Origin of the sequence: Xenorhabdus sp. Sc-CR9, from assembly GCF_963897815.1 — a bacterium.
GTDB lineage: Bacteria > Pseudomonadota > Gammaproteobacteria > Enterobacterales > Enterobacteriaceae > Xenorhabdus.
Genome location: NZ_CAWQTY010000170.1, coordinates 1 through 42,923 on the forward strand (window position 1 = coordinate 1; position 42,923 = coordinate 42,923).

At 40.9% G+C, this 42,923-nt stretch carries 42 protein-coding genes and 4 pseudogenes; 22 read left to right on the forward strand and 24 right to left on the reverse strand.

Features of this window, described 5'->3' with window-relative positions; all coding sequences use genetic code 11:
- Positions 1-161 precede the first annotated feature (161 nt).
- Positions 162-665: a tRNA (uridine(34)/cytosine(34)/5-carboxymethylaminomethyluridine(34)-2'-O)-methyltransferase TrmL gene (gene trmL, locus AACQ81_RS09305; protein WP_237387046.1), complete on the forward strand. Its 504-nt coding sequence runs from the start codon at positions 162-164 to the stop codon at positions 663-665.
- Positions 666-732: 67 nt separating this feature from the next.
- On the opposite strand, the gene cysE is transcribed toward trmL, so the two are convergent.
- From cysE to AACQ81_RS09325, 4 genes are all read right to left on the reverse strand, one after another.
- The gene (cysE, locus tag AACQ81_RS09310) at positions 733-1,554 is read right to left on the reverse strand and encodes a serine O-acetyltransferase (protein WP_237387047.1); all 822 of its coding nucleotides are present in this window, start codon (positions 1,552-1,554) and stop codon (positions 733-735) included.
- A gap of 19 nt (positions 1,555-1,573) precedes the next feature.
- A complete protein-coding gene (gene gpsA, locus AACQ81_RS09315) occupies positions 1,574-2,593 on the reverse strand; it encodes an NAD(P)H-dependent glycerol-3-phosphate dehydrogenase (protein ID WP_237387048.1) in 1,020 nt (339 codons plus the stop codon).
- Positions 2,593-3,063, reverse strand: coding sequence for a protein-export chaperone SecB (secB, locus tag AACQ81_RS09320; RefSeq protein ID WP_237387049.1), 471 nt, complete (start codon positions 3,061-3,063; stop codon positions 2,593-2,595). Before secB ends, gpsA begins: the two co-directional genes overlap by 1 nt.
- Before the next feature lie 76 nt (positions 3,064-3,139).
- Positions 3,140-3,577 carry a rhodanese-like domain-containing protein gene (locus AACQ81_RS09325; RefSeq protein WP_237387050.1) on the reverse strand — a complete coding sequence of 146 codons (438 nt, stop codon included), beginning with the start codon at positions 3,575-3,577 and terminating at the stop codon, positions 3,140-3,142.
- 410 nt (positions 3,578-3,987) lie between these two features.
- Here AACQ81_RS09325 and AACQ81_RS09330 point away from each other — a divergent pair, with 410 nt between their 5' ends.
- The 5 genes and pseudogenes from AACQ81_RS09330 (at position 3,988) to AACQ81_RS09350 (ending at position 8,128) form a co-directional block, all read left to right on the forward strand.
- Complete coding sequence (locus AACQ81_RS09330) at positions 3,988-4,284, forward strand: helix-turn-helix domain-containing protein (RefSeq protein ID WP_237387051.1); 297 nt, start codon at positions 3,988-3,990, stop codon at positions 4,282-4,284.
- Positions 4,281-5,540: a type II toxin-antitoxin system HipA family toxin gene (locus tag AACQ81_RS09335; protein ID WP_237387052.1), complete on the forward strand. Its 1,260-nt coding sequence runs from the start codon at positions 4,281-4,283 to the stop codon at positions 5,538-5,540. Before AACQ81_RS09330 ends, AACQ81_RS09335 begins: the two co-directional genes overlap by 4 nt.
- A gap of 9 nt (positions 5,541-5,549) precedes the next feature.
- Positions 5,550-5,711, forward strand: a pseudogene (locus AACQ81_RS09340) (helix-turn-helix domain-containing transcriptional regulator); the annotation flags it as partial.
- Positions 5,712-5,833: 122 nt separating this feature from the next.
- Positions 5,834-7,147 carry a murein hydrolase activator EnvC gene (envC, locus tag AACQ81_RS09345; RefSeq protein ID WP_237387053.1) on the forward strand — a complete coding sequence of 438 codons (1,314 nt, stop codon included), beginning with the start codon at positions 5,834-5,836 and terminating at the stop codon, positions 7,145-7,147.
- 30 nt (positions 7,148-7,177) lie between these two features.
- Entirely contained in the window at positions 7,178-8,128 is a 951-nt protein-coding gene (locus tag AACQ81_RS09350) for a divergent polysaccharide deacetylase family protein (RefSeq protein ID WP_443089542.1), read from the forward strand.
- A gap of 133 nt (positions 8,129-8,261) precedes the next feature.
- Here the strand turns inward: AACQ81_RS09350 and tdh are convergent, their stop codons facing one another.
- Positions 8,262-9,287, reverse strand: coding sequence for an L-threonine 3-dehydrogenase (gene tdh, locus AACQ81_RS09355; protein WP_237387054.1), 1,026 nt, complete (start codon positions 9,285-9,287; stop codon positions 8,262-8,264).
- 9 nt (positions 9,288-9,296) lie between these two features.
- Positions 9,297-10,493, reverse strand: coding sequence for a glycine C-acetyltransferase (kbl, locus tag AACQ81_RS09360; protein ID WP_237387055.1), 1,197 nt, complete (start codon positions 10,491-10,493; stop codon positions 9,297-9,299).
- A 229-nt stretch (positions 10,494-10,722) separates the two neighbouring features.
- Between kbl and rfaD the strand changes: the two genes are divergently transcribed.
- The 4 genes from rfaD (at position 10,723) to AACQ81_RS09380 (ending at position 14,682) form a co-directional block, all read left to right on the forward strand.
- Positions 10,723-11,661: an ADP-glyceromanno-heptose 6-epimerase gene (gene rfaD / locus AACQ81_RS09365; protein WP_237387056.1), complete on the forward strand. Its 939-nt coding sequence runs from the start codon at positions 10,723-10,725 to the stop codon at positions 11,659-11,661.
- A gap of 9 nt (positions 11,662-11,670) precedes the next feature.
- Entirely contained in the window at positions 11,671-12,723 is a 1,053-nt protein-coding gene (rfaF, locus tag AACQ81_RS09370) for an ADP-heptose--LPS heptosyltransferase RfaF (protein ID WP_237387057.1), read from the forward strand.
- Entirely contained in the window at positions 12,723-13,700 is a 978-nt protein-coding gene (gene rfaC, locus AACQ81_RS09375) for a lipopolysaccharide heptosyltransferase RfaC (protein ID WP_237387058.1), read from the forward strand. Before rfaF ends, rfaC begins: the two co-directional genes overlap by 1 nt.
- A 196-nt stretch (positions 13,701-13,896) precedes the next feature.
- Positions 13,897-14,682: a glycosyltransferase family A protein gene (locus AACQ81_RS09380; protein ID WP_237387059.1), complete on the forward strand. Its 786-nt coding sequence runs from the start codon at positions 13,897-13,899 to the stop codon at positions 14,680-14,682.
- A 465-nt stretch (positions 14,683-15,147) separates the two neighbouring features.
- Here AACQ81_RS09380 and AACQ81_RS09385 read toward each other — a convergent pair whose 3' ends face one another.
- The 7 genes from AACQ81_RS09385 to rfaQ all read right to left on the reverse strand — a co-directional run bounded on the left by AACQ81_RS09385 (position 15,148) and on the right by rfaQ (position 23,083).
- Positions 15,148-16,035 carry a GNAT family N-acetyltransferase gene (locus AACQ81_RS09385; RefSeq protein WP_237387060.1) on the reverse strand — a complete coding sequence of 296 codons (888 nt, stop codon included), beginning with the start codon at positions 16,033-16,035 and terminating at the stop codon, positions 15,148-15,150.
- A 438-nt stretch (positions 16,036-16,473) separates the two neighbouring features.
- Positions 16,474-17,433 (reverse strand): glycosyltransferase, encoded by a 960-nt coding sequence (locus AACQ81_RS09390; protein WP_237387061.1) that lies wholly within the window; start codon positions 17,431-17,433, stop codon positions 16,474-16,476.
- A 188-nt stretch (positions 17,434-17,621) separates the two neighbouring features.
- On the reverse strand, positions 17,622-18,593 hold the full coding sequence (locus AACQ81_RS09395) for a glycosyltransferase (protein ID WP_237387062.1): 972 nt from the start codon (positions 18,591-18,593) through the stop codon (positions 17,622-17,624).
- A gap of 119 nt (positions 18,594-18,712) precedes the next feature.
- Positions 18,713-19,666, reverse strand: coding sequence for a polysaccharide deacetylase family protein (locus AACQ81_RS09400; RefSeq protein ID WP_237387063.1), 954 nt, complete (start codon positions 19,664-19,666; stop codon positions 18,713-18,715).
- A 125-nt stretch (positions 19,667-19,791) separates the two neighbouring features.
- A complete protein-coding gene (locus tag AACQ81_RS09405; protein WP_237387064.1) occupies positions 19,792-20,895 on the reverse strand; it encodes a glycosyltransferase in 1,104 nt (367 codons plus the stop codon).
- Positions 20,892-22,022 (reverse strand): glycosyltransferase family 4 protein, encoded by a 1,131-nt coding sequence (locus AACQ81_RS09410; protein WP_237387065.1) that lies wholly within the window; start codon positions 22,020-22,022, stop codon positions 20,892-20,894. Before AACQ81_RS09410 ends, AACQ81_RS09405 begins: the two co-directional genes overlap by 4 nt.
- Positions 22,019-23,083 (reverse strand): putative lipopolysaccharide heptosyltransferase III, encoded by a 1,065-nt coding sequence (rfaQ, locus tag AACQ81_RS09415; RefSeq protein ID WP_237387066.1) that lies wholly within the window; start codon positions 23,081-23,083, stop codon positions 22,019-22,021. The genes AACQ81_RS09410 and rfaQ overlap by 4 nt, the downstream gene beginning before the upstream one ends.
- A 222-nt stretch (positions 23,084-23,305) precedes the next feature.
- Between rfaQ and waaA the strand changes: the two genes are divergently transcribed.
- From waaA to coaD, 3 genes are read left to right on the forward strand one after another with little or no spacing between them, the layout of a single operon-like run.
- Positions 23,306-24,583: a lipid IV(A) 3-deoxy-D-manno-octulosonic acid transferase gene (waaA, locus tag AACQ81_RS09420; RefSeq protein WP_237387067.1), complete on the forward strand. Its 1,278-nt coding sequence runs from the start codon at positions 23,306-23,308 to the stop codon at positions 24,581-24,583.
- Positions 24,583-25,389: a glycosyltransferase family 2 protein gene (locus AACQ81_RS09425; RefSeq protein ID WP_237387068.1), complete on the forward strand. Its 807-nt coding sequence runs from the start codon at positions 24,583-24,585 to the stop codon at positions 25,387-25,389. Before waaA ends, AACQ81_RS09425 begins: the two co-directional genes overlap by 1 nt.
- Positions 25,355-25,837, forward strand: coding sequence for a pantetheine-phosphate adenylyltransferase (coaD, locus tag AACQ81_RS09430; RefSeq protein WP_237387069.1), 483 nt, complete (start codon positions 25,355-25,357; stop codon positions 25,835-25,837). Before AACQ81_RS09425 ends, coaD begins: the two co-directional genes overlap by 35 nt.
- Positions 25,838-25,879: 42 nt before the next feature.
- On the opposite strand, the gene mutM is transcribed toward coaD, so the two are convergent.
- The 8 genes from mutM to radC form a co-directional block, all read right to left on the reverse strand.
- Entirely contained in the window at positions 25,880-26,689 is an 810-nt protein-coding gene (gene mutM / locus AACQ81_RS09435) for a bifunctional DNA-formamidopyrimidine glycosylase/DNA-(apurinic or apyrimidinic site) lyase (RefSeq protein WP_237387070.1), read from the reverse strand.
- Between the two features lie 107 nt (positions 26,690-26,796).
- A complete protein-coding gene (locus AACQ81_RS09440) occupies positions 26,797-27,975 on the reverse strand; it encodes a glycosyltransferase (protein WP_237387071.1) in 1,179 nt (392 codons plus the stop codon).
- Positions 27,975-29,078: a glycosyltransferase family 4 protein gene (locus AACQ81_RS09445; protein ID WP_237387072.1), complete on the reverse strand. Its 1,104-nt coding sequence runs from the start codon at positions 29,076-29,078 to the stop codon at positions 27,975-27,977. The genes AACQ81_RS09440 and AACQ81_RS09445 overlap by 1 nt, the downstream gene beginning before the upstream one ends.
- A 1-nt stretch (position 29,079) precedes the next feature.
- Positions 29,080-30,084 carry a glycosyltransferase family 9 protein gene (locus tag AACQ81_RS09450; protein WP_237387084.1) on the reverse strand — a complete coding sequence of 335 codons (1,005 nt, stop codon included), beginning with the start codon at positions 30,082-30,084 and terminating at the stop codon, positions 29,080-29,082.
- Between the two features lie 197 nt (positions 30,085-30,281).
- Positions 30,282-31,400, reverse strand: coding sequence for a glycosyltransferase family 4 protein (locus AACQ81_RS09455; RefSeq protein WP_237387073.1), 1,119 nt, complete (start codon positions 31,398-31,400; stop codon positions 30,282-30,284).
- Between the two features lie 146 nt (positions 31,401-31,546).
- Positions 31,547-31,714 carry a 50S ribosomal protein L33 gene (gene rpmG, locus AACQ81_RS09460; RefSeq protein ID WP_010847629.1) on the reverse strand — a complete coding sequence of 56 codons (168 nt, stop codon included), beginning with the start codon at positions 31,712-31,714 and terminating at the stop codon, positions 31,547-31,549.
- An 11-nt stretch (positions 31,715-31,725) separates the two neighbouring features.
- Positions 31,726-31,962, reverse strand: coding sequence for a 50S ribosomal protein L28 (gene rpmB / locus AACQ81_RS09465; protein ID WP_092512040.1), 237 nt, complete (start codon positions 31,960-31,962; stop codon positions 31,726-31,728).
- Positions 31,963-32,208: 246 nt separating this feature from the next.
- Entirely contained in the window at positions 32,209-32,901 is a 693-nt protein-coding gene (gene radC, locus AACQ81_RS09470) for a RadC family protein (protein WP_237387074.1), read from the reverse strand.
- 341 nt (positions 32,902-33,242) lie between these two features.
- Here radC and coaBC point away from each other — a divergent pair, with 341 nt between their 5' ends.
- The 3 genes from coaBC (at position 33,243) to slmA (ending at position 35,668) form a co-directional block, all read left to right on the forward strand.
- Complete coding sequence (gene coaBC, locus AACQ81_RS09475; RefSeq protein ID WP_237387075.1) at positions 33,243-34,487, forward strand: bifunctional phosphopantothenoylcysteine decarboxylase/phosphopantothenate--cysteine ligase CoaBC; 1,245 nt, start codon at positions 33,243-33,245, stop codon at positions 34,485-34,487.
- Positions 34,465-34,923 carry a dUTP diphosphatase gene (gene dut / locus AACQ81_RS09480; RefSeq protein WP_237387076.1) on the forward strand — a complete coding sequence of 153 codons (459 nt, stop codon included), beginning with the start codon at positions 34,465-34,467 and terminating at the stop codon, positions 34,921-34,923. The genes coaBC and dut overlap by 23 nt, the downstream gene beginning before the upstream one ends.
- A gap of 145 nt (positions 34,924-35,068) precedes the next feature.
- Positions 35,069-35,668 carry a nucleoid occlusion factor SlmA gene (gene slmA / locus AACQ81_RS09485; RefSeq protein ID WP_237387077.1) on the forward strand — a complete coding sequence of 200 codons (600 nt, stop codon included), beginning with the start codon at positions 35,069-35,071 and terminating at the stop codon, positions 35,666-35,668.
- A gap of 254 nt (positions 35,669-35,922) precedes the next feature.
- On the opposite strand, the gene pyrE is transcribed toward slmA, so the two are convergent.
- A complete protein-coding gene (gene pyrE / locus AACQ81_RS09490) occupies positions 35,923-36,564 on the reverse strand; it encodes an orotate phosphoribosyltransferase (RefSeq protein ID WP_237387078.1) in 642 nt (213 codons plus the stop codon).
- Positions 36,565-36,640: 76 nt separating this feature from the next.
- Positions 36,641-37,384, reverse strand: a complete 744-nt coding sequence (gene rph, locus AACQ81_RS09495) for a ribonuclease PH (RefSeq protein ID WP_237387079.1) — start codon at positions 37,382-37,384, stop codon at positions 36,641-36,643.
- A 125-nt stretch (positions 37,385-37,509) separates the two neighbouring features.
- Between rph and AACQ81_RS09500 the strand changes: the two genes are divergently transcribed.
- The 6 genes and pseudogenes from AACQ81_RS09500 to AACQ81_RS09525 all read left to right on the forward strand — a co-directional run.
- On the forward strand, positions 37,510-38,373 hold the full coding sequence (locus tag AACQ81_RS09500; RefSeq protein WP_237387080.1) for a YicC/YloC family endoribonuclease: 864 nt from the start codon (positions 37,510-37,512) through the stop codon (positions 38,371-38,373).
- Between the two features lie 188 nt (positions 38,374-38,561).
- Positions 38,562-39,834 (forward strand): annotated as a pseudogene (locus tag AACQ81_RS09505) (tyrosine-type recombinase/integrase).
- Positions 39,831-40,571 (forward strand): hypothetical protein, encoded by a 741-nt coding sequence (locus AACQ81_RS09510; RefSeq protein ID WP_237387081.1) that lies wholly within the window; start codon positions 39,831-39,833, stop codon positions 40,569-40,571. The pseudogene AACQ81_RS09505 and the gene AACQ81_RS09510 overlap by 4 nt, the downstream one beginning before the upstream one ends.
- A 395-nt stretch (positions 40,572-40,966) precedes the next feature.
- Positions 40,967-41,209 carry a helix-turn-helix transcriptional regulator gene (locus tag AACQ81_RS09515; RefSeq protein ID WP_051875292.1) on the forward strand — a complete coding sequence of 81 codons (243 nt, stop codon included), beginning with the start codon at positions 40,967-40,969 and terminating at the stop codon, positions 41,207-41,209.
- A gap of 134 nt (positions 41,210-41,343) precedes the next feature.
- Positions 41,344-42,183, forward strand: a complete 840-nt coding sequence (locus AACQ81_RS09520; protein WP_237387082.1) for a hypothetical protein — start codon at positions 41,344-41,346, stop codon at positions 42,181-42,183.
- A gap of 22 nt (positions 42,184-42,205) precedes the next feature.
- Positions 42,206-42,709, forward strand: a pseudogene (locus tag AACQ81_RS09525) (P2 family phage major capsid protein); the annotation flags it as partial.
- A 79-nt stretch (positions 42,710-42,788) separates the two neighbouring features.
- Here the strand turns inward: AACQ81_RS09525 and AACQ81_RS09530 are convergent.
- A pseudogene (locus tag AACQ81_RS09530) lies at positions 42,789-42,923 on the reverse strand (IS5/IS1182 family transposase); the annotation flags it as partial.

Consider the following 42,923-nt stretch of genomic DNA (forward strand, 5'->3'; position numbering starts at 1 on the left):
AATCGAGCATTCATGCCTTTTAATGCTTGAAAAAGTCAGAAATCCCTCTTCTCAATAAGATCAATTTTATGACGAATGGGTACAAAGTTGATCTTATTTTTTCACGGGAGAGTTTTTAGAGGTTCCCTCTACATATTTATTTAAACCGCTTATTAATAATAATGCTAAACATCGTCCTATTCGAACCAGAAATCCCGCCTAATACAGGCAACATCATCCGCCTTTGCGCCAATACTGGCTGTCAGCTTCATCTTATCCAACCGTTGGGTTTCACATGGGATGATAAACGCTTGCGTCGTGCTGGGCTGGATTACCATGAGTTCGCCGATATCAAGCAGCATCACTATTACAACGCATTCTTGGAGAGTGAAGGACTCAGTTCAGTCAATTCGCAATCTCCTTCTGGTGCACGCTTATTTGCCTTAACCACAAAAGGCACTCCGGCGCATAGTAATGTGAGTTATCGTGATGGCGATTATCTGATGTTCGGGCCGGAAACCCGTGGTTTGCCATCTTATGTGTTAGATAATATGCCACCTGAACAGAAGATCAGGATTCCTATGCTGCCGGATAGCCGCAGCATGAATCTTTCTAATACTGTAGCGGTGGTGGTGTTTGAAGCATGGCGGCAACTAGGGTATCCCGGTGCTTTATTGCGGGATTAAAATATAGCACTCAGTACCATTAGGCGCTGAGTGCTATTAATTCTGTATTACCAAAAGAGATGGAATCTTAAATCCCATCCCCATTCTCAAATCCGTTATTGATGCCATTAAAATGCTGGTTCATATCCAGTGATGGCTTCTCGCTTTCCGGTTTTCCGACAATCCTCGCCGGTACGCCTGCCACGGTGGTATGAGGCGGTACTGGTCTCAACACAACCGATCCCGCCCCAATTTTTGCCCCGCGACCAATCTCTATGTTGCCGAGGATCTTGGAGCCGGCACCAATCATCACGCCTTCACGCACTTTCGGATGACGATCTCCGCCTGCTTTGCCAGTACCACCCAATGTTACGGATTGCAGAATGGAAACATCATTTTCAACAATCGCGGTCTCACCAATGACGATACCCGTTGCGTGGTCGAGCATGATACCGCAACCAATTTTCGCGGCAGGGTGGATATCTACCCCAAATGAAACTGAAATCTGGTTTTGCAGGTAAATTGCCAATGCATTGCGATCTTGTTTCCACAGCCAGTGTGCGATGCGGTAGGCTTGTAATGCATGGAAGCCTTTAAGGTAAAGCAGAGGGGTTGAGTATTTGTCTACAGCGGGGTCGCGCAATCGAACGGCTTTGATATCATATGCTGCTGATTCGATCATTCTAGGGTCACTGCGGTACGCTCTTTCAACGACTTCCCTGACTTCAATGGGGGGCATAATCGGTGTTGCCAGCTTATTTGCCAGCATATAACTCAGGGCACTACCCAGATTTTCATGTTTGAGTAGTGTCGCGTGGAAAAAACTGGCTAACATAGGCTCACAATCTGCTAGAGCCTTTGCCTCGTTTTTTATATTTTTCCAGACTTCGTTCAGCTCTTCTCGCGACATATAAGTGTTCCCATCTTTTTTAAGATTGAGAGACTTCACCCTCATCTCTTGTGGCTCTTCCCAATAATGCTTGAGCCGCCTCAATAACATTCTTATGGCAGTACAGTATTTGGTAGATCTGCTCTGAGATAGGCATTTCAACACCAGTGCGTTCTGCCAAAGCCCGTACTTCTTTGGTATTGCGGTATCCTTCGACAACCTGCCCAATTTCGCGTTGTGCTTCATCAACACCGATACCTTGCCCCAGCATCATGCCAAAACGACGGTTACGGGATTGGTTATCAGTACAGGTCAGGACTAAATCGCCTAACCCCGCCATTCCCATAAATGTGGAAGGATCAGCGCCTAACGCTATTCCAAGGCGGCTCATTTCTGCCAGACCACGGGTGATCAATGCCGTGCGAGCATTAGCCCCGAAGCCCATACCATCAGAAACCCCCGCGCCAATTGCAATAACATTTTTTATTGCTCCGCCGAGTTGTACTCCAATGAAGTCTGGGTTTTTGTATACACGGAAACTTTTGCCGCAATGAAAAAACTGCTGAAGTTCTTCACCAAATTCAGGTGTTGTGGCAGAAACAGCTATTGCGGTTGGTAAACCTGCCGCAAGTTCTTTCGCAAATGTTGGGCCAGAAACTACAGCCAGGGGGATTTCATTACCTAATATCTCACGCGCCACATCTTGTAATAAACGCCCTGTCTCGGCTTCAAGGCCTTTGGTCGCCCAGACAATACGGCTGTCGTGCTGCAAATGCGGTTTTATCTGCTGTAAGACATCACCAAAAACGTGGCTGGGAACTACGATAAGGATATTGCGGCTGGCTGAAACAGCGCTCTTTAAATCAGCCTCAAGCAGTAAACTATCAGGAAAAGAAACATCCGGCAGAAATGTCTGGTTACAACGTGCTTGTTGCAGAGCGTGGATGTGTTCAGGGTTATGTCCCCAAAGTACAACTTCATGCCCGTTGCGTGCCAAAGTAATGGCTAAAGCGGTGCCGTATGAGCCGGCACCGATCACTGTCATAGAAGCAGTATTCATCAGGCTTCCTGTTCAGCCTCGTTAGACTGAGGTTCAGCCTGTTGTTGCAGGTAGTTCATGAACAGTGCATCAAAGTTGACTGGAGCCAGATTCAGTTGTGGGAAAGTACCACGGCCTACCAGACTGGTGATGCATTCACGAGCATACGGGAACAGGATGTTCGGGCAGTATGCACCTAAGCAGTGTGCCAGTTGGGTTCCTTCGATACCACCGATTGAGAAAATACCTGCCTGTTGAACTTCACACAGAAATGCAGTTTCTTCTTCTAATGTCGCTGTAACAGTGACACGCAGAACAACTTCGTAAACGCCTTCAACCAATTCGCTGGAAGCGGTATCCAGATCCAATTTAACTTCTGGCTGCCATTCCTGCTGAAAAATCTGAGGTGCTTTTGGTGCTTCGAAAGAAACATCTTTCGTGTAGACTCGTTGGATCTGGAAAGCCATTTCTGTGTTGTTTTGTTCTGACATAATCATATTTACCTTTTTCAGACGTCCTTATTAATCTTTAATAATGCGAGCATACTGCTCACACCTTAAGTTCTTTTTATTTCTTGCCTTGGGCCAGTGGCAGATTTTCACCTACCCACCCGGCAATCCCCTCTTTCAGGGAATAAACCTGCTCAAAACCAAAACGCCCCAGATTCTCTGCCGGTGTTCTGGCTTCCATTCCACTTGCTGAAACAATAATAACAGGCTGTTTTTTATGTTTTTCCAACTCACCCAGATTATTGTCTTTAATCTCGGACGGTGTCAGGTTAACGGAACCAATGATATGCCCTCTGCGGAAATCGTCACGGGAGCGTAAATCCACGACGATAGCATCTTCCTTATTGATAAAATGGATGGCTTGCGCACGGGTGATCACTTTACTCTTGGAGAACAAGCTTTTTGCCGTCATGACGATGACAGCCACCAGCAATGCAATCCAGGCAAGACTCAGGATCGTGTTCCGGCTAATAAATTGCATGATTTCTTGCAGCATGGAGGGCAACAACTCCCGTTAGTTAATAACAAATATCTAAGGTAGCAGAGTATACCTGTGTGCTGCGTCAATTACAGCCAATTAGCAATAATCCAATGTAGTTTTTGCAGAGCGTTTCGAGAAAAATAAAAAATACACTGAGAATGACGTGATTGTCAGGCATCATCGAAATATTTCATGTAACAGTGATTTCTCTCTACCCTATCGGGCAAGGAACCCAAGACGCAAATATCGATCAAGCGATTGATCCAGTTTTGGCTAATCCCATTTTAATATTGGAGAACAGGGGGGCATTTTAAGGTTGTAATTACACTCTATTCTAGAGATTATGTTCATATTTGACCTGTTATTTACATTTCATGCCTTTAATAGGTCTTATAAGGTCTATTATTTTATGGTTTGGAGGGGTGATGTCTTTTATTCATTTACTTTATTCACCATCTGAATTAGCTGCTAATATTGGTCAAAATGCCAAAAAGCTTAGGTTATCCAAGAACTTATCCAGGAAAACTTTAGCGGAAAAGTCAGGGGTTTCTGAGTCTACGATCAAAAGATTTGAAACTAAAGGAACGATCACTTTAGAGGCAATGATTCTTTTAGCGACTCATTTAGATGCGTTAGGTTCGATATCCAATTTTTTTAAGACTGAATATCTAAGTACATATGAAGAATTAAACAACGCCAAACGTCAGAGGGGGACAAGATGAACAAATTTAAACATATAGAGCATCTTGATGTTTTATGCAATGGTATAAAAGTTGGAATGCTTACCAAGATTCAAGGTAAAGGAATTTATTTCACTTATGAAAATAATTGGTTAGCTTCAGGGTTTAATTTATCACCTCTGACTATGGCTTTTAATGAAAAACCTCAACTAGCCAAAGATCCCCGACTTTTTGGGGGATTACATGGACCTTTTGCAGACTCATTACCTGATGGTTGGGGAATGTTGCTGATGGATAGGTTTTTTGACAGTAAATTTGGCAATGGGGTGTACCAAACTATGACCGCATTAGACCGCCTGGCATATATAGGCGATCGTGGTATGGGGGTCCTTGAATATTATCCTAAAAATGAAAAAACAGAGGCTATGGAGTATATTGATTTTTCAGAATTATTTGAAGAGGCTATAAAAGTTCAGCAAGGTGAGACTTCTAATGTTTTATCTAAATTACGTTTAGCGGGAGGCTCACCTGGCGGAGCCAGACCAAAAGCAGTGGTTGCATTGTCACCTGACAGGTGCCATGCAACCACTGCTTTTGGCTCGATACCTGAAGGCTATGATCATTGGATTGTAAAATTTAGATCTTTAAATGAAGCTGTTGAAACAGGAGCTATAGAATTTGCATATTCTGAAATGGCCAGAACTGCTGGTGTTCATATGGCAGAGTCTGCCTTGCTTCATGTTGATATGCCTGACGGAACAGAAGAATACTTTTTTGCTACTAAGAGATTTGATAGACAACAGAATAAAAAAATTCACATGATAACTGTTTCTGCACTTATGTATGCTGACTTCAGATTCCCATCAATGGACTATCCGACCTTATTAAAACTGACTAACGTATTAACGAAAAATGCAAAAGAAGTGGAGAAGATGGCTAGGTTGATGATTTTTAATGCGTTATCACATAATTATGATGATCACACAAAGAATTTTGCATTTCTTCATAATGAAGAAAAAGAATGGGTATTATCACCAGCTTATGATTTAACATTTTCAAACGCATTAGGGGAACATACGACAGGATTTGGCGGTAATAGTACAGGAAGAGCAACAAGAAAACGTATTAGAGAAATTTGTTCTGAATATAAATACCTCAAATCAGATGATTATATAGACCAAACACTAGAGTCGTTATCTAATTGGGAAAATGAATTTAAAAGATTAAAAATCCCTTATGATGCAGGTAAAGGGATTTTTAACACCCTTGAGCGGGATCATGATTTTTTTGAAAAATAAAGGGTTAATATGACCAAAGTACGTTTACATGATGATGCAATGGTGCAGCTTCTCCGTGAAGATCCTGAGTTTGCACAGCATTATCTGAATCAGGTGTTTATTGATATGGATGAAGAAGGCGGACAGGAAGCATTTTTTATAGTATTGCGCCATGTTGTAGAAGCGAGCGGTTGCAACGGATTTTTCTAAATTAACTAAAATTTAATTAATGATAAAAAACAGGCTGTTCTCTGGTCAGGAAAGGTTCCTCATGGAATAATCGAGCGCTATATAGCAGCAGGGTGCACAATAAGATGGCTGAAAATAAGGATCTAAAGAGCCGTAATAATCGGCATAAACAATATAAGAAGCAAAAAAAAATCAGAGTGTTATATCTCTTTGCTTTGTTGTTCGCCTTTTTCAGCTTCAGTGCAAATACGTCCGCAAATCAGATTTCAGAAAATAAAAACCAGCTTAAAGATATTCAGCAAGATATTGTTGAAAAAGAGAAAAGTGTCAAACAACAGCAAAAACAACGCACTGATTTGCTCAATCAATTAAAAGAACAAGAAAGCACTATCTCGGAAGTCGGGCGCTCTTTGCATGGCACACAAGTTCGTCTGAATAAGTTGGAGAGCGAAGTCTCAACTCTGAATGCAAATATCCAATGTCTGCAAACGCAGCAAAAAGAACAACGCCAGTTACTTGCCAGACAGTTGGATGCTGCCTTTCGGCAAGGGAATCAGCAAGGATTAGAATTATTGCTCAATGGACAAGAAATTCAGCGTAAGGAGCGTGTGCTCGCTTATTACAGTTATTTAAATCAGGCTCGTCAGGAGACTATAGCTAAGTTGCAAAAAACAACTGAGGAGCTTAGCCAGCAAAAAAAAGTGCGACTGGGAAAGCGAAGTGAGCAAAAAGAAATATTGTCCAGCCAAAAACAGCAAAAACAAAAAATGGAAGTGGTTCGTACCGCACGACAAAAAACATTGACGGAGCTGGAATCTTCATTGAAAAAAGATCAGCAGAGTTTGACGGAGCTTCGGCAGAATGAAACCAGCTTGAGGAATAAGATTGCCAAAGCTGAACGTGAAGCCAAAGCCCGTTCTGAACGCGAAGCCCGCGAAGCGGCCCGTGTTCGTGCACAAGTTGCTGCGAAGCAGAAACAAGCCCAACAAAAAGGCACCAGTTATAAACCAACAGAAGATGAGCGTGCTCTTATGGCCAGAACAGGCGGACTTGGGCGTCCTGCCGGTCAAGCCATCTGGCCGGTGCGTGGTCGTGTCATCCATAGTTTTGGTGAAGCAATACAGGGTGAACTGCGTTGGAAAGGGATTGTTATCCCTGCCGCTGAGGGCACGGAAGTGAGAGCCATTTCAGATGGACGCGTATTGTTGGCAGACTGGCTGCAAGGCTATGGTCTGGTTGTCGTCATTGAACACGGTAAAGGTGATATGAGTCTTTATGGTTACAACCAAAGTACGCTGGTTCGTGTCGGGCAACAAGTCAGGGCTGGTCAGCCTATAGCTCTGGTCGGTAGCAGTGGCGGGCAACAGCAGCCTTCATTATACTTTGAAATTCGTCGTCAGGGACGGGCTGTTAACCCGTTGCCGTGGTTAGGAAAATAAGAAAGAACACAAAATAGGATGATCATACTGATGATGAAAATGAAGTATCTATTGATGAAACATGTTGGCCTGCCCACTCTGTTATTTTGGATACTTTCATTCTTCACATCATTATTGGTGACCCTAAATGCTCAAGCTGCGCGTTTAGCGATTGTCATTGATGATGTCGGCTATCGTGTTCATGAAGAAAACAAGATATTACAAATGCCCGTTGCGGTTTCTATTGCAATTCTTCCGAATTCTCCATTCGGCAGGAAAATGGCGGAAAAGGCTCATCAGCAGGGACGAGAAATTTTGATCCACCTGCCGATGGCACCACTAAGTCAGCAACCATTGGAAAAAAATACTCTGCTTCCTGCCATGAGCCGAGAAGAAATTGATCGCATTATTCAAGATGCGATACAAAAAATTCCCCATGCAGTGGGTATGAATAACCATATGGGCAGTGCAATGACATCTGATTTCAGGGGGATGGAGAAAGTGATGCAAGTATTGTCTCGGCATCATCTCTATTTTCTGGATAGTGTGACGATTGGCAGTACGCAAGTGACTAAAGCAGCAATGGGAACATCTGTTCCAGTGATCCGCCGGAATGTTTTTTTGGATAATGTTCAGACTGAAGCAGAAACACGGCATCAACTTAACCGGGCGATTGCACTTGCCCGTAAGCAAGGTTCTGCCATTGCAATTGGGCATCCGCATCCAACAACCGTTCGTGCTTTACAGCAAGCACTTGCGGTATTACCTGATGATATTGAATTAGTAACACCGGGTATGTTGTTGAACTTCGTGTCGCCAAACAAAAATGAACAACAGATAGCTCGCAAGTGTATAAGGCCTCAGAAACCAGAGCCTGTACCGGAAACTCAGTTGGATTATCTCAAGAGAGTAGGGAAGGCATTAATAAATAACGTCATTGTTGATACCTTGAGTCAGCATATTCAGAAGCTTCTGGACGCTTACCGAAACAAGGGGCGCTAAATACTTTAAGCAACACGGCGGAAAGCCAAGTAATAGTTAACCAAAAGGTTAATAAGAAAAAATTCCAGCAAAAAGAGGATGAAACAGGTATCCATCAAATTACGGATACCTGTTCCGATTTTTGAATAATCGGTTAATCCCAATTCAGGATAACTTTGCCAGATTGCCCTGATCGCATGATATCAAAGCCTTTCTGGTAATCATCAACCGAGAATTGGTGAGTGATGATTGGAGTTAAATCTAATCCAGACTGAATTAATGCTGCCATTTTGTACCATGTTTCGAACATTTCACGTCCGTAGATACCTTTGATGAACAGTCCCTTAAAGATAACCTGATTCCAGTCTATCGCCATATCTGAAGGAGGAATACCCAACAGAGCGATGCGTCCGCCGTGATTCATGGTATTCAGCAAAGTACGGAATGCGGGTGGTGCCCCTGACATCTCCAAACCGACATCAAAACCTTCTGTCATGCCCAATTCTGCCATAACGTCAGTCAGGCTTTCTTTGTTGACATTCACGGCGCGGGTGACACCTATTTTGCGAGCCAGTTCAAGGCGATATTCATTCACATCGGTAATCACGACATGGCGGGCACCAACATGCTTACATACTGCCGCCGCCATAATACCGATGGGACCGGCACCGGAGACCAGTACATCTTCTCCCACCAAATCAAAAGAGAGTGCTGTGTGTACCGCATTACCGAATGGATCAAAAATAGCCGCGAGTTCATCCGGTATATTGTCAGGAATTTTAAAGGCATTAAATGCAGGAATGACCAAATATTCAGCAAAAGCTCCCGCACGATTTACACCGACGCCAGTGGTATTGCGGCATAAGTGAGTGCGTCCGCCACGGCAGTTACGGCAGTGACCACAGGTGATATGGCCTTCACCGGAGACGCGATCACCGATGTTGAACCCTCTGACTTCCTGGCCAATTGCAACGATTTCACCGACATATTCGTGCCCTACCACCATCGGAACCGGGATGGTTTTTTGTGACCAATCATCCCAGTTATAGATATGGACATCCGTACCGCAGATGGCTGTTTTACGGATTTTAATCATCACATCGTTGTGCCCAAGTTCTGGAGCGGGCACATCTGTCATCCAGATACCTTCTTCTGGCTTTAATTTCGACAAGGCTTTCATAGTGATACCTTATGCAATGATGTTCAGTTTCTTTCCAATGCTTATAAATGCAGCCACCACATGTTCAATTTGTTCTTCAGTATGGGCGGCGGAAATCTGGGTTCGAATACGTGCCTGACCTTTAGGGACAACCGGGTAGAAGAACCCAATCACATAAATACCCTCTTTCAGCAATTCAGTCGCAAATTCCTGCGCCAATTTTGCATCACCCAGCATTACTGGAATGATTGCATGGTCAGCACCCGCCAGAGTAAAGCCTGCTGCGGTCATTTTCTCACGGAACAGATTCGCATTTTTCCAAAGACGCTCACGCAGATCATCGCCATTTTTCAGCATATCCAGCACCTTGATCGATGCAGCGACGATAGCCGGAGCCAGCGAGTTAGAGAACAGATAAGGACGCGAACGCTGGCGTAGCCACTCTACGACTTCTTTGCGCGCAGCGGTATAGCCGCCAGATGCGCCGCCCAAGGCTTTGCCGAGAGTACCGGTGATAATATCGACACGTCCCATGACATCACAATATTCGTGTGTACCACGGCCATGCTTACCAACAAAGCCAACGGCATGTGAGTCATCAACCATGACCATTGCACCAAACTCGTCTGCTAAATCACAGATAGATTTAAGGTCAGCAATCACACCATCCATTGAAAATACCCCGTCAGTTGCGATCAGGATATTGTGCGCACCTTCTGTTTTTGCTTTCTCTAACTGTGTTCTTAATTCCTGCATGTCATTGTTGGCATAGCGATAACGTTTCGCTTTACATAGACGAATACCATCAATAATGGAGGCATGATTCAAGGCATCAGAAATAATGGCGTCTTCCGGCCCAAACAGCGTTTCAAACAGACCGCCGTTTGCATCAAAACATGAGGAGTACAGAATGGAATCTTCCATACCCAAAAATTCAGCTATCTTATTTTCTAATTCTTTATGGGAGTCTTGCGTACCGCAGATAAAACGGACAGAAGCCATACCAAAACCGTGGCTATCCATTCCTGCTTTTGCAGCAGCTATCAGGTCAGGGTGGTTAGCCAAACCTAAATAGTTGTTGGCACAAAAATTAACGACCTGGCTACCTTCAGCAACAGCAATGTTGGCATTCTGGGCAGATGTGATGATACGTTCATTTTTAAATAGCCCTTCGGAACGAGTTTGTTCCAACTGCTCATTAATTTTCTGGTAAAACGACGCTGACATTTTTCTCTCCTGAGTACCTAATTAAGTGAAAGGCGTGAGTATCTTACTGACAGATCATGCTAGTGACGACATAACAAGAAAGATAATATCAACTTTGTAAAGTTGATCACGGCTCAGAGACTACCATGAGATAAGATTTCAGGACTTTCCCCTGTTTAAGCTACTGTCGTCAGTAGGGTTAAGTGCTATTATACGTTCCAAAGATACTGACTATTTAGAGGTGAGCCAAATGATTATTGTCACTGGTGGTGCGGGGTTTATTGGCAGCAATATTGTCAAGGCACTGAATGACGAAGGCTATAAGGATATTTTGGTTGTTGATAATCTGAAAGACGGCACAAAATTTGTCAATTTGGTTGATTTGGATATCACCGATTATATGGATAAGGAAGATTTCGTTGCCAGTATCGTTGCAGGTGATGATTTAGGTGATATTGATGCCATTTTCCATGAAGGTGCGTGCTCGTCCACAACGGAATGGGATGGCAAGTATATGATGGACAATAATTATCAGTACTCTAAAGATGTACTGCATTATTGCCTTGAGCGTCAGATCCCGTTTCTGTATGCATCTTCTGCTGCAACTTACGGTGGCCGCAGTGATAATTTCATTGAAGAACGTCAGTACGAAAAACCTCTCAATGTTTATGGCTACTCCAAATTTCTTTTTGACCAGTATGTTCGCGATATTTTACCTCATGCGGCTTCCCAAGTTTGTGGCTTCCGTTATTTCAATGTATATGGGCCGCGCGAAGGGCATAAAGGCAGTATGGCGAGTGTTGCCTATCATTTAAACAATCAAATTCACCAAGGGCAAAACCCGAAATTATTTGCTGGTAGTGAAAACTTCTGTCGCGATTTTATCTATGTCGGTGATGTCGCTGCGGTAAATCTGTGGTTCTGGAAAAACAGCATTTCCGGTATTTTTAACTGTGGAACGGGTCGTGCAGAATCTTTTCAGTCTGTTGCCGATGCTGTTACTGAATTCCATAAAGAAAAATCGCCTGCTGTGGAATACATCGATTTCCCAGAAAAGTTAAAAGGCCGCTATCAGAGTTTCACTCAGGCCGATTTGACAAAACTTCGTGCTGCTGGTTATGAAAAGCCGTTCAAGACCGTTGCTGAAGGTGTTGCTGAATATATGCAATGGCTCAATCAGGATAATTAATCGACTTCTATGAAGATATTGGTGATCGGCCCATCATGGGTAGGTGACATGATGATGTCACAAAGCCTCTACCGTACTCTGAAAGATTTGTATCCTAATGCAGAAATTGATGTGATGGCTCCCGCATGGTGCCGTCCATTATTGGCAAAGATGCCAGAAGTGAATCAGGCATTGGCTATGCCGCTTGGTCATGGTGTCTTGGCCGTGGGAGAACGTCGTCGCCTTGGGATCACATTGCGTGAAAATAAGTACGATCGCGCCTATGTGCTACCCAATTCATTCAAGTCCGCATTGGTGCCTTTCTTCGCCAATATCCCGCTGCGTACAGGCTGGCGCGGTGAAATGCGTTACGGGCTGTTAAATGATATCCGTACCTTGGACAAAAAAGCTTTTCCACTCATGGTTCAGCGCTATGTAGCTCTCGCATATGATGCAAAAAATATACGCAGTGCCGATGATCTTCCTCAGCCTCTGTTGTGGCCGCAGTTAGCTGTCAATGACGAAGATATTGCAGAATCAACCTCAGCCTTCAATATTGCCGATCACCGTCCCATTATTGGATTCTGCCCTGGAGCCGAATTTGGTCCAGCCAAACGCTGGCCGCATTATCACTATGCAACCCTTGCCGAACAGTTAATTTCCCAAAAGGGATATCAAATTTTACTGTTTGGCTCCGCCAAAGATCACGAAACGAGTGAAGATATACGCACCCTTTTAAGCAAAGAAGCCCGCGAAGATTGTCTCAATCTGGCAGGAAAAACCTCACTTGAACAAGCAGTCAATATTATCGCAGCCTGTGACGCCATAGTAACGAACGATTCAGGTTTGATGCACGTTGCGGCAGCCTTAAAGCGTCCTTTAGTCGCATTATATGGCCCAAGTAGTCCTGATTTCACTCCACCGTTATCAAATAAGGCTGAAGTTATTCGCCTGATTAGGGGATATCACAAGATCAGAAAAGGTGACAGTGATGGCGGTTATCACCAGAGTTTGATTGATATTCATCCTGACATGGTTTTAGCGTCATTAGAACAACTGCTACAGGCGGAGAGCCAGAATTAATGCGTGTTTTACTGGTAAAAACATCTTCAATGGGAGATGTGTTGCACACTCTGCCGGCTCTGACAGATGCCAGACAGCATTTTCCTGAGATTCAATTTGATTGGGTGGTTGAAGAGGCGTTTGCACAAATCCCAACCTGGCACAGTGCTGTCGCAAATGTTATTCCTGTCGCTATCCGTCGCTGGCGGAAAAATTGGTTCAGGAAAGATATCCGTGAAGAACGCGCGCAGTTTCGGAACCAACTGAGGCTGCATCACTATGACGCGATCATTGATGCCCAAGGATTGTTAAAAAGTGCCTTCTTGGTGACTCGACTGGCACATGGTGCAAAACATGGTTATGACAGAAAAAGTATCCGTGAACCCATCGCCAGCGTTTTCTACGATCACCGTCATTCTGTTAGCAAGCAACAACATGCGGTTGAACGCATTCGTGCCTTGTTTGCTGAAAGTCTGGACTATAAAAAATCGTCGGAACAAGGTGATTATGCCATCGCTCGCCACTTTCTGAACCAACAAGCAGGAAACCAAAGTGATTATCTGGTCTTCCTTCATGCAACAACTCGTGATGAAAAGCACTGGCCTGAAAATCATTGGCGACAACTTATTGCCGATATCCAAACAACAGGCATGCGAATCAAACTACCTTGGGGCGAAGAGCACGAACACCAACGGGCATTAAAGCTGGCAGAAGGGTTTTCTCATGTTGATGTGTTACCGAGATTGAGTCTTGCGGAAGTTGCTCAAATTCTCGCTGGTGCAAAAGCGGTGGTTTCCGTTGATACGGGATTAAGCCATCTTACAGCGGCGCTTGATCGGCCCAATATTACGTTATTTGGGCCGACAGATCCGGGGTTGATCGGCGGATATGGCAAAGAGCAGCACTCCCTGAAATCGGGTGATGGTACGATGCAGGGTATCGTACCATCAGGAGTTATGTCGCTCTTGCAAGAAGTTCTAAAAAAGAACTTTTCCTAGTGGCTATGCACAAACGATTTTTATATTAAAATATGACATCCAACACGCGTTCGTTCCCTAATTTAAAATTGATTAGATTTTCTAAAAGTACTGATGTTGTGTTTTGTCAAAAACATATAGAGGTTTGATCTCAATATTTAGCGATAAAATTAATTATCCAAAAAATTTTTCTAAAAATAAAATCAGGTATATATATATGATTTTTTCAGATAAAAGTGATGTCACTATAGTTATCACAAGTTGTGGAAGGTTTGAACTATTAGAAAATACTATTCAATCATTGGATAAGAATAATACTTATCCAATTGGAAAAGTGATAATTACAGAGGATTCAGGAAACAAAAAAATTGTAGAGGTAATACCAGAACATTGGAAACCTCATTGCGAAATAATAATAAATAATCCCAAGGTTGGACAAATAAAGTCTATAGATCTAGCTTATAGTAAAGTAGAGACACAATATATTTTCCATTGTGAAGATGATTGGCTTTTTTATAGAGATAGATTTATCGAAGATTCACGTTTACTGCTTGAAAAAAATCATGACATTCTGCAAGTATGGTTACGTGATTTTGAAAAAGATATAAAGATTAATTATCCTTTCCATTATCCCTCTAATCCGCAATCGGTCTGTGGAGTAGATTTTTCGATATTAGAAAGCAATGATGAAGTTTGGAAGGGATTTAGCTTTAATCCTGGTTTACGCAGAAAAAGTGATTACTTAAGAATAGCTCCTTACTATGTTGGGAAAGATTTTGGAGAAGCTGAAGCGCATATTTCAAAATTGTATTATGATATGGGAATGTATGCTGTTCTCTTAAAGAATAGTGCAACAGAACATATTGGCTGGGATCAGCATATTATTAATGAAAATGATATTTCCCATAATAAAGACAAAAGACAAAAGAAAATAAAATATTTTTCAATAGGATTTCTTCTTGGTTGTATCTTAACTTTTATTTTTATTTCTTTGATGAAATAATATTTCAATCTCATCATTACAGAGCTCCTTTCTTAGGAGCTTGGGTTATTCATTGCTTCAGTTTATAACTAAAGTGGTATTTTTATACAAATTATTCGATGGTTATTATATAGAAAACATTATTATCAATTGTTGTAATCGTACATAACATAAAGAGATAAATACTACGGTGCTTTAATTAGAATTTTTCATTTTAGAGAACCCTGTAAAATGGAAAAAATAATGCGATAAATATTATGTTTAATTCATAAAAAAGTCACATTTTTTGATCCAAATAATCTCAATTTTATTTCACTGCTATCAAAAAAATTGAAGTGCTCCACTTGAACGGGCGACCATAAACCAACGGGTGCTGAGGTTGGCAGAGGGAACTCATATAGAAAATAGCAGCATTGACTTAAATTAATAGATAATACGATATAACATATTGAACCATTAGAAGTTATGCTGCTTTTGAAGTAAGCTCTAAAAAAGAACTTTTCCTAGAGGGAATGTTTCACACCAACGATGTTTATATTCAAGAGTAGGATTACCTAAGGAATAACGCATAGTTTTGTCTCCCTGTTGGCATAGTACTTTTGCTTGTTGGATATTCACCCACATTAAGATACTACCAACACTAAGGTATGCATATTCAGGGTCATAACCACCATTAATGGCATCAAATGAAATCCATTTAGGACTTTCCGCCGATAGGACAAAATCGTAAGCACAAGGTTTACTGTTGATAAGTAACACACAGCCAAATATATGATCACGAAGCTCTGTATATATTTCAAGTAGATGCTTTTTTTGCTCTTCAGAGTGGTTATAATTCCAACGTTTCTGGTACAAATCGATATAGATGTCCACCAATTCTTGTGCACTAAATTCACTTGAAGAACGAATTTCTCCACCCGCACGTTTGAATTTATTTATTTCGTTGCTGCGGTTCCGGCGGGTTTTGTAAGAAAAATTGTCTTTGATTAAACAGATTTTTCGTTTGTTCAATCGTGGATGATGGCTGATATTGATAAAGTTATCTTTATGGATTGGAGATAATCGCTTTGATTTTACAGGTAGAAATAGCTTAACATTCCTTGCTATGGGGAAAATAATTTCGTCATATGAAAATGGATATCTAGTTTGCATATTTTCAACTAATTTTTTATTTTTAAAAGAAAAATAGGCTCCTTTGATTGAAGTTTCTGTTCTTTTAATATAGAAGAACAATTTTTCATCAAGATGTCTATCCAAAAAGGATATAATGTTGGGATGTGCTGATGTACATCCACCTAAAAGAGTATAAGCTTCTTTATACTGCTCAAAATCGCATTCTTTCCATCCTGAAAGAAGTGCTTTTACTGTCCCCATAGGAAATATCTCCATAAGCATATTATGGTTTGATCTGTCAATAATTAGAATAAGTTAGTCAATTGTACCATTTTACCTAAAAACAATGTAATAGAATATATGATCACTTAATTTAAAAATGATTTATAGTAAAATAATAACTATTTTATAAAATAACAGGTTGACGCTTTCATAATTTTCTTCAAATAAATGACCTTGATTCTGAGTCAATGAGTCTTTAATTAGCTGTAAAAAACATTGGCTTTGATAAAATATAGTAGAAAATGTCTAAGATTAATTGTTTACATATTGATTTTTATAATTTATTAATGGGCTATTAATAACATATTTAAAATATACATGATTCTATGTTACTCTTTCTTAAAAGAAGCAAAGGTTACCGTGACCATCTGAGTGGTCACTTGTAACGTAATAATAATTATACAAAACCATGAAAAATTATTTTCTATAGTAAAATCTTGCAGTTATATATCTTAGTATGGCTGGAATTGAATTTTTTCTTATTCTTCTCCATAAATACATTTTTTTATCTTTAATTTCTTTTAGAAAAGCAATTCTTTCAAGGGGTTCCATGTTATCAGTGCTTCTTTCTATTTTTAGCAGCCAAGATTCACATTTTTTGATGTTGCCAATAGATATTTTACCTTCAGAATGATTGAGTAAATCAATATCTTTCAACGGAATGTTTATACCTAAAGATAAGAACATTTTTCTCTGAATATTATTTGCTGTTTCTTTTTGCTTTTTCTTGTATTCAATCCTAGGATTATTTGGATGTGTACGATATTTTAAAAGAGATTTATTTATATTTGCAAATTTAATTTTTTTTGAAATAACTAATCGGCTCCATAATCCGTAATCTTCCGCATATAGGTCATTTGGATCATATCCATCTGTTAACTCTAATATTTTGTCTTTCCTCATAATCACAGTAGGATGAGCGAAGGGACAATGAAAAAAACATTCAGCAACAATATCTTCATGGTTTATAGCATGTACATCACCCTTAGCCGGGTTCTCCAGATATGTTGTGAATCCTCCACAAACAGCTACATTTGGGTGATCACGCATAAAATCCATTTGAATTTCAAAGCGCTCAGGAATTGCAATGTCATCAGCATCCATTCTTGCAACTAAATTACTAGATGCTATATGCAATCCTTTATTAAGAGAACTAATTAAACCAATATTGTTTTCATTGGTTATTATTCTGATTCGCTTATCTTTTTTGGCATATGAAGATAGAATAGAAGAGGTCGAATCAGTTGAACCATCATCAATTATGATAAGTTCATAACCTTCAAATGTCTGTGATAATATAGAATCAATAGATTCTGCTAAATAATCTTCACCATTGTAGACTGACATTAATACAGAAAGTCTAAGGGATAAGTTCATTATCTACCTCAATGAAAATGTTCATAATATCACTATGGCATATAAGTTTACATAAAACTTATATGCCATGCAAATTATATCTATTTTATCAAGGAAGTTTTATATTATCAAATAACTTCATTGATAAATGTGACTTTTTTTAAATTAATAAAACAGATAAAAAATTAATTTCACTGTTTTATTTAATCTTACACGTCATTTGTTATTAATGATTTTTTATTCATCATCACTTTATAGTATTTTACCTTAAAGCTAAATCTAACACGATTATCTAACATGAAACTGAATATAGATATACTATTAATTAGACTAATTAACGAATGGAAATAATCCCTTGATAAGTAGTTGTGATATTTATATGCAATTTCTATTGCATGACAGGCAGTAAGGTTTCTGAATTTTTCACCAAATACTTTATCATCAATAAATACCACTTCTGCCATGGCATTTATTTTATCTTTATTTATGGACTCAGAAAGACTTCCTTCTCTTTTAATATAATTATAATACTTCATTCTTGTATAATATATTCTGTCGCATTTAACTAATATTGATGAAAATGACAGAGCATCCTCATAGCATGAAACTTCTGGAAAATTACTTCCGTTGAATAAATCTCTTCTGAAAAATTTACCACATGAATGTGCCTGAAATTTTTTATGGATAAGATATTCTTTTATGGCTGTATTTCTATCGAATAGTATCGGAGATAGAAATTTTGATTTATGTATTATATCTTCAGATTTTCTGACATCTTGTAATGGGCTGATTAGCGTGTCAGGTCTTTTTTCTATAAGAAAATCGATGATGTCTTTCATGGAAAAATCTGATAGAAAATCATCGCCATCAACAAAAGTAATGTATTCACCTTTACTTTGCTCAACAGCATATTTCTTTACTTTTCCTAAGCTTTTAAATTCTTTTCTTATATAGATAAAAGAGTCATTCTCTTCTGAAAATTTTTTTAAAATTGAAGTTGTTGAGTCGGACGAACTATCATCTATTAGCAAAACTTCATATATGGAGGGTTCTAAATCAGTTAAAGTGTTCTTTATGCTATTTATACACTTTAAAATTAATTTTTCTAAATTATGAGCAGCCACGACAATAGACAATATTTTTGAACAATCTGAATGTGTGTCTGGTGTTTTAGTAATCATAATAATTAGTTGGCATTTTAGGTGTAGTATTGCTAATACGTAACTTCATAAAATTAGAGATATTTATGAAATTTATTGTTTTTTTAATGTAAGGTATTATTGTGATATATCTTATTTTTTCATAATTTAAATTGATAGTATTCTGCTAATGTCATTCCCTGAGCTAGCGGTTTTATAAACTCAAATAATTCTTCTAAATCTTGATAAAGTTGTTCAATCTGTTCTTCGTTCTTAAATGTTGGGCTTCCACCCGGCATGAACTCGGATGAATGTAGCATAAATTCAATATAATCGCTGCCGCTGGCTAAAGTTTGTTGAATAACTTTTTTCATCAACTCTACATTACCACCTTTTGGACGCAGCCAATTAACTGATGGAAAACGTTTTTTTCCTCTTAATTGATCATATTTTTGTTTAATACAATTCATCATTGAAGAATGCTTATATTGGATACTCATGGGTACTTGCAGTAGGGAAGAACACCCCTCTTTAGAAATATTTTGTAAATCCATAAAATAAGCATGAGTAGGAAAATGGCTATAATCTGTTCCGCCATTTCCGTCAGGATCACCTTTGGTAAAACGCCAATCCACTTTTGGCGTCACAGAACAGTCGACTTGATAACCATACTCAGCCAATAATTGCGCATAATCCTGGTTAAAGGCCCAACGACCGGCACGATGGCTCAACATTTTAGTTTGGAGTTTCTCTTCCAAAAGATGAGTTATAAAATCGACTTTTGCTCTCATTTGCTCTTTAGGGTACTCGATCAGATAAGGCTTATAGTGCATATCATCATCTGTGAGTGGAATAAGAGGCGGGCTGTTCCAGGCATGTAAGTGCATGCCTATTTCCCCGGTATTTCTAAAAATTACATCTTTGGCAAATTCGATGTAACTGTTATCCATTGCCATTTCGTAGTTAGTTAACCAAACAGGCTTAAAGCCAAATTGCTCACATAGTTTCTGGAATCTCGGTAAATATTGCGTATTTTCGGTAGAGATTTGGACACTATTTTGCCAAAGGTTATCGCCTTCAGTATCAATTGTGATGATGAATGCAGGTTTAGTCATAATCTACGGCCTAAATATAAATAAAACATAGAGAAACATTACTGTTTGTGGAAATTGTCTACATAGGTTCAGAGGGTTGTCATATGACCTATATTATCCATATTATGTCTGTAATTATTGAGCACTTATTGCTTTATCAACGATAAATATTTCCCAATAACAACGTCCAAATCAAATTTCTTGTACATATCTTCTGTAATCACTGGTGGATTTTGGTAAACCAGTCGCATTTTTTCCGCTAACGAGTGGGAGGTCAATTCAGACTTATATTGTTCCAGCTCACCCACCATAATCTCGCTGACTCCGCCAGGGCAATTTGTGCTGATAATCGGAGTATTACAAATCAAAGCTTCAATTAAAACATTGCCTAGTCCTTCGCTGTCTGAACTTAATACAACAGCTTTAGCCTCCCGTATTATCGGTAATGGATTCACTAAGAAACCTATTAAGAGAACTTTAGATTGCAAGCCGAGTTCCACAATTTTTTGTTTGATCGCCCTGACTATGTTTTCATCACCTTGGCCTGCAATTAACAATTTACAAGGAAGATTAGCTATAGCAAAAGCTTCCAGTAAGCGATCATGCCGTTTTACACTGTGGAAACGCCCGAGATGAAGAAAATAATTTTCACCTGAATAAGGATTATTTTCTAATGAATAGGATTTAATTTCAGCAAAATTGAATGGATTGTAAATCGTGACCATTTTCTTGGGGGCCAACGATAAGTTTTCTTTCAAATCTAAGCCCACAGCATCAGAGACACAGATCAAGTTATGGTTTTGATAAACACGCTGAATTTTCCATTTCTTAACCCAGCGCGACAATCCCGTTTTATTTTCCAGATACGATTTTGAAAATACACCGTGAATACAAAACCATATGTTCAAGCCAGCCAATATCTTAGACTGCGCGACAATACGATCTGTTTTGTGCAAGTTAGATATCACTAACACAGGAGTGCCTTTTCGAAGAAAGACTTTCTCCAGAACCTTATCCATGGATTTCGCTCTGCGAGAAATCTCAGTCTGTCTTCTAAAAGGTCCTTTATATTCATCGGTATTAATGATTAACTCAACATTATCAGGGATCGGATATTCACATTTGTCAGAGAGAGACAACAAGGTAATATCAAAACCTTTTTGTTGCAGACCATCACATAAACGAATAGTGACATTTTCTGCTCCACCTCCCGGTAGTCCATCAATGATAAATAGAATATGTACTTTCATAGAGAAAGCACCTTGCTATACAATTCCGTAAGCTGTTTAGACAAATAAGCAGGTGTATAGTTCACTATTTTCTTTTTGGATAACATTGAGATCTTGCTGGTTAAATGATCCGCTGGCACTAAAGAAATAGATTCTGCTAAAGCTGAAGTATCCAGGGCATCACACACAAACCCATTTTCTCCTGAAACAATGAATTCAGCTCCCCCGCAAGTGTCACTGGTTATGACAGGTAAACCACATGCCATCGCTTCTAAAATAACGTTCGGGAAAGGATCATATAGCGTTGGTAATAATAATCCGTCCGCCATTTGATAAAATGGCAGTGTCTTTTTTTGTACTCCCAAAAATCGAATACGTTCATGACAACCAAGAGAATTAGCCAACTGCTTATATTTACTTTCTTCTTTGTCTCGACCAATCACGATTAGATACGCTTTCGTCATGCTGATAGCTTCAATAGCCGCTTTCAATCCTTTTCTTTCAAAACCTGAGCCAACATACACAAAACATTTTTCCTGCTCAGGAAGAGCATATTTTTGTCGTAATAAGAGCCGCTCAGCTTCCTCAACAGGAAAAAATTGTGATTGGTCAATGGCATTATAGATAACAGAGATTTTCTCATCAGGCAGACCAAAATCTTCCATTACCTCATGCTTTACCATCTGAGAGTTGCAAATGACCTTTTTCAATTCAGGTGCAAAATACATTCTTCTTTCAGCATCCATAACATAACGGTGATAGCGACTGACAAAAAGTAATTTGCTTTTCCAGGAGGGTAAAATCCGTGCTCTTTGCTGCAACCAGCGTTGATGGACACCATCCCCTGCCCGATAAACATCACATCCGGCAATGCGTTCATGGCTTTGAACGATATCGAATTTCTCCTTTTGCCAAATAGTCCTGGCAGCATCAGCGAACCCTCTTTCTCTGCTGATGCGTCCCCATTTAAAAGGGTTTGCCAAATGCACGTGCCAATTAGGATTTATACTCCCTTGCCAAGAGCGAGTAATCACGTTTAAGTCTAGTTTGTTATTATCTAATGCTTCAAGCGCCCTAGAGATAAAACGTTCAGCACCTCCATCAGGGCGATATTTTTGCCGTACAATGGCAAGGCGCACAGGTTTCATGGTAAATATCTCCGGGCAGCAGCAATCACGACATCAGTCGGGATAAGATCCAAATAGCGAATATCTGTTTTGGTATCGATATCATCAGGGTCAGGTAATTTACCGTAATTCCCTGCCCAAATCACTTCTCCGTTAACATTCCATGGGTGCCAGAAAGCTAATTTAGATGGCCCAAATAACGTGATGCAAGGCGTTTTCAGTGCAGCTGCCATATGCATGGGAACAGAATCAACCCCAATAAATAGTTTGGCATGGGCAATCAACGCTCCAAGTTGAGGTAATGTAATTTGACCAGCCAAAGAGAGAATATTCTCCTTAATACAGTTGGATAATATTCTCTCAACCATCTCTTTTTCCCGCTCTTCCGTGCCTGATGTTACGATAATTGAGTGTCCATCTGCCTGCAAAGCATTAATGGTTTCACTCATGTTTCTGTCATTCCAACACTTAAAAAACCAACGTGACGCAGGATGAATAACGATATATTTGTGATTAATGCCGCCAATGCGCAAAAGATCAGACACTTTTCGCCAATCTTCTTCACTATAACTCATTGTTACATTGAAATTGATACTAGGAAGATTAAGCGGTTTCAATGCTGATAGGTTCTGCTCAACAACATGCAGGGATTCTTCACCTTCGGTAGAAACCAAATCACTAAAACAGATTTTCCACAAGAAATTTTGTCGCTTAGGAAAATCAAAAGCGACACGAGTTGAAGCACCGGAAATTTTTGACACTAAGGCACTGTACCACTGGTCAGCGAGGTTAATGATGAGATCATACTTCCGCTTTTTCAATTGACTCAGTAAACACCAGTGATGGACGATATAAGCTTTTGTACCTTCTTTTTTCCACTGCCTGTCTACAGAAAAAATATGGGATATTGAGGCGAAATTCATCAACATCGGCTCTGTTTCTTTGTACAGTAAGATATCGACCTCGGCGTCAGGAAAATTTTCTTTCAATGTATTTACAACTGGGGTAACAAGCAGTGTATCACCATGATGCCTTAATTTTATGATCAGAATCTTTTCAAATCGAGGGGGTATTTTGCCCATTGTATTTCCAATATTCGCGATTGAGGCAGAAATCTTGTTTCATTATATTCTAAAAATAGTTACTTTCTCCTTCTATCTTTAGATATCAGGTGTATTTGACTGATAAATAGGATAATCTCATTATCCTTTTAGGGAAAACCGCGCAACATATCCGCATTTTACACACTTTCCTCAAGCCAATGTGATATTATAGCCACAGTCTATGTCAGTGAATTTGATAGAATGTTGCTTCGCTTATATCAGGTACTTCTCTACCTTATCCAACCAATTATCTGGTTACGTCTGCTGCTGCGCAGTCGTAAATCACCTGCGTATCGCAAACGCTGGGGGGAACGTTATGGCTTCTGCGCCAAAAAAGTTACCCCTGGTGGAATTTTACTTCATTCCGTTTCTGTTGGTGAGACATTGGCTGCCATCCCATTAGTACGGATCTTGCGGCATCATTATCCTTTTTTGCCCATTACCATAACTACCATGACACCGACTGGCTCCGAAAGAGTTTTGTCTGCTCTGGGGACGGATGTTAACCACGTATATCTTCCCTATGATCTACCGGGTTCAATGAACCGCTTTATTGATCACGTTAATCCAAAATTGGTGATCATTATGGAAACCGAGTTGTGGCCAAATCTGATAACCCAGCTACACCAACGTGGAATCCCTCTGGTCATCGCCAACGCAAGGTTATCAGCCCGTTCTGCGGTGGGATATCAGAAAATTAATAACTTCATTAAAACCATTTTAAATAAGATCACATTGATTGCTGCACAAAATCAGGAAGATGGTGAACGTTTTATCGAACTGGGGTTAAGACGTTCTCAGCTCTCTGTCACGGGTAGCCTTAAATTCGACATTTCTGTTACACCAGAATTAGCGGCAAAAGCGATTACTTTACGTCGCCAATGGGCTCCCCATCGTCCTGTATGGATTGCAACCAGTACGCATGATGGTGAAGAAAGTATTCTTTTGGAAGCACATTGCAAGCTGTTGAAACAATTTCCTAATCTCTTATTAATTCTGGTTCCCCGTCATCCAGAGCGTTTTAACAAGGCAGCAGAATTAACCCAAAAAGCGGGGCTGAGTGCGATATTACGCAGTGCAGGTACGATCCCTGAGGCTGATGTACAGGTTGTTATTGGGGATACCATGGGTGAATTGATGCTCCTCTACGGTATTGCTGATTTGGCTTTTGTCGGGGGTAGCCTGATAGAGCGCGGTGGACATAATCCATTGGAAGCGGCGGCGCATGCTATTCCGGTTATTATGGGTCCGCATACATTTAATTTTAAAGATATCTGTGCCAAGTTAGAGAAAGCGGATGGGCTGATTACTGTCACGGATAGCCAATCATTAAGCTCAGCTATCAGTAGCCTGTTGACAGACGAAGACTATCGCCGTTATTACGGTCACCATGCCGCAGAAGTCCTGCACGAAAATCAAGGTGCGCTTCAGCGCTTGCTAAAATTACTGGAGCCTTATCTTCCCCCAAGGAGCCATTAATGAGTGACAAAAAACGTCTGTCTGTTGTCATGATTGCCAAAAATGCTGCTGATGTGATTACTGATTGCTTACTTTCCGTAAGTTGGGCAGATGAGATCATCGTTTTGGATTCCGGAAGTACGGATGCAACTTGCCAAATAGCCAACGAGATGGGTGCAAAGGTCTACACAAATACTCAGTGGCCCGGCTTTGGTCGCCAGCGGCAGCTCGCGCAATCCTATGCCAGCGGTGATTATATTTTCATGATCGATGCTGACGAACGAGTGACTCCAGAACTAAAAGCATCTATTGAACAAGTTATAATCAACCCTGATGACAATAAAGTCTATAGCTGCTCACGTCTCAATCTGTTTATGGGACGGTTCATGCAACACAGTGGCTGGTATCCTGATAAAGTCATTCGCCTCTATTGCCGTGAACGTTACCAATACAACGATAATCAGGTTCATGAATCCCTTGACACTCAAGGTGCTTCTATCGTGGCACTCAAGGGCGATTTACGCCATTTGACCTGCCGCAATCTGATGGAGTTTCAGCAAAAGCAATTGAATTATGCAAGAGATTGGGCAAAGCATCGGCACGAGCAAGGTAAAAAAGTGTCTTACTCCTCTGTTTTAACGCATATGCTAGGTGCATTTTTCAAAACTTGGCTATTGAGGGCGGGTTTTCTTGATGGTAAGCAAGGATTGGTGTTGGCTGTTGTAAATGCTCAGTACACATTTAATAAATATGCCGCACTTTGGGAACTGTCTCAAAAAAAGAGTAATTACGATGAAAAGAAAAGCGATTTACCCCGGCACCTTTGACCCTGTTACTAACGGTCATCTTGATATCGTTACTCGTGCCGCAAATATGTTTGACCATGTTCTGCTGGCTATCGCCAACAGTGACAGAAAAAATCCCATGTTCAGTTTGGAAGAACGTGTCACGTTGGCGAAAGAGGTGACAGTCCATCTGGAAAATGTTGAGGTGGTCGGGTTTAGTGAATTGATGGTTAATTTTGCGAAAAAACAACAAGCTACCATCTTAATTCGCGGTGTGCGTTCTGTTGCTGATTTTGAATATGAATATCAGCTTGCCAATATGAACCGACATTTTATGCCGGAACTGGAAAGTGTTTTTTTGTTGCCTTCGCAAAATATGTCCTTTGTTTCATCATCTTTAATCAAAGATGTTGCGCGGCATGATGGGGATATTTCATCTTTTCTGCCTGAGTCAGTTGCACGGGCAATGCTACAGAAATTAGATAAGTAAATTATCACTCAGAGGGGGCAATGAACTTCGCCCCCAATGTGTTTAATGCTGACACACACGGCAAAAAAACGTACTGCGTTGCCCTAATTTGATACATTCTATTTTTCCTCCACATCGTGGGCAAAGTTCACCTTTCTTGCCGTAGACAAACAACTCTTGGGCAAAATACCCCGGTTTACCATCAGATTGCAGAAAATCTTTCAGCGTTGTCCCGCCTTGTTGAATTGATCGATGCAAAATCTGTTTGATGATATCGACCAATGAATAAGCTTCTTGCTGTGTCAGTGAATTCACGGGGCGTTCCGGTAAGATATGTGCAACAAATAAGGCTTCGTTGGCATAGATATTTCCAACACCAACAACGACTTTATTATCCATTAACCAAGGTTTAATCGCGGTCTTCTTGTTGCGGGAAAGGGAATAAAGATACTCACCATTAAACAGGTCAGAAAGAGGTTCTGGGCCTAAATGAGACAGTACGCTACATTCATCAAGATTATTGCTCCACAACCATGCGCCAAAACGCCGGGGATCGGTATACCTTAGAATTTTCCCATCGGCCATAATCAAATCAACATGGTCATGTTTTTCCGGAGGGAGTTCATCCAATAGAATACGTAAACTACCAGACATGCCCAGATGAACAATAATCCAGCCTTCAGGCAGTTCAATCAGCAAATATTTTGCCCGGCGCTGGACACTAAGGATCGGCCTATCTGAAAGTTTCATGATTTGTTCGGAAACAGGCCAGCGTAAACGCGAATTTCTGACCTTAGCATATTGGATTATATTACCAACTAAGTGGGGTTCAATTCCCCTGCGGCTGGTTTCCACTTCTGGTAACTCCGGCATACCGACTCCTTGAATAAGTTATCTGCAACATGATGTCTAAGCAGATAAAGATACCGTTTTCATGTATCATTTGCAGCTAAATTTGGTTGGAATGACTGGCTTAATATTCATTGAGATAATTTTTCTGCTATCACGTTCGTAATCAATTTTGCACGCTGATCCCAGTTAAAACGTTCTGCAACCAATCTCTGTGAATAATTTACTTTTGCCATCGTTTCATCTGGATGGTTTATCAGCCATTGGATCTGTTCGGCAAAACTTTCTGCATTTTCACTATCGGCAAAATTTACTGCATTTTCATCAACAGCATCACGGATGGAAGGGAAATCAGAAATAACCACAGGTTTACCCATAGCCATATATTCAAAAAGTTTTAGGGGAGAGGTATAACGACTGCCGATACTGGTTTTTGTCAGCGGCAGAACACAAATATCGTTATCAGCAATAACCTGAAAGCGATTTTTAGGTTGAACAAAACCCAGAAAATTGACTTTGTCATCTACGCCAATCTGCTCAGCTGTCTGCCTCAATCGTGTAATTTGTTCAGGCGTACCGCCAGCAATATTCAACACTGCGTTATCAAGGAAAGACATGGCCTTCATAACAGTCGGCACGCCTTTCCAACGATGCAAGCTCCCTAAATAAAGCACTTGGGTTGGGGAAATGTTTTGGTATTCTCTGCCAGAAAGCGTCAATCTTGTAGATTCTGCTGCGAACATATCAACGCCATCAGGAGCGACTACAATTGGTGTTTTAACACCATATTCTTTATAAATATCTTCACGTAACAGCGAGGTCAGAGCGAAGACAACCTGAGAGCCATCATAAACTTGTTTTTCAGTTTCCCTCAGTTTCTGATATTTACGTTGATTTTTCCGCCTGACCAAATTATGGGATTCTTTAAATGACTGAGAAAATACTTCATGGCTTTCAAAGAAATGAGGAATTTCAGGGTGCTTACACAATAGATAGTTCGCCATTTTTATATTGCGAGTAAAAATAGCATCAACCTGATGTTCTTTAAGCCAACGAGAGACCTGAAAATAAAACAATTTTTGAGTATTGAGTGGAAAATACCATTTTCTGCGGATATTGTGTAAAGCAATTAACTCTACAGAAGGCGGAAGTGCTCTGCCAATAATTTCTTGAACTTGGTTTTGGCCTTTTGGAGTAATCAGACAAACGTGATGTCCTTGACGAGCAAAAGCATCAACATTTTGCAGAATCTGCAATGAAGCAACTCGATAATCAGGCACAGGGTAAGGGTCAATATAGGCGATTTTCATTATTTTTTTATGGCATTCAATAAGCGATTCGCAGAGTGTTCCCAAGTATACATAGCCTCAATCCTCTGACGGGCGTATCTACCCATACTTTTCCCTCTATCTTCTAAAGATAAAAGATGATTGACCGCATCAGTAATCGCTTTAGCATCACCGGGAGTTACCAAAATACCTGCTTGGTTCTCGTTTCCAACTACTTCTGGTATACCGCCTATATAACTGGCAATCACGGGGCGTCCACACGCCATCGCTTCAGCAATAGTAATACCAAATGCTTCATCACCAATGCTAGGGAAAATACCGGCATCACCCGCAGAGTAAAATTCAGGTAATTGATCATGACTGACAGGAGAGTGAAAAATAACTGATTTTTCCAATTGTAATGCTGAAACCCGCTTTTCCAGCTGTTTTAGCTCTTCGCCTGCTCCAATAATCAGTAACTTTACACCCTTATCCTTCAATAACACCATCGCATCAATGGCTACTTTCATGCCTTTCCAGCCCACCAATCTGCCGGCAAACGTTAACAAAAAGGTGTCTTCATTGATGCCTAATTGAGTTCGGATACCAGAATCAGTAGGCTTGAATTTATCGGTATCCACGCCATTATAGATAACGTTCGGAAATTGCTTAAAGTGATGCTGGATCTGCCAAGCATTGAAATGACTGCATGCTACCCAAGTGGATATTTTTCTACCTAATATACGGTCACCTTTAAAAAAGCTGGTTCCACCACTCATATAGCAAAACTTGGTATGGGACGTTTCAGGTATCATCCTAGGCCAGAAGAAATCAAAGGGTTTTGTTAAGATCACCCAATCAAAATTTTCGGCAATAACCGCCTCACGAGCATGACGGGCAAAAGAGTAGCGTTCAACAATGCGTTGAAAACGACGCCCAATATTGGGAACTCGCTCTCTAGGAATAAACGGAAAAGTATGAATGTAGATATTTCGCCCATCTGATGCGGGCCGAATATTACCTGTTCCACCGAAAATATGGATTTCATGCCCCGCATCGGTTAATGCCTTGGCCAACTCCCAAACTGCGGTTTGAATGCCGCCATAAGACACGGTAACGGTAACATCAATAAATCCTATTTTCATTTTATTCATTATCCTTGCGTTCATTTTCCAGTAAGTTCTGTACAGAATGCCAGACTTTATCCACCGATATTACTGACATCGTATCTTGGCGAGTGGCTTGCCTATAGTCTACCGGATGTTCAATTACCGCCAGTTTTGGGTGTTGCTGAGGAGCGAGAAAACGGCCCGGATGAAAACTGTGATATAGTGCAACCATAGGAATCCCCAGAGCACCTGCTAGATGGGTTGTTCCCGTATCCACACCAACGTATAAATTAAGCTGGCTCATGATTGCTGCGTTTTGTCGCATTGTTGTTTTACCCGCCAGTGATGTACACTTGTTTGCCCCCAGTTTTTCAGCCAGCATTTGTGCGCTTGCTTCACCATCTTTACTGCCCAATAAAAAAATATGTGCATGCGGATAATTACGATAAATCCGTTGGGCTAATTCGTGAAAATGTTCTACAGGCCAGTCACGGTAAGCTTTGGCGGGAAAACTCTGTAACTGAAAACCAATTTTTAATTGTTGCTCTAATTCCTGCTGCCGCAGAAAATTTCTGGCATATTCTTCTTCACATTGGCTTACGCAATATTGTAACCGCCAATCACTCACTTCAAGACCAAGAGCATTAATCAACATGGCCCTTTCCTGCTGGGCAGGCATGAGTTCCCGTGGCTTTTCTACAGTATATTCGTTTAATTTTTTCTCAGAAATATTCGAGAAATAAACGGTTAAATTTGCTTTACGTTTAGCATATCGTAACAGGGATTTATCGTGTCCATATACTAATGCTAAGTCATAATATCGACGGGAAAACCACCCATACCATTTGGCTCTTCCTTTTGAGAAGGTCGATAAATTATTAATTAAATTAATGCAATCAAGGATTTCTCTTGTTTTTTTATGTGCAAAGACATCAATGTTTGCTTCTGGCCATTTTGTTTTCAATGCACGAATGACTGGCGTAACCAGCAAAGTATCGCCAAAACGGGCTATATTTATGATTAAAATATTTTTAGGTTGCATCATAATAATGAATGTTGAATCATCAATTCTATAACAGGCCTTGAAGCACGATCACTATATAGTAAAGCTATTAAATGTTCTATTAGCCGATAGATAGTTCTTATACTTAATATAAACAATATGATTATATTTCAATTGAATGGTTAATGATTGATGCCATGCACTTCAGTAATGATTTATACCATATAGGAAAAGTATTATCGTTTGTTGTTTATACTGCGATAAAAAATAGACTCCATCTTTTCTAGCATATTATCCATCCCAAATAAGTGGGTAGCCCGCTGCAATGAAGCGTTTCCCATCCGAAAACGTAACTCAGCATCGTTCATCAGAAAATCTAATTTTTCTATTAGCTGTTCTACGTTTCTGGGTTCAATAATATACCCAGTATCCCCATCAATAACAGCTTCGGTAATCGCGCCCACTGATGTGGATACTACAGGTAATCCACATGCCATCGCCTGCATAATACCTTGAGGCACACCTTCATTGCCAAACGAAGGGAGAGCAAAGATATCCATCGCATTTAAGCAATCAGGAACATCCTGACGGTTACCAAGAAAAGTTACGCTTTCTGTTAATCCTTCCTGCTGAACATGTGGTTCTAGATTCTTTCTCTGGGGACCATCTCCCACAAATAATAATTGCCACTCGGGATAGCGTTGGTGAAGAATTTTCCAGCTATCAAGCAAGTAACGATGTCCTTTCCAAGTCCTCATTGTGGCAACAATACCAAGTGTTGGCTTGTTTGGAATACCAATGCGTTGACGGCTCTGTTGCTTATTTTCTGGATGAAAGCGTGTCAAATCGATCCCTGTTGGCACAGATGTCATATGGGAAAGTGGATATGTATTATGTGTATGCAGATATTGGCGCAGTTTTTCCCCGGTTGTCACTATATGCTGGCAGGCGTTTAGATACAGCCAACGGGTTGCAATGGATTTTGAAACGTGAGTAGAGACATGACGGGTACGGACTACCGGTAGCATACCTTTTAGTGTTGCACATGCCGCAGCTACCAACCAAGAATCCGTGGAACTATGAGTATTGATGACATCAAATTGACGGCCTTCGGCTTTTAGCCAACGGCGAATTGCCCGCAGGCAAGAAAGCCGTTTTTTTTCAATCGGGAGTGCAACGACAGGCACGCCATAATGGTGGGCTTCGCGGTAAAGTGTTGAGGTTGGGCAGCAAACGATAACCACATTGTGGCCACGTTGCATCATGCCCTGAGATTCAGTCAGGATACGGATCTCCTGTCCGCCCCAGCCACACGATGATTCTGTGTGTAAGATATTCAAAGTCTTTTTAGCCATTTTAGAGTCACGCCTGACGGTCAATAAAAACGCGTTAGTATAACTGAACAGAGTATGACGTTCATGCATAACCTAATGTAAATCAGGCAAAGCAACAGGCATAAAAAAACCCAGCATAAAGCTGGGTTTTTTCTAATCCACTAAAATTATTTAATTTTAGCTTCTTTGTACATTACATGCTGGCGAACAACTGGATCAAATTTTTTCATTTCCAGTTTTTCAGGCATGGTGCGCTTGTTCTTCGTAGTGGTATAGAAGTGACCTGTACCAGCAGAAGAAACTAGCTTGATTTTATCGCGAATACCTTTAGCCATTTTTCAGCTCCTTAGTACTTCTCACCACGGGCACGCAGTTCAGAAAGAACTGTATCGATACCCTTTTTGTCAATCACACGCATACCTTTAGCAGATACACGCAGAGTTACAAAACGTTTCTCAGACTCAACCCAGAAACGATGAGAGTGCAGGTTAGGCAGAAAACGACGCTTAGTCGCATTTAATGCGTGGGAGCGGTTGTTACCACTCACCGGGCGCTTGCCAGTAACTTGGCAGACTCGGGACATGTCTATTCTCCAAAAATCAAATCAGCTCGAGCTTTGTATTGGGTGTGGCCGCCTCGTCAGGCTTAGGAGCCCATCTCAGCAAATTTTCTTTACTGAAAAGAATCACATATTCCCAGTAAAAAACTTACTGAGATAGGCTCTTCTCGCCAAGCCCAAGATCCTCAAAGGTGGCGTAGTATACGCCCTCATTCGCTGATGCTCAAGTCCCGAACAGCTAAGATATGACCGGATCGTGAAAAAACCGTATTAAATCCAGCCTCTTTCCATAAATGAAACACAATATTGCTTGCCAATAACGATATGATCCAAAACTTTAACGCCAATCAAGTCACAGGCTTCAATAATTTTTTCTGTTACCAATTTGTCTGCCAGACTGGGTTCTGGATTACCGGAAGGGTGATTGTGGGCAAGAATAATTGATGCTGCATTGACTTTAACCGCTTGTTTCACAATTTCACGTGGATGCACTTCAACTTTGTTTATTGTTCCTTTAAACATTTCATCATGGCAGATGACTTTATTTTGGTTAGTCAAAAATAGTACCACAAAGACTTCCCTATCCTGCCAAGATAACAGATCCTGCAAATAACTCTGAGTCATTGTAGGGCTGCTCATAATATCTTCATGGATAAACTGGCTGGAGAAAAAACGTTTTGCCAGTTCGGATACTGCCTGTAATTGGACATATTTACACAGCCCCATTCCCTTATGTGAACAAAAATCGGCATAATCAGCAGACAACAGATGATAAAGTGAGCCAAATGATTTCAGCAGATATTCCGCCATTTGTACTACAGGAACACCTCTGGTACCTGTACGCAAAAATATTGCCAACAGTTCGGCATCCGTTAGAGAAACTGCGCCATAAGCCAGCAATTTTTCCCGGGGAGCAAGGTTTGAATGCAATTCATCGTTTTTTTCCATTACCGTGATATCCATAACACTTCTCCCCTCAATATCCTTCGCCCTTTAACTACCATCTATGGGGAATCATTCCTGACTCTCATCCATAACGATAGAATCCATCACCCTGATATTCGCTTACCCAATATTCCATGATGAAAAAAACATCGCCAGCTTCATTTGCATAGTCTGCGCAACGCTTCGCAAATTTGCCATTTTGGAGTAACGATATTCACTGAATTTCAAGTTACGGCAGGTGATAACAGAATTCCCACTATATGGATAGCTGAGGATCCGGGAAGAAGAGAGGGTTCTGAACTCAATATTTTCTTATGGTAGAATCTTAGAGAATTGTAACTTACATCTGGACAATCAAAATGACAGGATTTTCCGGCCAACAACTTTCTAGTAATCAGCTTCCTGGTAAAAAAATCGTACTCGGAATCAGCGGAGGGATTGCGGCTTACAAAACAGCCGAGCTGGTACGTCGTTTACGTGATCGCGGTGCTCAGGTTCGCGTCGTTATGACTCCCGCAGCAAAAGCTTTTATTACCCCACTTACCTTACAGGCTGTATCGGGCTACCCTGTTTCCGATGATCTTCTGGATCCCGCTGCCGAAGCAGCTATGGGGCACATTGAATTGGCAAAGTGGGCAGATTTAATTATTCTCGCCCCCGCTACAGCAGACCTGCTGGCACGTTTAGCGACGGGTATGGCGAATGATTTAGTGACTACGATTTGCTTGGCTTCCGCAGCCCCTATTGCTGTTGCCCCTGCAATGAATCAACAGATGTATCGTGCTCAGGCGACCCAGCATAACCTGAAAGTTCTTGAAGAGCGCAACGTGCTGATTTGGGGACCGGATGAAGGGAGTCAGGCATGTGGTGATGTTGGGCCAGGCAGAATGTTGGAGCCTATGGCGATTGTTGAATTGGTAACGCAACATTTAAACACTAAGCAAGATTTTGTTGGTCTGAGTATGACAATTACCGCAGGCCCAACCCGTGAAGCCTTAGACCCTGTCCGTTTCATCAGCAACCATAGCTCCGGTAAAATGGGCTTCTCTATCGCACGAGCAGCCGCAGAGCGTGGGGCTGAAGTAACATTGATTACAGGTTCCGTTAATTTATCGACACCACAAGGCGTTAAGCGCATTGACGTAACGAGTGCGTTGGAGATGCATGAACAGGTTCAGGCAATAGCAGACTCACAGAATATTTTTATCGGCTGTGCAGCTGTATCAGATTATCGTTCTAAACAAATTGCAGCTGAAAAAATTAAAAAGCAGGGTGATGAAATCACCTTTACCCTGATAAAAAATCCTGACATTGTAGCGAGCGTTGCAGCACTGGAAGAAAATCGGCCATTCGTCGTTGGATTTGCAGCCGAAACCCAGAATGTGGAAGAATACGCCCGCGGAAAACTCAAGCAGAAGCATTTAGACTTGATTTGCGCGAACAATGTATCCCTGTCAGGACACGGTTTTAACAGTGATACCAACGCATTACATCTATTCTGGCATGATGGTAGTGTTAATTTACCTCACAGTGGTAAATTACAACTCAGCCACCGCTTATTAGACGAGATACTCAAACTCTATGATGAAAAAAATCGACGTTAAAATCCTTGATCCCCGCATTGGGCAAGAATTTCCTTTACCGACTTATGCTACACCTGGTTCTGCGGGTTTAGATTTACGTGCTTGTCTGGATAATACTGTGGAACTGGCTCCCGGTCAGACTGAACTTCTGCCGACCGGAATTGCTATCCATATCGCAGATGAACAACTGGCAGCCGTTATTCTTCCCCGCTCTGGTTTGGGTCACAAACATGGTATAGTTTTGGGTAATCTGGTGGGGCTTATTGATTCTGATTATCAGGGGCAATTGATGGTTTCAGTCTGGAACCGTGGTAATAAAACATTCACCATCGAGCCAGGTGAGCGTATTGCCCAAATGGTTTTTGTGCCCGTTGTACAGGCTGAATTTAATTTGGTTGAAGACTTCGAAACCAGTAAACGTGGTAGTGGTGGTTTTGGTCACTCCGGTCGTCAATAACTTTCCATAAAGCCTGATACCGTCAACCGATTTTTATATCTTTTGCCTACAATGTTATTGCTGAGAAAAATTATTTTCGGCAAAAACTATTGTGGGCAAAAATAGCAGGATTTGTTTTGCTGTTTTAGCAGGGGTCTTATCAGACATGGCAGAAAAAGAACGTACAAAAAAGAAAAATAGACGTGAGGAAATCTTGCAGGTACTGGCACATATGCTTGAATCCAGTGATGGAAGCCAGCGCATTACCACTGCAAAACTCGCTGCAAACGTTGGCGTTTCTGAGGCAGCACTTTACCGTCATTTTCCAAGCAAAACCCGGATGTTTGATAGCCTGATCGAGTTTATTGAAGACTCTTTAATTTCACGTATCAACCTGATCCTGCAAGATGAAAAAGATACCATTGTTCGCATTAGGTTAATATTTGTCCTTATTTTGGGGTTTGCGGAGAAAAACCCTGGATTAACCCGCATCATGACCGGTCATGCCCTGATGTTTGAACAAGACAGATTACAAAATCGTATCAATCAGTTATTTGAGCGGATTGAAGTACAACTTCGCCAAATTTTGAAAGAGAAAAAAATACGTGATGGGCAGGGATTCAATTATGACGAAACCGTGCTTGCATCACAGTTACTGGCATTTTGTGAAGGGATGCTTTCCCGCTTTGTTCGCTCAGAGTTTCGCTATCGCCCAACAAAAGAGTTTGAAGTACGTTGGCCATTGATTTTGACCCAATTACAATAATTTATTACGGAACTGTAATTCATTGTCACTCATGTGGTGAATGATAACGTACGTTTTTTTATTAAGCTGTGTTAACATACACCGACTCGTTGAGTTCACTACAAAGTAGCTCAATAATGGCATCATTATTGCATTCCCTACCATATTAATATGTTGGATGTTGTTGCTGGTTGCCATTTCTACTACTCACCCCGCCCACTCCTTGGGCGAGGGATTTTTTTCATTCAGCCTTAGCGTTCAGCTTTTGATGGTTATCAGATGCCGTATTCTTTACGATAGGCTTCCACCGCTTCCAGATAGGATTGCATCTCTGGATTTTCGCGTAAATAAATCACTAAATCGTTCAGTGTAATGATGGAGTAGACTTGGCACTGGTAGTCACGTTCAACTTCCTGAATGGCTGAAAGTGTCTCTCGTCCGCGCTCCTGACGATCCAGACACAAAATGACACCAGACAGGGTTGCACCGTGCTGCTTAATAATTTCCATTGACTCACGAATCGCTGTACCTGCCGTAATGACATCATCCACAACCACAACATTACCTTGCAGTGGGCTACCAACCAGTGATCCGCCTTCGCCGTGATCTTTGGCTTCTTTACGGTTAAAACAATAAGGCATATCGATATCATAATGCTCTGCCATCGCCACTGCGGTGGTTGTTGCAATCGGGATACCTTTATAAGCTGGCCCAAACAACAAATCACACTTAATTTTGCTGTCCAGCAGCGCAGCCGCGTAGAAACGCCCAATCAATGCCAAGTCACGTCCGGTATTAAACAGACCCGCATTGAAAAAATAGGGGCTTTTGCGACCAGATTTCAGCGTAAATTCGCCAAATTTCAGCACCTGTTTTTTCAGTGCCAGATCAATAAATTCGCGCTGATAGGCTTTCATTGGAGTTTCTCCTTTTCAATCTTTTTACTATATTGCAGGCATAAAAAAGGCGACTCTTCAGCCGCCTCATAATTCATTATTTTGATGGATCTTGTTTTAACGCATCTCGCTGCGCTTCGAAAATAGTTTCCAGCCCCTCTTTTGCCAGAGAGAGCAGGGAAAGTAATTCGTCATGACTGAATGGCTCGCCTTCTGCTGTGCCTTGCACTTCAATCATCCTTCCATCATCCATCATAACGATATTCATGTCAGTTTCAGCCGCAGAGTCTTCGACATACTCCAGATCGCAGAGGCCTTCTCCCTCAACGATACCAACAGATACTGCCGCGACCATTGATTTCAGTGGACTCGCTTTCAGTTTACCATCAGAAACCAGCTTATTCAGAGCATCAACCAGTGCGACGCAAGCACCAGAAATAGCAGCGGTTCGGGTACCACCATCAGCCTGAATCACATCACAATCCAGAGTAATGGTAAATTCACCCAGTTTTTTCAAATCCACGGCAGCACGCAGTGAACGTGCAATCAAGCGCTGAATTTCCATTGTGCGCCCAGTTTGCTTGCCTCTGGCCGCTTCGCGCGCATTACGACTATTAGTTGCCCGTGGCAACATGCCATATTCAGCAGTGATCCAGCCCTGTCCCTGACCTTTCAGGAAACGTGGAACTCCTTCTTCAACGGAGGCATTACATAACACTTTAGTATCCCCAAATTCCACCAAAACCGAACCTTCTGCATGTTTGGTGTAATGACGGGTCATTTTAATAGGACGCACCTGTCCTGCTGTTCTTCCCGCTGGACGCTTCCCTACTAAGCTCATCGTGTGATCTCCGTTGTTAAAACATTATTGGGGGCGCATTATACGGCCTAAAGCGGTGAATGCCTATCCTGCATCTACATGGGGCGTTATAATCCGCCCATCATTTTATAAATTGGGAACGAATTATGATCCGTAGTATGACTGCTTTTGCACGGCGAGATATCAAGGGAGATTGGGGAAATGCAGCGTGGGAACTGCGTTCTGTCAATCAGCGTTACTTGGAAACCTATATTCGCCTGCCAGAGCAATTCAGAAGTCTTGAGCCTGTTATCCGTGAGCGCATTCGTTCCCGCCTGACTCGCGGAAAAGTGGAGTGTAACCTGCGTTTTGAGCTGGATATCCGCGCTCAAGGTTCCTTGATGCTGAATGAAAAGTTGGCAAAACAACTGGTTGAAGCAGCAAGCTGGGTGAAACAGCAAAGTGGTGAAGGTGCGATTAATCCGTTAGATATCCTGCGTTGGCCGGGTGTGATGTCTGCCGAAGAGCAAGATTTAGATGCTATCAGTACACAACTGCTGGCTGAATTGGATTTGGCATTGGATGCCTTTATCCAAAGCCGTGAAACCGAAGGGCAAGCGCTGAAATCACTTATCGAACAGCGTTTGGATGCGGTAACAGTTGAAGCGACTAAAGTTCGTGAGCAAATGCCGGCAATCCTGCAATGGCAGCGTGAACGTTTGCAGACCAAACTGGAAGAAGCACAAATTCAGTTGGAAAATAACCGTCTTGAACAAGAGCTGCTTTTAATGGCTCAACGCATTGATGTGGCTGAAGAACTGGATCGTCTGGACGCACACGTCAAAGAAACACGTAATATTCTGAAGAAAAAAGAAGCCGTTGGCCGCCGACTGGATTTTATGATGCAGGAATTTAATCGTGAATCGAATACCTTGGCGTCAAAATCAATTAATTCCGATGTAACGAATTCTGCAATTGAATTGAAGGTGCTTATTGAACAGATGCGTGAGCAGATTCAAAATATTGAGTAACGTTTCTTAGCGAATCACAACATTTCATAAAGCCAGTATACACCTTGTTGTAGCTGGTTTTTTTAATATCAGAGCATTGCAGAGCGAATCACAGTAGCGCATGATTAGCGTGTACACCTAGGTGTACCCCTAGCTATCAAGAAAATGATTTAGGTGTACCCACCCATTTTTATATTGGAAATTGCACAATGCCAAAACTCACAGATAAGCAGATAAGGGCATGGATAAAGTCGGGTGAACGGTTCGAGGGCAGAGCTGACGGTAACGGCTTATATTTATGCTATAGAGAAAACTATCAGCACCCTGTTTGGCGATTTAGATATAAATTTGCCGGAAAACGTCGCGCTGTCCTGATAGGTTCATACATTGATCTATCACTATCAAAAGCAAGGGAACTCACCAAAGAACTATCAGCCCGTGTTGCTTTGGGCTATGACGTTGCCGGAGAGAAACAGGAACGCAAAGCCGAAGCGCTGGCAAAGATTGAGGCTGAAAAGAACGCTATCAAGGTATCAGACTTAGCAGCTGAATATTTTGAGCGCCAAATACTCCCACGCTGGAAACACCCCGATATACTCCGCAGACGCATAGACAAAGATATTAACCCTCGCATTGGTCATATGAAGCTAGAGGATGTGAAACCTCGTCATATTGATGAAATGCTAAAAAGCATTGTAGACAGAGGCGCACCAACTATGGCGACCGATGTTCTACGGTGGCTAAGGCGTATGTTTGATTATGCCATTAAGCGGCAGATGATAGAGATTAACCCATGTTCAGCTTTTGAGGTTGCGGACGCTGGCGGGAAAGAAGTATCACGCGACAGATGGCTAACCAGAGAAGAACTGATCATTCTACTGAGAACGTTCAGGACGTCCACAATCAGTCGCCAGAATGAAATCAGCTTCAAGATACTGCCTTGCCCTATGCTTACGGAAAATGGAGCTATGCGCCGCACGTTGGGAAGAATTCAACTTTAAAAAGGCGGTCTGGCACTTTCCGGCAGAACGCAGCAAGAACGGTGATGCGGTAGACATTCCACTGTGTCCACAGGTTATAGAGTGGTTTATGGAATTAAAGGCTATGGCCTGCGGTAGTCAATATGTTCTACCCGCCAGAAAAATGCAGCATCGCATGATCCCACATATCCAGGAATCTACCTTACCCGTTGCGCTTGCCAAAGTAAGACGGGAATTACCTGTTGATATGCCTAACTTCACTATCCACGACTTTAGACGAACTGCCAGAACCCACTTGGCCGCGTTAGGTGTTGATCCCTTTGTAGCCGAACGCTGCCTAAATCACCGCATAAAAGGCGTTGAGGGCATCTATAACAGGCATGATTACTTTGATGAGCGCAAGGCCGCGCTAGCCCAATGGTGTGATTTGCTGATAGCACTGGAAAAAGGCGAGGACTACAACATTACTCCAATAAAACAAATTAAACGGAAATTTTTATGACTAAGAAGCCACTTGAGATTGATGTATTTAAGTTATTTTCATTCCAAGGGCGTGCAAGTCCTAATGCTGTAGCCCTTGCAGTTCTTGGTATTGATCCTTATGCAGCAGTTAAAGATATACCGGAGGAGCATTCAAAAAATGTTGATATGCTAAGACGTGCTATTGTGAATAATGTAAACGCTGTCAATCCGTTACAGGATACAAGAACAAACACGGATGTTGAATCTGATATCGTATTTGGTGCTACATATCCGTACGTGTGTCTTTTAGAAGGATCTATCCTAGAGATCATTAAATCAAGAATAGAACAAGCTCTAAACAATATATATACAAAGTATAAAAATGATGAGTGGAAAACATACATTCACGCCTTTGGTGGACAAGAATTAGTTCAAAAGATAGCGATGCAGAATAAAAAAGGTCAGGGACAATATCGCAAAAATGATGAGCAAAAAGGAACTTACAAACTGATTGGGCTACTTGTACTACTACTTCAAGAAAAAACTATAAATGGCTGTCAACCATCAAACAATTACGGCTCAATAGGTAAGCCTAACAAGAAAAGAATTTATGAAGATATCAAAGAATTAGTTGATGGAATGAACAAAGACTTGTTAGCTGACGGAATTAACAAAAACTTTTTAGGCGGTGTTGGCTCCTCCACATTTTATGACAAACTAAGAGATGCTGATTACTACTTAAACGAGAGCGATGAACAATTGGTTCATAACCAATAGACCACTAAATCACCATAAACCTACCCGTGAATATTGTTGCTTACAAAGTAAGCAACAATGACGAGCAATAATGAACAATGATGGTCAATGATGGCCAATGTTACTCATGGGTATGACACAGTTTTATATGGTGTTACATGATTACTAACCCCACCTACCACACAAATAACATAACGAATTGATATAATTAAAATAATTATCAGATATTTGATTTTTATTCTAATCTTTAAAATTCATCGCAAACCTTATTTTTCAATGGAATAAAATAGTTTCAATGGATTTTATGATTGTTTCAATGGATTCCATTCTTGGTGGAAATCGTGTTTTTTAAGCCCTAGAATGCTCCTAACACGTCACAGCAGAGATAGGCATAACATAGGGAGGCCAGAAGCAGCATGGCGAAGCAGAAAAACCCTCGCATGAAAAATACAAGCCCATACCCTGAAATCGGTAATGCACGTAAACGCCATACCGCAGACTTTCTGGGTATATCTGATTCAACATTACACCGTTGGATTAAAGATAAAAAGATACCGCAGCCTTTTGAATTAGAGGATGGTTTTTTTGTCTTTGATGCAGCAGAAATACGTAAATGGGTAGAAAATAAAAAATCACGAAGAGAATCTATAGTTATATAAATTTATTTATAACTTTATTGATTTATCTTTATGATAAATTAAATCTTATCCAACATAACTAACAAACCCAAAAACATCAATAAATAGGTGTTGAATTTTTACGCCCATATATAACCATAAAAAGGACACAGGTTATGAATGAAATATTATTCTATAAAGATGAAAATCTATCATATATCTTTAACTACAAGTTCATACCGTTTGAAGAGAATGGTAAAAACACCGGGTTTATGATTCGAACTATTGAATTATATAAACTGGCAAGGATGAAAGATTCAATCAAAAAATTCACTGAAATCACAGGATTTAACTTTGATAATCTTATTCCTTCTGTAGAAGAAATAAAATTTCTTATTAAGAGGGGGCGAAGTGTTGTATCGAATTATTCAAAGTTTCCTGAAAAACAGGAGGCCGAGCTGAACAGTCTTGTTGACATATTAAACAATGCTCAAAACGGTAAAATAAAAAACCCTAACAGCTATTCTATCAGTAACCGAGCTTGGATTACGGATATGCATCACGCCGTAGAAAGGAAAAAAGACTCTATTAAAAATGAGAAATCTAAACTGGAGAAAATCAATGGTCTCTATGGTTTATTATACACTGTTATTGAATGGTTATTATCCGAAAAAGAAACAGGGTTTAGAAAAGAATTATTAGAGACCATTCCTAGAAAAACAGGATATTTAAACGCTTTATTATCCGAAATGAACTGGGATTATAGCCGACCATGTAAATTAATTATGTCAGCGACGGATGAGTTAGAACATTGTATTAATAAAGTCATTAATCAATGCGCTGCGCCAACAGATAAATATACATTACGCAATACTCCAATTTATAAAAGTGATTACTATAGATTTTATTACAAAAAAGAAAATCATCATTTACAGCAAATATTAACCGCTGATGAATACGTTGAGGCTATGGTCAATACTAGAAATAGAACGCAAAACAAATTGAGCTACATGTAACTTAAAATATAAGGACATTATTATGTATATTACCGCCATTCCTGATGTGGCCAGAACTTTTCATGCCAATTTTACCCGCGGGGCTGAATACACCTCTAGCAATAGTAATACTTTTTCTATTTCTCCTCCCTCTGAAAATTTATTACGCGTTGCTATTTCAGATTCAAGTTGGTTTTTAAATAAATTGACGCTAGCTGATGTGAGCCAAGAAAACGGCGATACGGTTAATTTAGGGGATAATACCATCCATACGGGAAGAGTCATTGACGGCCGATTCCATAAACGTGTCAACATGGAAGGCGCACCTTATGCTTTAGAAGAAACAGATACCTGCGCCGCAATTTCTTATGAACAAATGTCACTCATTGCCAACAGTGGCAGTGGTGATGATGAGCATTTTACTAAAGTGATGTCTGACTTGTTTTCTAAAACGGTTTCGTTAGACATGATTAGAATCGGCTTTAATGGTGAATTCTGTGCCTATCCGACTCAACCCGATGTCTATAAACGCGGGCAAGATGTTAATAGGGGCTGGCACGCAATCGCGAAAGAATTTAATCAGGGTTCACAAGTGCTCACCGATAAAATTGCCTTAGATAGTGTCGTCATGAGATTCTCAACCAAAGAGCGAGGCAGCGGATTTGGACTGCGGCAAGAAACGATGCACTATTTTTGGCATAACGGGTCGCTATACCACGCCAGCGCTTCAAATGGAGAAAGGCATTTTCAACCAAATGCCT

Excerpts from the sequence above, each read along its gene's own strand:
- rpmG (WP_010847629.1), bottom strand. The coding sequence starts at position 31,714 with ATGGCTAAAGGTATTCGCGATAAAATCAAGCTAGTTTCTTCTGCTGGT.
- AACQ81_RS09410 (WP_237387065.1), bottom strand. The coding sequence starts at position 22,022 with ATGAAACCTGTGCGCCTTGCCATTGTACGGCAAAAATATCGCCCTGAT.
- mutM (WP_237387070.1), bottom strand. The coding sequence starts at position 26,689 with ATGCCGGAGTTACCAGAAGTGGAAACCAGCCGCAGGGGAATTGAACCC.
- AACQ81_RS09350 (WP_443089542.1), top strand. The coding sequence starts at position 7,178 with ATGATGAAAATGAAGTATCTATTGATGAAACATGTTGGCCTGCCCACT.
- trmL (WP_237387046.1), top strand. The coding sequence starts at position 162 with ATGCTAAACATCGTCCTATTCGAACCAGAAATCCCGCCTAATACAGGC.
- AACQ81_RS09390 (WP_237387061.1), bottom strand. The coding sequence starts at position 17,433 with ATGAACTTATCCCTTAGACTTTCTGTATTAATGTCAGTCTACAATGGT.
- secB (WP_237387049.1), bottom strand. The coding sequence starts at position 3,063 with ATGTCAGAACAAAACAACACAGAAATGGCTTTCCAGATCCAACGAGTC.
- rfaD (WP_237387056.1), top strand. The coding sequence starts at position 10,723 with ATGATTATTGTCACTGGTGGTGCGGGGTTTATTGGCAGCAATATTGTC.
- AACQ81_RS09520 (WP_237387082.1), top strand. The coding sequence starts at position 41,344 with ATGAATGAAATATTATTCTATAAAGATGAAAATCTATCATATATCTTT.
- slmA (WP_237387077.1), top strand. The coding sequence starts at position 35,069 with ATGGCAGAAAAAGAACGTACAAAAAAGAAAAATAGACGTGAGGAAATC.
- rfaQ (WP_237387066.1), bottom strand. The coding sequence starts at position 23,083 with ATGGGCAAAATACCCCCTCGATTTGAAAAGATTCTGATCATAAAATTA.
- AACQ81_RS09445 (WP_237387072.1), bottom strand. The coding sequence starts at position 29,078 with ATGAAAATAGGATTTATTGATGTTACCGTTACCGTGTCTTATGGCGGC.
- rph (WP_237387079.1), bottom strand. The coding sequence starts at position 37,384 with ATGAGCTTAGTAGGGAAGCGTCCAGCGGGAAGAACAGCAGGACAGGTG.
- AACQ81_RS09400 (WP_237387063.1), bottom strand. The coding sequence starts at position 19,666 with ATGACTAAACCTGCATTCATCATCACAATTGATACTGAAGGCGATAAC.
- rpmB (WP_092512040.1), bottom strand. The coding sequence starts at position 31,962 with ATGTCCCGAGTCTGCCAAGTTACTGGCAAGCGCCCGGTGAGTGGTAAC.
- envC (WP_237387053.1), top strand. The coding sequence starts at position 5,834 with ATGGCTGAAAATAAGGATCTAAAGAGCCGTAATAATCGGCATAAACAA.
- tdh (WP_237387054.1), bottom strand. The coding sequence starts at position 9,287 with ATGAAAGCCTTGTCGAAATTAAAGCCAGAAGAAGGTATCTGGATGACA.
- AACQ81_RS09330 (WP_237387051.1), top strand. The coding sequence starts at position 3,988 with ATGTCTTTTATTCATTTACTTTATTCACCATCTGAATTAGCTGCTAAT.
- AACQ81_RS09405 (WP_237387064.1), bottom strand. The coding sequence starts at position 20,895 with ATGAAAGTACATATTCTATTTATCATTGATGGACTACCGGGAGGTGGA.
- AACQ81_RS09440 (WP_237387071.1), bottom strand. The coding sequence starts at position 27,975 with ATGAAAATCGCCTATATTGACCCTTACCCTGTGCCTGATTATCGAGTT.
- AACQ81_RS09380 (WP_237387059.1), top strand. The coding sequence starts at position 13,897 with ATGATTTTTTCAGATAAAAGTGATGTCACTATAGTTATCACAAGTTGT.
- pyrE (WP_237387078.1), bottom strand. The coding sequence starts at position 36,564 with ATGAAAGCCTATCAGCGCGAATTTATTGATCTGGCACTGAAAAAACAG.
- gpsA (WP_237387048.1), bottom strand. The coding sequence starts at position 2,593 with ATGAATACTGCTTCTATGACAGTGATCGGTGCCGGCTCATACGGCACC.
- AACQ81_RS09515 (WP_051875292.1), top strand. The coding sequence starts at position 40,967 with ATGGCGAAGCAGAAAAACCCTCGCATGAAAAATACAAGCCCATACCCT.
- AACQ81_RS09455 (WP_237387073.1), bottom strand. The coding sequence starts at position 31,400 with ATGGCTAAAAAGACTTTGAATATCTTACACACAGAATCATCGTGTGGC.
- kbl (WP_237387055.1), bottom strand. The coding sequence starts at position 10,493 with ATGTCAGCGTCGTTTTACCAGAAAATTAATGAGCAGTTGGAACAAACT.
- cysE (WP_237387047.1), bottom strand. The coding sequence starts at position 1,554 with ATGTCGCGAGAAGAGCTGAACGAAGTCTGGAAAAATATAAAAAACGAG.
- rfaC (WP_237387058.1), top strand. The coding sequence starts at position 12,723 with ATGCGTGTTTTACTGGTAAAAACATCTTCAATGGGAGATGTGTTGCAC.
- AACQ81_RS09500 (WP_237387080.1), top strand. The coding sequence starts at position 37,510 with ATGATCCGTAGTATGACTGCTTTTGCACGGCGAGATATCAAGGGAGAT.
- AACQ81_RS09450 (WP_237387084.1), bottom strand. The coding sequence starts at position 30,084 with ATGCAACCTAAAAATATTTTAATCATAAATATAGCCCGTTTTGGCGAT.
- AACQ81_RS09385 (WP_237387060.1), bottom strand. The coding sequence starts at position 16,035 with ATGGGGACAGTAAAAGCACTTCTTTCAGGATGGAAAGAATGCGATTTT.
- AACQ81_RS09395 (WP_237387062.1), bottom strand. The coding sequence starts at position 18,593 with ATGATTACTAAAACACCAGACACACATTCAGATTGTTCAAAAATATTG.
- AACQ81_RS09510 (WP_237387081.1), top strand. The coding sequence starts at position 39,831 with ATGACTAAGAAGCCACTTGAGATTGATGTATTTAAGTTATTTTCATTC.
- radC (WP_237387074.1), bottom strand. The coding sequence starts at position 32,901 with ATGGATATCACGGTAATGGAAAAAAACGATGAATTGCATTCAAACCTT.
- AACQ81_RS09335 (WP_237387052.1), top strand. The coding sequence starts at position 4,281 with ATGAACAAATTTAAACATATAGAGCATCTTGATGTTTTATGCAATGGT.
- coaBC (WP_237387075.1), top strand. The coding sequence starts at position 33,243 with ATGACAGGATTTTCCGGCCAACAACTTTCTAGTAATCAGCTTCCTGGT.
- dut (WP_237387076.1), top strand. The coding sequence starts at position 34,465 with ATGATGAAAAAAATCGACGTTAAAATCCTTGATCCCCGCATTGGGCAA.
- rfaF (WP_237387057.1), top strand. The coding sequence starts at position 11,671 with ATGAAGATATTGGTGATCGGCCCATCATGGGTAGGTGACATGATGATG.
- waaA (WP_237387067.1), top strand. The coding sequence starts at position 23,306 with ATGTTGCTTCGCTTATATCAGGTACTTCTCTACCTTATCCAACCAATT.
- coaD (WP_237387069.1), top strand. The coding sequence starts at position 25,355 with ATGAAAAGAAAAGCGATTTACCCCGGCACCTTTGACCCTGTTACTAAC.
- AACQ81_RS09325 (WP_237387050.1), bottom strand. The coding sequence starts at position 3,577 with ATGCTGCAAGAAATCATGCAATTTATTAGCCGGAACACGATCCTGAGT.
- AACQ81_RS09425 (WP_237387068.1), top strand. The coding sequence starts at position 24,583 with ATGAGTGACAAAAAACGTCTGTCTGTTGTCATGATTGCCAAAAATGCT.